The sequence below is a fragment of the Lysinibacillus sp. HST-98 genome, assembly GCF_016757845.1.
GTDB classification, from domain to species: Bacteria; Bacillota; Bacilli; order Bacillales_A; family Planococcaceae; genus Lysinibacillus; species Lysinibacillus capsici.
The window spans coordinates 1-55757 of record NZ_JAENHX010000016.1 but is presented as its reverse complement, the minus strand read 5'-3'; the positions used below and the strand labels follow the sequence as shown (position 1 = coordinate 55757).

Here is a 55757-nt window from a genome sequence, read left to right as displayed (position 1 = left end):
AAGATGAGATTTCCCATTACGCAAGTAAGTAAGATCCCTCAAAGACGATGAGGTAGATAGGTTCGAGGTGGAAGTGTGGTGACACATGGAGCTGACGAATACTAATCGATCGAGGACTTAACCAAAAAGTTTGAAACATTCAATGCACCGTTTATCCAGTTTTGAAAGAACAAATCTTTCAATAAAAAAAGAGAGCTTCAAGACGCAGTAATACGCCGTGTATTGGAGGTCGAATAAAAGTCTAGTGATGATGGCAAAGAGGTCACACCCGTTCCCATACCGAACACGGAAGTTAAGCTCTTTAGCGCCGATGGTAGTTGGGGGCTTCCCCCTGTGAGAGTAGGACGTCGCTAGGCAAATTAGTAACCACTGAGAATTCAGTGGTTTTTTTGTTTATATAGAAACCTATAAAATGTTAAAGTTTAATAGAGCGATAAAAATAAACAAAGGGGTGCAATGGAGTGGCAACAGGACAATGTAGTAAGGAAATCAATATACAGAAAGAAAAATTAGAGAATTTTGTTCAAAATAGAGAACAATGGGCTGTTTTAATACCAGGTTACTTACATCACGAATTACTAAATGAAGACGATATGATCTGGGTTTTCCAAGGAGACTTTGGCATAATTAAAAAAGCTGTTAAAGTAAAACTTAAAGTAAAAAAATCTGATGCTCATCAAATACAGTTTGATTTAGAGGGTTTATCTGATCCGATAATTGGTAATGGGTCTTTTGAAATAATACAAAATCAAAATGAATCACCACAACTGATTGGTAATTTAACAATGAAAGCTAGTGGATTTTTAGCAGGAATGATGAATCCAGTATTAGATAATTTTGTACCTCGACTGATAGAGCAATTAGTGGAAGCAATGGCCATTCAAGCATTACAAGACTAGTGATATGAAAATAAGTGGTTAACCGATTATTACAGATAACAGCAATAATCGGTTTTATTTTAATAAGCAACTCTTACGGCTGCAAAAAGATGATTTAGGTATAGATGACTCTATTTTTGGATGAAGCGTCAACGATAATGATATCAAGCGGTGATTAATTTTGATGAAAAGGTTGTTTACTAAATAAAGTGGATTACCTTGTGGAAGGATAGCTTTTTTCTCTCGTTATAATTTCGTATAATTAAACGAGAATCTAACGAAAATGGGTGTTTGTTTTGCAAAAGAAAAAACCAATTATAGAAGGGTTAGAACGTTTTCGACAGCAACAAAATATTTCTTTTCATGTCCCAGGTCATAAATATGGCGAACTGTCCCACCTTCCTCAAGCATTTAAAGATGTAATGCGTTATGATGTAACTGAATTATCGGGATTAGATGATCTACATTACCCTGAGGAAATGATCTTAGAAGCCGAAAATCTATTGGCAGATACATATGGGGCAACGAAGAGCTTCTTTTTAGTAGGAGGGTCTACTGTTGGCAATTTAGCAATGATTTATGCTACTTGTAACAAAGGTGATACCATTATTGTTCAGCGTAATGCACATAAATCAATTTTCCATGCTATTGAACTTGTTGGGGCTAAGCCAATTTTTGTGTCGCCGCTATGGGATGAACGGACATTGTCGGCGACACATGTAACTTATAGAGATTTAAAAGAAGCCGTAGAAAATTATTCAGAGGCGAAAGCAGTAGTTTTAACATATCCTACTTATTATGGGATGACTTCGAATGAAATACAGCAACAAATTGCTTATTGTCATGAGAAGGGAATACCTGTATTGGTGGATGAAGCACATGGCGCTCATTTTAATGCATGTACGCTATTTCAGCCATCTGCATTGACACTTGGAGCAGACGTTGTTGTTCAATCAGCCCATAAGACTCTACCTGCTATGACGATGGCTTCTTTTATGCATGTTAAGTCGCAATTGATAGAGGCTGACAAAATACATCACTACTTACGCATGTTACAATCTAGTAGCCCATCTTACTTATTATTAGCATCATTAGATGATGCTCGTTATTATGTACAGACATATATGGAGAGTGATGGGGCATATATAATAGAAAAAAAGAATCAATGGATAGATGCATTACGAGCAATTGGATCATTAGAAGTAATTGAAGTAGATGATCCACTTAAAGTATTGTTACGTGTTAATGGTTATAGTGGCTTTCAATTACAGGAGGCATTAGAGGCAAAGCATGTGTATGGGGAACTGGCAGATGCCAATCAGGTTTTATTTGTGTTACCTTTGCTGAAGCAAGGACATACCTACCCATTTGCTGAAATCAGGGTTCGTATAAAAGAGGCTATATCAACGCTATTAAACACAGCTAAAACAGATAGCATAACGGCTTCTCAAACAGCCTATCATTTTGTACCGATTACTGAGCCTCTATATACCTTTAATGAGGTTGCATCATTAAAGAAAGAATGGTTACCATATATGCGTACAATGGGGCGAATTTCAGCAAATATGATCATTCCTTATCCACCTGGGATACCATTATTAGTACCAGGAGAAAGAATAACAGTAGCTAAGTTAAGTCAATTGGAAGAGCTACTAGCAGCAGGTGCAACATTCCAGGGGAATCATCGTTTAGCAGAAAAAATGATTCAGGTTATTAAATAGTTGGAGGCAATAACAGCATGAATAGCAATTTATTTATCACATTTGAAGGACCAGAGGGAGCAGGAAAAACAACGGTCATTCAAATGATAGCAAAGCGATTAACAGAAAAAAATATTGAAGTTCTAGCAACAAGAGAACCAGGTGGAATTGAGATTGCAGAAAAAATAAGAACGATTATTTTGAATCCTGCACATACTGCTATGGATGAACGAACAGAGGCATTGTTATATGCTGCAGCAAGAAGCCAGCATTATTTTGAAAAAGTACGTCCTGCATTAGATGCAGGGAAGTTAGTGATATGTGACCGTTTTATCGATTCCTCTTTAGCCTATCAAGGATATGCAAGAGGTATAGGTGTCAATGAGGTGCTTTCTATTAATGAATTTGCTATTGGGAAGAAATTACCTGACGTGACCATACTATTTGATCTTGCTCCAGAGGTTGGCTTAGCGCGTATTCATGCAACTGGCAATCGGGAAGTAAACCGCTTAGACGTTGAAAGCTTGCCGTTTCATCAGAAGGTACGTGAAGGATATTTACAATTAGTAGAGCAGTATCCAGAGCGAATACGTGTAGTCAACGCAGATCAAGATATTGAAAATGTTGTGGAAGATGTATGGTTATTATTATTGGAAGCAATGCAGTAAATGCATGAAGTTGTCTACAACAATGTGATATAATGATATTATCCATTAATTTATCTTCACTAAGAGGGCATCATTTGTGGAAGTACCTATTAGGTCTGACACACCTTTGTGTAGATACATTATGTGTTTAGGGAACCTTGTAGATGTCTCTTTTAAAATTTTCTTATAGAGTTTTTATGTCAACATGCTGATGTTCCTCTAGTTCAACAGTAGTTTAAACTTTCGATGAACTAAGATAATTATTTATAAGCTAAGGCTTACGAATAGAATTGAAATCTATCTAGTGAATTTTATAAAAGGGGTGAGTGCGAATGAAGTTAGTCGTAGCTGTAGTGCAAGATCAGGATAGCAGCCGCTTATCAAATGCTTTAACGAAAAATCAGTTTCGCGCAACTAAATTAGCGAGCACAGGAGGATTTTTACGTTCAGGAAATACGACATTTCTTATAGGAACTGAAGACTCTCTCATACCCAAACTTTTAGATATTATTCGGGATAATTGTCGGGCAAGAGAGCAAATGGTTGCACCCGTTTCTCCGTTAGGAGGAAATGCTGATTCCTATATACCTTACCCTGTAGAGGTGGGAGGAGCTACCGTATTTGTTTTACCGATTGAACAATTCCATCATTTTTAAAAAGTAGCCTCCGAAGCTAAATCATGAATTATTTGTTACTATTGAACATTTTATTTAAAAACGATTATGCCTAGGAGAAATAGATAAAACTGTGGGGGCGAAACTAGCTTGAAGATTAATCAAGATATACGTGTCGGGTTAAATACAAATCGCAAAGAGCCACTACAAAATAATAATCAAAATAACCGATTTGGAGATATGGTCGTCAAGCAAGGTAATAAGCTGCAAACAGAACAACTCACGCGTTTGTTAGGGGATATATCTACTGCAGGGGACCGAGTAGCTAGATCACGTAATTTACGAGAACTTGCTAGGTTTAAAATGCTTGTTAAACGATTTCTACAAGAGACAGTAGAACATGGTATGGAGTTAAAACAATCACATACTTGGAATCGTTTTGGTGAAGGAAGACGTCTGAAAATCATTGAAACCATTGATACACGTCTTGTCGAACTTGCACAGGATCTTTTAGACGAAGAAAAAGAAGCCATAGATCTTCTTGATAAAATCGGTGAAATTAAAGGCTTACTAATTAATTTATATATGTAAAACCCGTGTCTCGTTCTCATTTAGGCGCGGGCTTTTTTCAAATGTTGATATGGCTACTCGTCATTAAAGTAAACAACTGCAATATTTCTTTACAAGAGTGCAAGAAAGTATCACTTTTTGTTGTAGAGACAGGAAGGAATTTAAATGTATGGCCAAGAATGTTGAAGAGCTACTCACACTGCAACCAGTCGTAATGAAGCAGCTTCAAACAATATTTGACAAGAATAGATTAGCACATGCATATATTTTTGATGGCGAAAAAGGGACAGGCAAGGCAGATATTATGCACTTTTTTGTCAAATTAATGTTATGCGAGCAACCAAATGGAAATGTTCCATGTGAAACATGTCGAAATTGCAAACGTGTAGATTCGGGAAATCATCCAAATATTCATCAAATTTATCCAGATGGTCAATTCATAAAAATTGATCAGATGCGAGAGCTCATTGGAGAAATGAAAATGGTGGGTGTAGAAGAAGGACGTAAGATTTATGTGCTTCATCATGCAGACCGTCTTAATACAGCCTCTGCAAATATGATACTTAAATTTTTAGAGGAGCCAGAAGGAGAAGTAACTGCCATATTACTAACAGAGCAAATGCAGTCAATACTTCCAACTATCCGTTCTCGTTGTCAACATATCAAATTCCAAAAAATGCCACGTCATGTTTTGTTGAAGCATTTACAGGAAAATAATATCTCTCATTCAATGGCCTCAACAGTAAGCATGATGACAAACGAGGTAGAAACAGCGATATTTTTAGCAAATGATGAGCAGTTTGCACTCGCTCGAAAAACAGTGTTAAAATTAGTAGAGGCCATTCGGCAAAATGTACACGAAGCATTGCTTATTGTGCATGAAGAGTGGTTGCCTCACTTTAAAGAAAAAAGTGAGATGGAGCAAGCATTGGATTTACTACTATTTGCTTACCGTGATATAGTGTCAATAAAAGCTAATCCCGAGGCAGCTTGTACTTATCCAGACATGTTACCACTATTTAAAGAAGTTGCGCTATATTCCACTTATGAGAGATTATCAAATCAGATGGAATCTATTTTACAAGCACGTGCCTCTTTACAGCGTAACATGAATAGGACGTTATTGATGGAGCAGTTAATGCTAAATCTGCAGGAGGGATATACATTTGTATAATGTAGTAGGAGTCCGCTTTAAAAAGGCGGGTAAAATATATTATTTTGATCCGGCATCATTTCTACTAGAGGATAGTCAATATGTTATTGTAGAGACAGCCCGCGGTGTAGAGTATGGAAAAGTAGTTGTCCCTCAAAAGGTAGTGGGTGATAATGATGTTGTATTACCACTAAAACAAGTACTTAGACCAGCAGATGATCGTGATCGTATACAAGTAGAAGAAAATGCAGCGGAATCAAAGCGTGCATTTGAGCTCGCTAGTACGAAAATTATAGAGCATAATTTAGAAATGAAACTTGTAGATGTTGAATATACATTTGATCGTAATAAAATTATTTTTTACTTTACAGCTGAAGGACGAGTTGATTTTAGGGATCTAGTAAAAGATTTAGCCTCGGTTTTTAGAACACGTATTGAACTTCGTCAAATCGGTGTGCGTGATGAAGCCAAGCTTTTAGGTGGTATCGGTCCATGTGGTAGAATGCTTTGCTGCTCCACATTTTTGGGTGATTTTGAGCCTGTTTCTATTAAAATGGCTAAAGATCAAAACTTATCATTAAATCCTTCAAAAATATCTGGCCTTTGTGGACGTTTAATGTGTTGCTTAAAGTATGAAAATGATGAATATGAAGAAGCAAAAGAGGGCATGCCAGATGTTGGTGAGATAACAATGACACCAGATGGCCGTGGGAAAGTAGTAGGGCTAAATGTGCTGGAAAGACTTATTCAAGTATATTTACATGAGCAGGAACGCACAGTTGAGTATACACTAGAAGAACTGCTAGCATGCGAAAAAAATCTTATTTAAGATAGAGAATTTAACGAGGTGGCTTGGGTGAAGGACCGTAATTTCTTAGATACCGTTATGGAGTTCGAACAACAGCTCGAAGCAATGCAAGAGCAATTTGGTGCATTGAAACAATTTGTAGCGTTAATGATGGAAGAGCATAAGGCACTTGAAACAGAAAATCATCATCTACGTACACGTCTAGAAGAACTACTTTCTAATACAAACTCCGTACAAGCTGCTGAAGTAAAGAAAGAGAGTCCGCTAGATATTGGTGAGGGATATGATAACTTAGCTCGCCTCTACCAAGAGGGCTTCCATGTTTGCCATGTTCATTTTGGAAGTTCACGTAAGGGTGAGGATTGTCTGTTTTGTCTATCATTTTTAAATAAACAAAATGTGTAATAAAAGGCTGATTCCCGCTAAGGTGGTGTCAGTCTTTTGTTTTGTAGTGTAGGAGGAGTAAGCATGGAAAAATGGCTAAAAGGTGACGAGCGGTTAGATTATTTGTTGGCTGAGAATTTACGTATTATTCAAAGTCCCTCTGTCTTTTCGTTCTCATTAGATGCAGTACTGCTTTCGAAGTTTGTCAGTATTCCTTATCATAAAGGAAAAATTGTTGATTTATGCTCAGGAAATGGTGTGATACCACTTTTTTTAAGTGCACGTACAAAGGGACAGATAACGGGAGTAGAAATTCAGCCACGTTTATTTGAGATGGCAGAGAGAAGTATCCGTTACAATCAGCTAGAACAGCAAATTCAAATGATTCTTGGAGATGTTAAAGAAATACCGAAACAACTTGGCATTGAAAAGTATGATGTGGTTACCTGTAATCCGCCCTATTTTTTAGCACATGAAGCAAGTGATAAAAATCTTAGTGAGCATCATGCCATAGCACGCCATGAATTGTATTTAACATTGGAAGAAGCCATTCAATCAGCAAGTAAATTATTAAAGCAAGGGGGCAAGGCCGCATTTGTCCACCGACCAGGGCGATTATTAGATATTGTGACAGCTATGCGAGCAAATCGCTTAGAGCCTAAACGGATGCAGCTCATTTATCCGAAGGAAGGGAAAGAGGCGAATACATTATTAATAGAAGGAATAAAAGATGGAAAGCCTGATTTAAAAATTCTGCCGCCGTTGTATGTTTATGATGCTAATAATGAATACACGGCAGAAGTGAGAGAAATTCTTTATGGAAAAGAGCAATAATCACTACTTTTATGTGTTAGAGTGTGCTGATCAAACTCTTTATGCAGGGTATACAAATAATATAGAAAAACGTGTTGCTGTACATAACGCTGGTAAAGGAGCAAAATATACAAGAGCTAGAGGTCCAGTGAAATGTATTTATAAAGAAATATTTGAGACAAAGCAAGAAGCAATGCGTGCTGAATATGCCTTTAAGCAATTAACAAGAACACAGAAAATTAATTATATAAGGAGGGGCGAATCGTGAAATCACAAAAAAGTACAATACACGAACAGACAGGTTGTTTATATCTGGTAGGAACACCTATTGGTAATTTAGAAGATATGAGTGTGCGTGCACTTCGCATTTTAAAAGAAGCCGATATTATCGCGGCAGAAGATACTAGAAACACCAAAAAGCTGTGTAACTACTTTGAGATTGAAACACCGCTAATCAGCTATCACGAACATAATTTAGCCGTAGGTGGAGAAAAATTGTTAACATTACTACAGGAAGGAAAAACAATTGCATTAGTAAGTGATGCAGGTTTACCTTGTATTTCTGATCCAGGTGCAGATATAGTTGAAAAAGCAATTGCTCAAAACTTTTCTGTTGTACCAGTGCCAGGGCCTAATGCAGCGATTTCAGCATTAATTGCATCTGGGTTATCGCCACAGCCGTTTTTCTTTTATGGATTTTTGAATCGCGGAAAAAAGGAACGTCGCCAGCAATTAGAACAATTAAAAAAACGCCAAGAAACGATTTTACTCTATGAGGCACCACATCGCTTAAAGGATACATTAAAAGATATGGAAGCTATACTCGGGGAACGTCGTATTGTTTTAGCTCGAGAGCTGACAAAGAAGTTTGAAGAGTTTTTAAGAGGTACTTTGTCTGAAGCTGTAGAATGGTCACAAACAGAGGAAATACGAGGAGAGTTTTGTATTGTTCTTGAAGGTAATAGCTGTGTAGAAGAGGAAGATCATGAAGAAGCTTATTGGCAAAACATGTCCATTGTTGAACATGTTGATTTCATTATCAATCAATCGAATGTATCTTCAAAAGAAGCCATTAAAGAAGTAGCTAAGTTAAGGCAAGTGTCAAAGCGAGATGTTTATAATGAATATCATAGTAATTAATAGTAAAGAGTTACCTTATTAGGGTAGCTCTTTATTTTTATTTAGTTCATGACTTCGAAACTTAAAAGTTGAGAAGTAATAATTTTGAGACACAATTTTAAATTGATAATAATTGTAAATAATAGTAACCTAAAATAGAAAGGTCTGACATGGACATTATAAGGGATTAAGAAATTGGTTATATTAATAAACAGAAACACCTAAATCACTGTTTTGATTTAGGTGAGTAACTAATTATTTTTTTAAGTTAGATTGAATTTCTTTAACTAACATTTCAGCGCCTTCTGGACTTAAAATTAATTTGCCTCCAACTAGACGGAAGTTATCATCTGAAACTTCACCAGTAACAGCACATGTCATATTAGGCATATATTTTTTTAAGATGATTTTATCATCATCCACATAGATTTCTAAAGCGTCCTTTTCAGCAATTCCTAGCGTACGGCGTAACTCGATAGGAATTACTACACGACCTAACTCATCGACTTTACGAACAATCCCTGTTGATTTCATAATAGATTTCCTCCTAATTTATAAAAGTTATATTGGTATTTCGTCAAATTTCGACATTATTTCTTTGTCTGATAGTTATCATACCAAGTAATGCCATAAACGTCAATTAATTAATGCACTAATATTATGCTTTTAAAAAAAATTTTTGAGAAGAATGCAGGTATTTTAATTTTTTTAAAAGGTTTTTAATAAATATTTTTGTTAGTAGTAAAAAAGGTTCTTATTTAAGTCATTTAATGGATTAAATATATTATTCGACAATTTTCGCGATTAATAAACTTTCATTGAAACGAATTTCGTACTTCGTTAGAATAGAAAGTATATTGTAAAACAATGGAGGCAGTTCTAGTGAGTGAACAACAAAAAACATTCTATATAACAACACCCATTTACTATCCAAGTGGGAAATTTCATATTGGTACGGCATATACAACAGTAGCATCTGATACTATTGCACGCTATAAACGTTTAAAAGGTTATGATGTACGCTTTTTAACAGGAATGGACGAACATGGCCAAAAAATTCAAGAAAAAGCAGCAGAAGCGGGTAAACATCCTCAAGATTATGTAAATGAAATTGCAGATGCTGCGAAAAAACTTTGGGGTTTAATGGATATTTCTTATGATGACTTTATTCAAACAACCCAGGATCGACATACGAAAGCTGTCGAAAAGATTTTCCAAAAGTTTTTAGATAATGGTGATATCTATAAAGGTGAGTATGAAGGCTGGTACTGTACACCGTGTGAATCATTCTTTACTGAGACTCAACTAGTTGACGGGAACTGTCCTGATTGTGGTCGTCCGGTGCATAAAGTTAAAGAAGAATCGTACTTCTTTAATATGAAGAAATATGCAGATCGTTTATTAGCTTATTATGAAGAGAACCTTGAATTTATTGAGCCAGAATCACGAAAAAATGAAATGATTAACAACTTCATTAAACCAGGACTAGAGGATTTATCGGTATCAAGAACATCCTTCGACTGGGGAATTAAAGTACCAGGAGATCCAAAGCATGTTATTTATGTGTGGGTTGATGCATTAACGAATTATATTACAGCCTTAGGTTATCTATCAGAAGATGAATCATTATTCAACAAATATTGGCCAGCAGATGTACATGTAGTAGGGAAGGATATTGTTCGTTTCCATACGATTTATTGGCCAATCTTCTTAATGGCACTAGATTTGCCATTACCGAAAAAAGTATTTGCTCATGGTTTTATTATGATGAAAGACGGTAAAATGTCTAAATCAAAAGGTAATGTAATTTATCCTGAAATGTTAATCGAGCGTTATGGTCTAGATGCGACACGTTATTTCCTATTACGAGAATTACCATTTGGCTCTGATGGGGTATTTTCACCAGAATCATTTATTGAACGTACAAACTTTGATCTGGCTAATGATTTAGGGAACTTATTAAATCGTACAATTTCAATGATTAATAAATATTTTGATGGGATTATTCCGACAGAAAATCTTCAACCGACAGAATTTGATGCAGCTTTAAAAGAGCAAGCTGAGTCGGTACGTATTAAATATGAAGAAAGTATGGAAAAAATGCAATTTAGTGTCGTTCTGGCAGACTTATGGACGCTTGTTTCACGCACAAATAAGTATATAGATGAGACACAACCATGGGTGTTAGCAAAAGAGGAGTCAGACAAGCCAAAATTAGGTGCAGTTATGCGAAATTTGGCAGAAAGCTTACATCAAATCGCTGTCATGTTGCAACCATTTATGACAACAACTCCGAAACGTATGATCGATCAGTTAGGATTAGATGACAAATTCTTAGCATGGGATACAATTGAAACATTCGGCAATACTATTCCAGCAAACATTAAAGTGGTAGAAAAAGGGATACCGATTTTCCCACGCTTAGAAAATGAGGTTGAGATTACTTATATTCGTGAGGAAATGCGTGGCTCTGTGAAAACACCACAGGATGAAGAAATTAAAAAGGTAGCAAAAACTGAAGAAAATCCAGAAATTCCTGAAATTACTATTGATGATTTTATGAAAGTAGACTTGCGTGTAGCTACTGTGACTGCATGTGAAACTGTTCCGAAAGCAGATAAATTATTAAAGCTTCAAGTTGATCTAGGATATGAGCAACGTCAAGTAGTTTCAGGTATTGCGAAATTCTATACACCAGATGATTTAATAGGTCAAAAAGTAATTGTCGTAGCAAATTTAAAACCAGTAAAATTACGTGGTGAAATATCACAAGGAATGATTTTAGCCGGTGAGAAAGATGGAATTTTAAAATTAGCATCAGTTGATCCTAAACTCGAAAATGGTGCAAAAGTAAAGTAATGAATTTAAGGAAGGCCTGCTGAATATGAATTATTCAGCAGGCTTTTCAAATCTGTTAGAGAAAATGGAATTAAATTATTTTGAAATAATTTGTGGTATGTGAAAAATATAGTTTTGTGGGTTTAAAGAACTACTTTAGGTAATGTCGATTAAGTGGAATGTCACAATGTCGAATAGTTTGTAATGAAATTGTAATGACCACGAAAAATATGAAATAATAAATTTTAATAAAATCAATGTTAGGAGAATGAAGATGTATATAGATACACACGTACATTTAAACGCAGATCAGTATGAGGAAGATCTTCAAGAAGTGATTGATAGAGCTCTTGAAGCTAAAGTAGAAAGAATGGTAGTTATTGGTTTCGACCGTAAAACCATTGAGAGAACAATGCAATTAATAGAGCAATATGATTTTGTTTACGGTGTCATTGGCTGGCATCCCGTAGACGCTATTGATTGTACCCAACAAGATTTAGAGTGGATTGAGCAATTAGCTTCACATCCAAAAATAGTTGGCATTGGTGAAACGGGATTGGACTACTATTGGGATAAGTCTCCAAAAGACGTTCAACAGGAACTTTTTCGCAAGCAAATTCAATTAGCTCAAAAGATCAATTTACCAATCGTTATTCATAATAGGGATGCAACAGGTGATGTTGTACAAATTTTACGTGAAGAAAATGCTGCATCCGTAGGGGGTGTTATGCACTGCTTTAGTGGAAGTGTAGAAACAGCGCGTGAATGTATAGCTATGAATTTTAAGATTAGTCTTGGGGGACCAGTGACATTTAAAAATGCACGTCTACCAAAGGAAGTAGCGACAGAAATAGCTCTTGAGCACTTGATGATTGAAACAGACGCTCCTTATTTAGCTCCACATCCACATCGAGGTAAGCGCAATGAACCCGCTTTCGTGCCTTTAGTTGCTGAGGAAATCGCACGTTTGAAAGGGTTGACAATTGAGGAAATTGCACAAGCAACTACAGCCAATGCGAAAAATTTTTTTGGGATTGACAATTAACTAGCTTAGATGCCTCCAATACAGGGTTTGTGGTTGGCAAAAAACAAGAAGTCAATTTTCAGAGAAATACTTTCGGGTTGACAGTGCCAAAACTAGTCCGTATAATCCAACCTTGTATTAAGGAGGCGTTTTTTCATGTCAAATAATTCCATGAAAAACTTGTTCTTAGGATCATTGAGGAGTAAGCAAACAGTGATAAGAATTATTTCACTTGTCCTGTTTGTGTCTGTAATCTCTTTCGTGCTTTATCAGGGTACGAAAAAATCCGTTAAGCTTGAAGCAAATGGAGAAACAATCGAAGTATCAACACATGCCAAAACTGTAGAACAATTATTACAAAATCAAAATATAGATATAGCAGAGCATGACAAAATTTCACCCTCTCTGAACACCAAAATTGTTAATGGATTAGCAATTACATGGGAACAGGCAAAAGAAGTAACTATTTCAGTTGATGGAAATCAGTCAAAAGTTTGGACAACTGAAACACTTGTGAAGGACATTTTGAAGGAAGCAAATATTAAAGTATCTGAACATGACTCTTTAGCGCAAGGTCTAGATACTGAACTAGGAGCAGAAAACAAAATCGATATTCAAAAAGCGTTTCAAGTAGCGCTTGTCGATGGCGTAAATAAAAGACAAGTATGGTCCACTTCGACTACGGTCGCTAACTTTTTAAAACAACAAGGAATTCAGCTAAATGAATTCGATCGTGTCGAAAATAACCTGGAGAACGTCATTACTCCGGAGAGTAAAATCACAGTAGTTCGCGTAGAAAAGGTTATCGATGTAGTGGAAGACTCTTTAGATTTCGCAGTTGAAAAGAAGCAGGATGCTTCATTGCAAAAGGGGAAACAAAAAGTAGTAGCAACGGGCGAGAAGGGTTCGGTTTCTCGTACGTATGAAGTTGTAAAAGAAAACGGTAAGGTTGTGGCAAAAAACCTGCAATCTGAGAAAGTATTAAAAGAACCGAAGAAACAAGTGGTTGCAGTAGGCACAAAAACAATCGTTGCAAGTGCAGCAACTGTGTCACGTGGTTCTGCAGAGCCTGCTAACGGTAAAGAATTTTATGTAACGGCAACAGCATATACACCATATTGCAACGGTTGTACTGGTACATCAGCAACTGGTATAAACCTACGTTCAAATTCTGGCTTGAAGGTGATAGCAGTTGACCCTTCTGTTATTAAGCTAGGATCAAAGGTTTGGGTAGAAGGCTATGGAACTGCTATAGCTGGGGATACTGGTGGGTCAATTAAGGGTAATAAGATTGACATACTTGTACAAACAGATGCTCAAGCACGTAACTGGGGACGTAAGAAAGTGCGCGTTAAAGTATTAAATTAAAAAAATTGTAAAATTAATCAAAATGTTTTTCACAAATGGAGCTTTCCTGTTTTGACTGGCGGGAGGGCTTCTTTATTTTTTTTAGCAAATGATGCTGTAAGGTATGTAGAGAGTAAGTTGAATAAGATAAGCTCATCGGGACCTTGTATTCCTGTACAAATCGTATAGAGCAGTTGTAAAATGGTCAGAAGATAAGGTAGATAGAAAAGAGGAGCCTTTTTGCAAATTAAAGAAATTATTGTTGTTGAAGGAAAAGATGATACGACAGCTATTAAACGTGCTGTACAAGCAGATACTATAGAAACAAATGGATCTGCAATTTCTGAAGAAACGTTAAAGCGAATTCAGCACGCCCAAGAAAAACGTGGAGTTATTGTATTTACTGATCCAGACTATCCAGGACGTCGAATACGGGCCATTATCGAGGAGCGTGTAAAAGGGGTGAAACATGCCTTTTTACCAAAAGCGAAAACGATTGCTAAAAACGGTAAAGGGTTAGGGATTGAGCATGCTGCTGATGAGGATATACGTGAGGCATTACAACATGTCTATACCCCTATACATGAGGTGTTAAACAAAGAGTTAATTACACTGGAAGATTTAATGACTGCTCGTTTAATTGGACATCCACAAGCAAAGCAGCGTCGTGATAGACTAGGGGAAATCTTAAATATAGGTGCTACAAATGGTAAACAACTTCATAAAAGATTGAAAATGTTTCAGATTACAGAGGAGCAATTTGGTGCGGCTATCGCACAGTTAGATCAGGAGGAAAATGATGCATAAGGATATTGCGACACCAATTCGAACACAAGAAATTTTAAAAAAGTATGGGTTTTCATTTAAAAAAAGTTTAGGTCAAAACTTCTTAATTGACCCGAACATTTTAAGAAATATAGTGAGTCACGCCAATTTAACTGAGAATAGTGGCGCAATTGAAGTTGGTCCTGGGATTGGGGCATTAACTGAGCATTTGGCGAGAAGCGCTAAAAAGGTAGTTTCCTTTGAAATTGACCAACGTTTATTACCGGTACTAGAAGATACGCTTAGTCCATATAATAACGTGTCTATTATTCATTCTGACATACTTAAGGCAGATGTGGAGAAAGTAATTGCAGATGAGATGCCAGGTATTGATGATATTATGGTTGTAGCAAATTTACCGTATTATGTAACGACTCCAATTTTACTGAAATTACTCAATGACCGATTACCGATCCGTGGTTTTGTTGTGATGATGCAGAAAGAGGTAGCAGACCGTATAACGGCTAAGCCAGGGACGAAAGAATATGGTTCTTTATCAATTGCAATACAATATTACGTGAAAGCAGATATTGCGATGACAGTGCCAAAAACAGTTTTCATGCCTCAACCTAACGTCGACTCTGCAGTAATTCGCCTTATCAAGCATGAGGAACCACCGGTAAAAGTAATAGATGAGGATTTTTTATTTGTTGTAACGCGTGCCTCATTCGTACAGCGAAGAAAAACAATCTATAATAACCTGCAATCTGGTTTACCAAATGGAAAGGCACAGAAGGATCACATTTTACAGGCATTAGAGCTAGCGAATATTGAGCCAACTCGCCGTGGAGAAACACTTTCAATTCAAGAGTTTGGGAAATTAGCCGATGCACTGCATCCTGTTTTTGCAAAGTAAAAATTTTTGTTAACAATTTTTCGGATATGTAAAAAAATATATATTTTTTATAAAAAATAAGTTGACAAGATTTATAAGAGGCTGATAAAATATTATATTTTGTTGACATTTTTGGGCCATTAGCTTATACTTGTTATTAGTGAGGTGTAAGCGAAAATGCCAAAAACTTTAGCGGACATTAAAAAGTCGTTGGATTGTCATTTGGGTAAACGTTTGCAATTAAAAGCAAACGGTGGTCGCAAGAAAACGGTTGAGTGTGCAGGGATACTACGTGAGACATATCGCGCCATCTTTGTAGTAGAGCTCGATCAAGAAGACAATACGTGCAAGCGCGTATCGTATAGCTACACAGATATTTTAACTGAAGCAGTAGAGATTACATTTTTAGACGAAGCAAAGGCTGCTGTCGCAAAATAGTTTCTAGTACTTATTTCTATATTTTAGAAACACTCATGTATATTAAAAATACATGAGTGTTTTGCGTTTTCACGGGCATACTAAATTCGTCAGTTGTTAAAGGAGGAGTTTATATGCCTAGAAAAGGTATCATGTCACCTCGTTTAAAAGAAGAGATCGCAAAAGAACTTGGATTTTATGATGTTGTGCAAAAGGAAGGCTGGGGCGGCATAAAAGCTCGTGATGCTGGTAATATGGTCAAACGTGCCATAGAAATGGCTGAACGGGCAAGTAGTGAGCAAGAGCGTAAGTAGGCTGTTTTTGCTAAAATAGTCATCTTATAAAGTTTCATTCAGCAGGGATGAAAATCCTTACTGACACAACAAATACAACTGACGAGAGAGAGCCGTTACTCCGAATAGGGTAAACGGTTCTTTTTTTCCATTTTCGTATTCTCAATATGGTAAAATAAAATGAATAATCTTGCGCGAAAAAAGAACTGTTTATACGTGTAGCTATAAGGAGGAAGAAATATGCTTTATGTAAAGGCGCCTGCAAAAATCAATTTAACATTAGATGTACTTTATAAAAGACCGGATAATTTTCACGAAGTGGAGATGGTAATGACAACAGTCGATTTAGCTGATCGTATCAGTCTTGAATCTCGAGAAGATGGTGTTATTCAAATAACTTCAACAGATAATTTTGTACCAAATGACCATCGTAATTTTGCTTATCAGGCAGCGCGTCTCATTAAAGATACATATGGCATTAGACAAGGTGTATCCATTACGATTGAAAAGGAAATACCCATAGCAGCAGGACTCGCAGGAGGTAGTAGTGATGCAGCTGCAACATTAAAAGGGCTAAATGAACTGTGGGATTTAGGTTTATCAATAGATGAATTAGCGGAGCTTGGTGCTAAAATTGGTTCGGATGTTTCGTTTTGCGTTTACGGAGGCACGGCACTCGCTACAGGGCGAGGCGAAAAAATAAAAGAATTACCAGCTCCACCTAATTGTTGGGTTGTACTAGCTAAGCCTAAAATTGGTGTGTCGACAGCAGAAGTTTATGGGGGTCTTAAGGTTGAAGGGCTGCAACATCCCAATACACAGCAGATGATACAAGCTATAGAGACAAAAGATTATGAGCTATTATGTTCGTCATTAGGAAATGTTTTGGAAACTGTAACATTTAAGCTACACCCAGAAGTTGTGATGTTAAAGGAACAAATGAAGCGCTTTGGGGCAGATGCTACGTTAATGAGTGGAAGCGGTCCAACTGTATTTGGGCTTGTGGATAGTGAAGCTCGTGTAAGTCGCATTTATAATGGTTTACGTGGTTTTTGTGAGGAAGTTTATGCAGTACGAATTTTAGGTGAGCGAAATACGCTTGCTTAGAAACGCAAATTTGTGTTAATTTTACCTATAAATATTCGTGTTTAGGAGAGGGTCGCATGAAATGGAAGCGTAGTGAACGACTAGTTGATATGACGTACTACTTACTAGAACATCCACATCAGCTGATCCCGCTAACTTATTTTTCAGAACTATATCAATCTGCTAAGTCATCCATTAGTGAAGATTTAACGATTGTAAAAGAAACTTTCGAAGAAAAAGGAATCGGGTTATTGATGACAGTGCCGGGTGCTGCAGGAGGAGTAAAGTATATTCCGAAAATGTCCGAGGCTGAAGTACGTTTAGTGATTCAAGATTTAAAAGCAGAGTTAGAACATTCAGATCGATTGTTACCAGGTGGATATTTATTTATGACAGACTTGCTTGGAAACCCAGATTTAATTAATCGTGTAGGGAAGGTCTTTGCTTCTGCCTTTGCAGATCAACAAATCGATGTCATAATGACAGTAGCAACTAAAGGGATATCCATCGCCCATGCCATCGCAAGACATTTAAATGTACCAGTGGTAGTTGTGAGAAGAGATAGTAAAGTAACGGAAGGTTCTACAGTAAGCATTAACTATGTATCTGGTTCTTCCAGAAGAATTCAGACAATGGTATTATCAAAAAGAAGCATGAAGAGTGGACAACGTGTATTAATTACGGACGACTTTATGAAGGTCGGCGGTACAATGAATGGCATGAAAAACCTCTTAGAGGAGTTTGACTGTCAGCTAGCAGGCATTGCAGTGCTTGTGGAGGCTGAGCATGCGGACGAAACATTAGTAGATGATTATTATTCACTTGTAAAGCTTCATGAAGTTAATGAAAAAGATCGAACAATTGCATTAAGTGAAGGTAACTATTTTTCTAAAAGGGGACATGACAAATGAAAGTAGTAGCAACAACAAATGCACCAGCAGCAATCGGACCATATTCACAAGGTATTATTGTTAACGGAATGTTTTATAGCTCTGGTCAAATTCCATTAACAGCTACAGGGGATTTAGTGGAAGGCGATATAACTGTACAAACAAATCAAGTATTTGCTAATTTAAAAGCTGTTTTAGCTGAAGCTGGAACTTCTTTAGATAATGTTGTGAAAACAACGGTCTTTATGAAAGATATGAATGACTTTGTAGCGATGAATGAAGTTTATGCAAATCATTTCGGTGATCATAAACCAGCTCGTTCAGCTGTAGAGGTAGCCCGTCTTCCGAAAGATGTAAAAGTAGAAATCGAAGTAATCGCAATCGTAAAATAATTAAAACTTGTTAAGCTCACTAAAGAGAACCTTTATTCTTTTTAGTGGGTTTTTTTACGCTGACAAACAATTGTCAAAAATTACGTATATAAGAAAAAATATTATTCTAATAAGTATTCAAATTTTTTAGAAAATTTGATAGACTATGAAAAGGAAAATATTCGGTAATTGAGAATATGATATTTTCATTTAGGCATCCAAGAAGAGAGGTGGTGAGAAAATGGAAGTTACTGATGTGAGATTACGTCGGGTACAGACGGATGGTCGCATGCGTGCGATTGCTTCCATTACACTTGATAATGAGTTTGTTGTTCACGATATTCGTGTCATTGATGGAAATACTGGTTTATTTGTAGCTATGCCTAGTAAACGAACACCAGATGGGGAGTTTAGAGATATTGCTCATCCAATTAATTCTGATACTCGAAATAAAATTCAGGAGATCATTTTAAACGAGTATCATAACTCTAGTGAAGTAGAGGAAGCTGGTAAAGAGGAAGAATTAGAGGGAATCGGTGTGTAATAAATAGTAAATAACTTACTTTTTAAGGATATGTTACAAACTGATGGTAAAAAAGATAGGAAGAACTCTTCTAGTTGGAAGGGTTCTTTTTATTTTGATAAAAAGATAATATGAGCAATTTCAGGATATACTTCATGACATTCGAGCATAAGGTGCATTGGATTTGTGAATTCATGTTTTTGTCAACTCTACATGCCTTGAAAATAGATGAATTTTGCTATATAGTCATAAGAGAAAATGAGCGTATTGGAGGACTTACTGATGAGCAATGTTTTTGCTGTCATTTTGGCTGCAGGTCAAGGTACACGTATGAAGTCCAAATTATATAAAGTGCTCCATCCAGTATGTGGGAAACCGATGGTACAACATGTGGTGGATCATATTCAGACGTTAGATGTGAATCGCATTGTAACGGTTGTCGGACATGGTGCTGAAAAAGTGCAACAACAGCTTGGTGATAAAAGTGAGTATGTGCTGCAGGCTGAACAACTAGGTACAGCGCACGCTGTGCAACAAGCAGAGGCCATTTTAGGTAATGAAGAAGGTACAACGTTAGTTGTATGTGGAGATACACCACTAATTCGTCCTGAAACGATGCAAGCTCTATTCGAACATCATCATGCAAAGAATGCTAAAGCAACTATTTTAACTGCAATTGCTGAAAACCCAACTGGCTATGGCCGTATATTACGTGGCAATAACGGACAGGTGGAGCAAATTGTTGAACAAAAAGATGCTTCAGCAGAGCAGCAATTAGTAAAAGAAATAAACACAGGCACATATTGCTTTGATAACAAATTATTATTTGAAACATTGAAACTTGTGAAAAATGATAATGCCCAAGGTGAATATTATTTACCAGATGTCATTGAAATTTTACAAAAGCAAGGTGATATTGTTGAAGCATATGTCACTGATGATTTTGAAGAAACACTAGGTGTTAATGATCGCGTGGCTTTGTCACAAGCCGAGACATTAATGCGTACAAGAATCAACGAGAAGCATATGCGGAATGGTGTAACAATTATCCATCCTGAAACAACGCATATTAGTGCAGATGCAGTTATTGGGCGTGATACGGTGATTCAACCTGGCTCAATGATTGAAGGTGCTACTGTGATCGGTGAAGATTGCATTATCGGTCCAAATACTCAAATCATAGATAGCCGCGTTGGTGATCGTACAACTATACATTCTTCAGTTGTCCGTGAAAGCGCTATTGCAGAGGATACTGCTATAGGGCCATTTGCTCATATTCGACCACTTTCAGACATCGGTAGTCATGTAAAAATTGGTAACTTTGTAGAAGTGAAGAAAAGCAAGCTAGATAATGGCTCGAAAGTTTCACATTTAAGCTATATTGGCGATGCCGAGATCGGTAGTAATGTCAATATTGGTTGTGGTTCCATTACAGTAAACTATGATGGAAAAAACAAGTTCAAAACGATTATTGAAGATGATGTATTTGTAGGATGTAATACTAACTTAGTAGCGCCAGTGAAAGTTGGAAAAGGTTCATTTATTGCAGCAGGTTCTACAATTACAAAAGAAGTTCCTGAAGATGCACTTGCCATAGCTCGTGCAAGACAAGAAAACAAACCGAATTATGTAAGCAAATTAAATTCAAAATAATTATCAACTAAACAGGAGGCCATCATGCCGTATCATTATGCAAACTCACAATTAAAAATATTTTCACTTAATTCTAATAATCCATTAGCTCAAGAAATTGCGCAGGAAATGGGCGTAGAATTAGGTAAATCTTCTGTTAAGCACTTCAGTGATGGAGAGATTCAAATTAGCATTGAAGAAAGTATTCGAGGTTGTGATGTGTTTATCGTGCAGTCTACTTCTGCACCTGTAAACGAACATTTAATGGAGCTTTTAATTATGGTAGATGCAGTTAAACGTGCATCTGCTCGTACAGTAAACGTTGTAATGCCTTATTATGGTTATGCACGCCAAGACCGTAAAGCAAAAGCGCGCGAGCCAATTACAGCTAAATTAGTGGCAAACCTACTTGAAACTGCTGGTGCAACACGTGTTATCGTATTAGATTTACACGCACCTCAAATCCAAGGTTTCTTCGATATCCTAATCGACCACTTAATGGCAGTACCATTACTATCTGATTACTTCAAATCTAAAGGTATTCCAGGAGATGAGATCGTTATTGTTTCACCAGATCATGGTGGGGTAACACGTGCTCGTAAAATGGCTGAACGATTAAAAGCACCGATTGCAATTATTGACAAACGTCGTCCGAAACCAAACGTTGCGGAAGTGATGAACATTGTTGGTAATGTTGATGGTAAAGTGGCAATCTTGATTGATGATATTATTGATACAGCAGGTACAATTACGATTGGGGCAGATGCGTTACGTGCTGCTGGTGCAAAAGAAGTTTACGCTTGCTGTTCACATCCTGTATTATCTGGTCCAGCAATTGAACGTATTGAAAACTCTGCTATTAAAGAGTTAGTAGTGACAAATACAATTCAGCTATCAGACGAGAAAAAATCTCCAAAAATTACAGAGCTTTCTGTAGCTAAATTAATGGCGGATGCTATCTCTCGCGTTTATGAAAATAAATCTGTAAGTACTCTATTTGATTAATAAATATTGTAAGTATGAGACCAATCTATTCTTTGAGTAGATTGGTCTTTTCAATATAAATTAGGCACTATTTCATTGAGGCGAAGAAATAGATGAGTGTTTTATGTGTGAGCCTTCTCACAAAGGGGTATAATAATAATGTGTCTTAATAATATTTACTCTACCTTAAACAAATAGAGCTAAATATTATCATAGCCTACAACGAATTATTGTTGAGGCGTAAATAATTTTCTTGGAAGGGGAATAAAGAAGTATGAGTACAGTATTAAGTGTTACAAAGCGCGAAACTGGGCATCGTTCAACATTAACCCAACTTAGAAAAGGGGGAGCCATTCCTGCAGTTATTTACGGCTACAAAGTAGATTCAACCCCAATTTCTATTGCTGCAAAAGATTTTAAAAAATCCATTCAAAAAAATGGACAAAATAGTGTGTTTTCACTAGAGTTAGAGGGGAAAAAGGTGAATGCTGTTGTGTCAGAGGTTCAGCAATGTTCATTGAAAGATGAAGTAAATCATATTGATTTTTTAGCCATTAATATGGCGGAAGAGCTAGAAGCTGATGTCCCGATTAAATTACTTGGACAGTCAGTTGGTGTGAGTGAGGGCGGTATTCTAATGCAGCCTAACTTAGAATTAAAAGTAAAAGTAAAGCCAACAGAGTTACCTGAATCAATTGATGTGGACATTTCATCGTTGAAAATTGGGGAATCCCTAACAGTAGCAGATATTCGCGATGCTACACCTGTTGAAATTATTAGTGAAGATGATTATATGTTAGTAACCATTGTGGCACCTGTTTCTGTAGAGGAAGAGACTACAGAAGGTGAAGAAGGGCAAGAGACAGTATAAAAGTAATTGACGCTTAAGGCTAATAAGAAGGCTATAGCTTTCTTGTTAGCCTTATTTTTTTATGCCTTTTAACAATTGTACAAAATGCTTTCTAGGCGTGCTATATGGTAAAATAATGACTATTAGATTTGAAAGAAGAGAGGTACTTATGAAAATTATCGTTGGTTTAGGAAACCCGGGTAAACCTTATGAGCACACAAGACACAATATTGGCTTTGATGTTATTGATGCGTTAGCAGAAAAATGGGGAACACCTTTAACAAATTCAAAATTTAATGGGATGTACACTACTGTACATCGACCAGAAGGAAAGGTTCTACTTGTTAAACCATTAACATATATGAATTTATCAGGGGAATGTGTTGGTCCCCTAATGGACTATTTTGACATAGAGATAGAAGATTTAATTGTCATTTATGATGACTTGGATTTAGAGACAGGTAAATTACGTCTGCGACAAAAAGGGAGTGCAGGTGGTCATAACGGCATTAAATCGTTAATTCAACATTTAGGTACTCAGGAATTTAATCGTATTCGAGTGGGCATTAATCGCCCGCCAGCAGGCATGAAGGTAGCAGACTATGTTTTAGCTAAATTTTCGAAGGAAGACCAAGTTCTTATGCAAGACGCAATTGTAAATTCTGTAAACGCTGTTGAAGCATCTCTTTCAAAGCCGTTTCTTGATGTGATGAATCACTTTAACGTAAGCAAATAGATGAAAGTAATAAAATTTCTGTTAAAGTTTTTGGATAATTGGCATGGTGTAAGGTGAGTAATGAACTGCCTTACACTATTATTACAGCTAATACTTGTAGTGAATAGTCTTAGCTACAGGTAAAAATTAATTCTCTAATTTTCAAGTTATTGCAATGACGATGACAGTGAAAAGTGCATAATCCTTTTTATAAATGTCTATACTTTAAGTAGAAAGTTGCTTAAAGGAGGATGATTTGGAGATGTCAGTTCGCTATCGATGTCGGCATTGTGAAGTAGAAATAGGGACACTACCATTTGATGCAGATGATACAATTCGAAAGTTGCATATTTTCGAATTGGGAGAAGCGGATGATTATGTTGAGAAAGATCAACATGGTCAAACGACTGTGCACTGCATTTGTGAGCAATGTGAGGATTCGCTGAAACAATATCCAGATTATCACGCACTCAATAAATGGATTCAATAATTGGAAGGATGCTTTGACACACTTATGTGTGTTCAAGGCTTTTTCCATTTCATAAAACAGCCATTAATAGAGATATGTAAAATAACGCTAGAATAATAGAAATAAAAATATAGAATTTATGCTGAAAGGAGCTTGACTGTGGAGGTTTTACGACAGCTTGTGTCGCAAGATAAACATATTACATCTTTTTTAAAGGAAATTCAGAGCAGTCAAACTGCATCACAGCTTATAACAGGTTTAACAGGAAGCGCACGCCCAGTAATGGTTGATGTGTTATTTGAATATGTTAAGAAGCCAATCTACATTATCTCTCCTAATCTATTGCAGGCACAAAAAATGGCGGATGAGCTTGTTGGACTATTAGGCGAGGAACATGTTCACTATTACCCTGCTGATGAATTTATTGCAGCCGATCTTTCTGTGGCTTCACCAGAACTTCGCGCGGAGCGAATCGCGACGCTCGATTGCTTAGCTAGAGGTGAGAAAGCCGTATATGTAATACCTGTGGCTGGTCTACGTAAAATAATGCAACCAAAAGAACACTGGCTACACTATTTTTTACAAACCGCAGTAGGCGAAGATGTTGAAATTGATAAATGGTTGCAAACATTAGTTGAGATGGGCTATGTACGGAATTCAATGGTGACATCACCTGGAGAGTTCGCATTACGTGGGGGAATTTTAGATATTTATCCACCTTATTTAGAATCACCAATTCGTATCGAATTATTTGATACAGAGGTTGACTCCATACGAACATTTTCAGCAGATGACCAACGTTCTATTGATAAATTACAAAAAATTCGTATTCTCCCTGCTTCAGAGGTTATTCTTACAAAATCAGAAAGACAGGCATTAGCAGACCGTTTAGAAGTGGCATTAGCAGCCAGCCTAAAGAAGGTTAAAAAGCAGGAGACAAAAGAACTTCTGTATCAGCATATTCAATATGATATTGAGTTGCTACAACAAGGGAATTTACCTGATTATGTAAACAAATATGGCTCATTATTATACGATAAAACAGCCTTTTTAGGAGATTACTTTGAACATGATGGTATTGTACTTTTTGACGAGCTTGGACGTATTCAAGAGGTAATGGATGCATGGGAGCGTGAAGAAGATGAGTGGTTTTTATCTTTAATCGAAGAGGGAAAAATGGTTCATGATGTCAAACCTGCCTTCTCATTAAAAGAAATATTGGCGATGTTGTCACAACAAAAGCTTTCATTTTCATTGTTTTCGCGAACATTTGCAGGGATTACATTTAATAAAACAACCAACTTTTCTTGCAAGCCAATGCAACAATTTCATGGACAAATGTCCTTGCTTCAAAGTGAGGTTGAACGCTGGTTACTAGGCAAATTTACAGTTCTCATCATAGCAAGGGATAAAGAACGAGTGAAAAGAGTTCAGCAAATGCTTGAAGAATACGATATTCATACAGCAATAGGTGAACCAACAGAACCTGGTATTTATATTGTAGATGGGGGCTTGTCGAGTGGCTTTGAATTGCCCCTACAGCGTTTAGCAATTGTAACAGAAGACGAGCTCTTTAAACAGCAGGCAAAGAAAAAAACACGCACACAAAAAATGACCAATGCTGAACGTATTAAAAGTTATACGGAAATTAAGCCAGGTGATTATGTTGTACATGTTCATCATGGGATTGGTAAATATATTGGTGTAGAGACATTAGAGGTTAATGGTACACATAAGGATTATCTGCATATTCGATATCGTGCAGACGATAAATTATATGTACCTGTTGAGCAAATAGACTTAATCCAAAAATATGTGGCGTCAGAGGATCGAGAACCAAAGCTACATAAATTAGGTGGGGCAGAGTGGAAAAAGGCGAAAGCAAAGGTATCCTCTGCTGTACAGGATATTGCGGATGATTTAATAAAGCTGTATGCAAAGCGTGAAGCAGAGAAAGGGCATGCTTTTACACCTGATAACGATGACCAGCGTAATTTTGAAGCAATGTTCCCCTATGAAGAAACAGAAGATCAACTACGCTCAATTGTTGAAGTAAAACGAGATATGGAACGTGAACGCCCTATGGACCGTTTAGTCTGTGGTGATGTAGGCTATGGTAAAACAGAGGTAGCCATTCGTGCCGCATTTAAGGCTATTCAAGATGGAAAGCAAGTGGCATTCCTTGTCCCTACAACCATTCTAGCCCAGCAACATTATGAGACTATTCGTGAGCGCTTTCAAGGCTTTGCCATTAATGTTGGATTGTTATCTCGCTTCCGTTCGAAAAAGGAGCAAACAGCAACATTAAAAGGCTTAAAAGAGGGCCGAGTCGATATAGTTATTGGAACACACCGTATTTTATCTAAAGATTTAATTTTCCAAGACCTTGGTCTGCTAATTGTGGATGAAGAGCAACGTTTTGGTGTGACGCATAAGGAAAAAATTAAGCAGTTAAAGACAAATGTCGATGTCTTAACTTTAACAGCTACACCAATTCCAAGGACACTTCATATGTCCATGGTAGGGGTCCGAGATTTATCTGTTATTGAGACGCCTCCTGCTAATCGTTTCCCAGTTCAAACATATGTGATGGAGCACAGCGGTGCATTAGTACGAGAAGCTATTGAGAGGGAAATGGCACGTGGCGGACAAGTATTTTATTTATATAATCGGGTAGAGGATATGGCTCGAAGGGTTGAGGAGATTCAAGTGCTGGTCCCTGAAGCACGTATAGGCTTTGCTCATGGAAAAATGACTGAGTCAGAGCTAGAATCAGTGATTTTAGCCTTCTTAGAGGGCGACTATGATGTACTTGTTACGACAACGATTATCGAGACAGGTGTCGATATACCGAATGTAAATACATTAATAGTCCATGATGCTGATCGCATGGGCTTAGCCCAGCTCTACCAATTACGCGGGCGCGTTGGACGTTCTAACAGAGTAGCCTATGCATATTTTATGTACCAACGCGACAAAGTTCTGACAGATGTAGCGGAGCAACGTTTACAAGCAATCAAAGAATTTACAGAACTTGGCTCAGGCTTTAAAATTGCGATGCGAGATTTATCTATTCGGGGCGCAGGAAACTTACTTGGAGCGCAGCAACATGGCTTTATTGATTCAGTTGGCTTTGATTTATATTCACAAATGCTTCAGGATGCCATCGCAGAACGTCAAACAGGCGTGAAAAAAGAAGAAAAGCCAGATATTGAAATTTTGTTGAGTATTGATGCTTATATTCCAGACGCTTATATTCCAGATGGTTATCAAAAGATCCAAATGTATAAACGAATTAAAGCCATGGATCAGGTGGAGGAGTATGACGAAATCATGGAGGAATTAGAGGATCGATTTGGCGATCTTCCAATTGAAACAGAGCGTTTACTTCGAATAGCACGAATGAAAGTTTGGGGCTTAGGTGCGGGAGTAGTATCTGTAAAGGAGAAGCAAAAACTTATTACAATACTATTATCAGAACAAGGAACGGCAAGTGTCGATGGCAGTAAGATTATTGAAGAATCGATGAAATTCGAGCGTGCTGTTGGTTTTGGTATGGATGGCATGCAGTTAAAATTAACAATAGATGAACGCAAGAGTGGGAAATATCAACCCTTTGATATGTTGGAAGAACTAATGCAAATTATTGATAATGCAAAAAAGCAGCAATAGTAGTTAAAAGGCTATTCTTATCTCTTACTGTAAAAGATAAGAATAGCCTTTTTCACGGTGATTCAGTAATCACCATCTCTATCATATTTGCTCACAGGAATAATGGATTTTTTCCACTATTTTTCTGAATTAATTATAGAAACTTATTACTTGGGTAATCTAATAAGGAGTTGATTGATGTAATACCGTATTTTGAAAAAAATTGATGGTTGTGAAATCCTTTTTCTTCAGTTTTTGCATAGATTGCTCAAATAAAAACCATACTATCATTGAATAAAAATTTCATTGTAGCGAAAGCGAGGCATTAGAATGAAGGCAACAGGAATTGTTCGTCGTATTGATGATTTAGGGCGTGTAGTTATTCCAAAAGAAATTCGTAGGACGCTACGTATTCGTGAAGGCGACCCGCTTGAAATTTATACGGACCGAGAAGGCGAAGTCATTTTAAAAAAATATTCTCCCATCAATGATTTGGGGGAATTTGCAAGAGAATATGTTGAAACACTTTATGAAACAATGGGCACACCGGCATTTGTCACTGACCGTGATGAAGTAATCGCTGTTGCAGGGATTGGGAAAAAGGAATATATAAATCGTCGCATTACGTCCTTTGCGGAAAGCTTTATGGACGAGCGCTCCACAAAAATTGAAAAAATGGAGACAACGATTGAAATTGTCCCTGGGCAATATGAGCAAGTGAAATCATATTGTGCGACACCTATAATGGTGAATGGTGATCCTATTGGCTGTATTATCGTCTTGTCTAAAGTACACTTTGTTGGTGAGGTAGAAGTTAAAGTAGTGGAAACAGCTGCGAACTTCTTAGCAAAACAAATGAATAGTTAATGCATGGAAAAGTTATTGCGATGACCTTTAAGGCTGAACAATAACTTTTTTGCGTACATAAGGATGAATCATTATAGGAACAGTAGTGCCACCTTGCACGTCAAACTTTTGAGATATGCTATACTATTGGCATTGTTAAGAAGGAAAGAGGGCAATTTATGTCGCAACGTTTTGGTATGAAAAGCTACATGAAGGGTGCCGCCTTATTGACGATAGCAGCCCTTATTGTAAAAGTTCTTAGTGCCATTTACCGTGTGCCTTTTCAAAATCTAGTAGGTGATGAAGGCTTTTATATCTATCAACAGGTATATCCAGTTATTTCAATCTTCGTTGTTTGGACATCTAGTGGCTTTGCTATAGCCATTTCTAAAATGCTTGCAGACAATGATTGTATTGTTGATACAATAGAACGTGATGAAAGACGTCGCACTATAACACAGGTAGTTTTCGGGTATTTAACGGTATTATCACTACTGTTTTTTGCCATTTTATTTGGAGGTGCTGAAAAGATTGCCCATTTAATGGGAGATATTCAATTAGCACCACTTATTCGTACAGGCTCCTTAGTAGTATTGGTTATGCCGGCGCTGGCTATTTTAAAAGGTAGCTTTCAATCTAGAGCAATTATGGAGCCCATTGCTTATGCCCAAGTACTTGAACAAGCAGTGAGAGTAACTGTCATATTAGCAGGTACCTTTCTTATTATGACAACGACGAAATCTCTTTATGGTGCAGGAAGAATGGCTGTTATCGGTACAGTAATTGGAGAAATTACAGCCTTGCTATTACTTGCTTATATCTCGCATAAACGATTTGGTCTACTGCAAGTTAAACAGCATCTACATCGTAATTCAAGTTTACCTATCATTAAAGAGGTCACATGGCTGAGTTTGAGTGTCAGTATGAGTGGTCTACTACTACTTGGCTATCAATTGGTCGATTCATTTACAATCTATTCGTCATTAATTAATAATGGAATGACTCCTACAATAGCGAAGGAAACGAAAGGGATTTATGATCGAGGACAACCGTTAGTTCAACTAGGTGTTGTCATTGCATCCTCATTGTCGTTGGCCATTGTGCCACTTGTCGCCCATTTGTCGAAAAAACAAGCGGGACGTAGTGCAGTGCCATTCATACAATTAACATACAAAGCATCCGTCCTGTTCGGCTGGTCTGCAGCACTAGGCTTAATGCTAGTTATGCCTTATTTAAATGAAATGCTTTTTAAAACCAATTCCTTATCGGAGGTATTGATTGTCTATGTATTTCAAATTGTCCCTTTGTCAATTATCCTTACATTTACAGCAATCTTACAAGGCTATGGGAAATTAAAAAAACCTGCGTTATTTCTCATAATCGGTTTTCTAATAAAAATTATTTTAAATGTACGATTAATTGGTGGATTAGGTGTACTAGGAGCTGCCATCGCTAATGATATAGGATTATTATTAACAGCAATCTTGCTAATTATTTATTTAAAAACATTGACTGGCATTCAATTAGCTTCAGGCGCATTTTATAAAAAAGTAGGAATCGCCTCTTTCAGTATGACAATCGTCGTTCTTATATGGTTACAGCTAGTATCGTCCTTTTTAAATCACCTGATGTCTTCACGTATGATAGCCATGGTGGCGGGTTTGACAGCAGTATCTATTGGAGCGTTTGTTATGCTAACAATTATTGCAAAGAAAAGAGTACTAGTAGAAAAAGAATGGTATTTACTGCCGTTTGGACGTAGAATGGCCGTTTATCAACTTTGGCTAAATTCAAAGAAGTAGGTGTAAAAATTGAATACATTATCAATTATTGGTTTAGGTGCAGGTGACTTTAATCAGCTGCAAATGGGTGTTTATAAAAAATTAAAGGCTGCAAAAAAATTATATGTACGGACAGTGGATCATCCGGTTTTAGAGGAATTAGCAGCAGAGGGTGTGGTATTCGAAAGTTTTGACAATGTGTATGAAAAACACGATACATTTCAACCTGTTTATGCGGAAATAGCTGATTCTCTTATGAAAGCTACCGCTGTTGAGGATGTTATGTATGCTGTGCCAGGGCACCCATTAGTTGCAGAGCAAACAGTGCAATTACTTATTGCCGCAGCAAATGAAGGGAAAATTGAGCTAGTCATTGAGGGTGGTCAGAGTTTCTTAGATCCCATTTTTGGTGCCTTAAAAATCGATCCAATTGAAGGCTTTCAATTACTTGATGGTACTAGCTTTTCAATGCATGACATTAACATGCGTCAGCACATCTTGATTGCTCAAGTATACGATACATTCAGTGCATCAGAAGTGAAGCTGACGTTGATGGAGAAATATGATGATGAGTATCCTGTAACAGTTGTGACAGCTGCTGGATCTTCACAAGAACAGATTGTCACAGTGCCGCTCTATGAACTCGATCAAAGTGTAGAAGTAAATAATTTAACAACAGTCTATGTACCACCTGTAAAATCACAGGAGGAGTCATTAAGAGATTGGACAACATTCCGCCAAATCATTGCAACGCTGAGAGGCCCAAATGGCTGTCCTTGGGATCAAAAGCAAACACATGAGTCGTTGAAAAAATACTTACTTGAAGAAGCACATGAATACTTGGCAGCGGTTGATGCTGAAGATGATTTTGCCATGATTGAGGAACTTGGCGATGTGTTGTTACAAGTATTTTTACATGCACAAATAGGAGAAGATCAAGGCTACTTTACACTAGAAGATGTGTTAGCTTCAATTAGTGAAAAAATGATTCGTCGCCATCCACACGTTTTTGGGGATGTTGCAGTAGAAGATGCGGAGGGTGTTGTGGCTAATTGGGAGGCCATCAAGGCTGAAGAAAAGGGAACTAGCGATAAACCGTTATTAAACGAAGCGTATAGAGCATCTTCTGCTTTACAAACAGCCTACAATTATCAAAAAAGAGCAGCACAAGTGGGCTTTGATTGGCCAAATGTGGAGGGAGCATGGGATAAATTTACCGAGGAATGGCAGGAATTTCGCCATGAGGTGACGAAAGGCTCTAATTCGTCCCGTCTTGATGAATTTGGTGATGTATTGTTCACATTAGTAAACTTAGCACGTTTCTATAAATTATCACCAGAAGAAGCCATGCTACATGCAAATGAGAAATTTGCAAGACGTTTCGGCTATGTTGAGCAACAGGTAAAGGCAAGTGGAAAACCATTTTCCGATTTTACATTAGAACAATTAGATGCATTTTGGAATGAAGCAAAGCAACTAGAAAAGGAGTAAGATTATGAGATTAGATAAGTTTTTAAAAGTATCCCGTTTAATAAAACGCCGTACTTTAGCTAAAGAAGTGGCCGATCAAGGACGTATTACAATCAATGAAAAGATTGCAAAAGCAAGTAGTACAGTGAAAGCTGGTGATGAGCTTGCTATCCGTTTTGGTCAAAAAATAGTAACGGCACGTGTAGAAGAAATACGTGATACTGTGAAAAAAGAAGATGCAGCAAAAATGTTTACCATTTTGAAAGAAGAACGACTTGAAAAGATTGAGCCTGAATTTATTGATGATGAGGAATAAAGCTAAATTTAATTTCTAGCCCTCCTAATGTTGTCCAGCCTTTCTTTTTGTAGGTGAAAATATTACACAACTTAAATAAAGTTGTCATTCTTTGAAGGTTGTCCGCATAAAGTGAACAGAAGCTAGGACGACTAAAGGAGGAAAAAAATGACGCTACATCAAGAAAGTAATCGTTACACAATTCCATCTGGAGAGCATATTTTAACGATTCGTAATCGTAAAAGAATGGACATGACCTCTGTAAAATCAATTGAACGCTTTGATCAGGAAGAGTTTTTCATTAAGACGTCCCAAGGGCACTTGTTAATCCGTGGAGAGGAACTGCATATCGTTCATTTAGATGTTGACAAAGGATTATTGACACTTGAAGGAACTGTAAAAACTTTACAGTACGACGAGGAGGAAAGCGGCTTCTCGAAAGGTTTCCTTCATAAGTTATTTGGATGATTGTCAGTGAACAATTTTATCAATTAATTGTCATGGTTTTGAGCGGTATAGCAGTTGGTTTCATAATTGATAGTATAAGGCTCATTGTTTTTTCAACTCCAAAAAGGTCAAGCCTTCGAAAGTGGATGATGGTTGTTGAGTTAATAACGTGGATTCTACTAGGAGGGTTGACATACTATTTATTATTTTGGCTAAAAGATGGCGCTTGGCGGGCTTACGACCCGCTAGCGCAAATAGCCGGAATTTTTTTGTATCAATCATTTTTTCAAACCTTTTTACGTTTCGTTGCTAGAATTTTGGTGAATATAACATGGAGACCCTTTTGGTTCATAGTACGCTTTATAATTACGGTTATTCGACAAATTTTGCAATTATTAATAAATATTGTTATGTTTGTTATAAGACCTTTTGTCAAAATTTATTCGTATTTGTCCTACACTTTTTTTAAAAAACTACGATATTTGAAGTATAATAAAAAGCAACAATAATTATCGGAGGTGCGGACATGACTAGACGTCATTCATCAAATGATGAATCCCAAAACTTCACTAAGCTTGATAATGACTATGTCCGTAGCACGGATAGAGCTATAAATCGCAAACAACAGGCTCGAAAACGTAAGATGCGTCGTATTGTCTTTTTTGCGATTGTACCAGTCATTATTATTGCTCTTCTCTTAAATGTGCTGTCACATCAGAATGAAACATTAGCAGCAAAAGAGAAATCCAAGGAAGAAGCGAATCGGCATCTCACTGAATTGAAAGAAGAACAAGATACATTAAATCTTAAAATCAAACAATTGCAGGATGATGAATATATCGCAAAGCTATTAAGAAAAGAGTACTACTTATCGGAAAAAGGTGAGATTATTTTCATCATTCCAGATAAGGAAGATAAAAAAGACGACTGAAAAGCTATGTATTGTTGACACTCTTTTATTGTTATATATAATGAAAAGAGAAGCTTATTGCAGTAAAAAGTTTGATTAAATTGATTACATGGCTCAAAAGAGTCGCTTAATTTTTAAGGAGGAGCATTTTTTTTATGTCAATTGAAGTAGGCAGCAAGGTACAAGGTAAAGTAACAGGAATCACAAATTTTGGAGCATTCGTTGAGCTGCCAGATGGCAAAACAGGCTTAGTTCACATTAGTGAAGTTGCTGACAATTATGTAAAAGATATCAATGAGCATCTAAAAGTTGGAGATGAAGTTGAAGTAAAAGTGATGAATGTTGAAGCGGACGGAAAGATTGGTCTTTCAATCCGTAAAGCAAAGCCTCAAGCTGAAAGACCAGAGCGTCCAGCACGTCCACGTCGTGATAATCGTTCTAATGATCGCAACGAACGCCACCAGCCAAAAGAAAATTTTGAGCAAAAAATGGCACGCTTCTTAAAAGATAGTGATGAACGTCTAGCAACACTTAAACGTGCTACAGAATCAAAACGCGGAGGTCGCGGAGCTAGAAGAGGGTAGTTTGCTGACTGTTTTAATCGTAGAAAAAGTGTATGAAATAGAGTTGGGAGTAGCTTTTTAAAAAGCTACTCCCTTTTTTAATATACCTATAAAGTAGAAGAAGGTCTCTTTTTCTTTTTTGTGGGTGTTATCGTTTTTTCATCGGTAAGACTAATGGATTCTTTCTTCACTGGATGGATAACCATTTTGACAAGTAAAGCAACACCATATACACTCACAGCTAGTCCACCAAGCAATAAGATTATTTGAACAAAAAACGGTAAGTTTATTAGAATTGAAATAAGAATAATCATTGAGCCACTTCCACAAATTAAAGCAGCTTTTGTTAATGCACTCAAGGGAATTAAACCTCCTAAAAACGCTGTTTTTACTAGTATGCCATACTTTTATATTCTGTCACATAGCTTTACTTGAGCTAGCGGATAGAATTTGCAAAGAAATAAGTAGATGGTATAAATAGATTGTAAATTAAAAATAGGTATCTCAGAATCTAGTTCTGAGATACCTATTTGAGATGACCCGTACGGGATTCGAACCCGTGTTACCGCCGTGAAAGGGCGGTGTCTTAACCACTTGACCAACGGGCCTATATGGTGGCGGCCGAGGGGATCGAACCCCCGACCTTACGGGTATGAACCGTACGCTCTAGCCAGCTGAGCTAGGCCGCCAAATTTAGAAATGGAGCGGAAGACGAGGTTCGAACTCGCGACCCCCACCTTGGCAAGGTGGTGTTCTACCACTGAACTACTTCCGCATGTCGTTTAAGCAACAAGTTAAATAATACAAGCCAATTGTGCTAGTGTCAAGTAGGTTTGAAAAAATATTTAAAGATATTTCAGGACATTTAACTATAGAAGAATATTTTAGCGGATTTTTTGTTCTTACGTAGAAATATATCCTAGAGAAGAGCTGAATCAAACCATTAATAGTACGTAAAATCCCTTCAAAATAGGCTTTAAGATGAATAGTAATTGATTATTATATAGATTCAATAAGTGAATTTTCCGATATTTATATTGATCAAAAGCCTTTAGCTATAGAAATTGTTGCCAATTCTCGTATTTATGAATAGCTATTAGTCGAAATATTTATATTTTTTTCTGTCAACGTCAGACAATCTTTCCACACATAATTTTTTATAATAACCAAAAGTGCGGAAAGGGGATAGTTAAATGACAAGTATTGAATGGTATAATACAACGAATGTAGATGACCAAAAAATAGGTTTGAAAAAGAAGCAGATCCTAATAGGCTCTCTCTTTTTTTTAACCGCCTTTTTCTTGGCTCAATCTGTTGTATTTGAAGCGGCTGTACCGTTCTCAGTTCCTTTTTGGGCCATTATTCGAACAAAATATAGGGAGTATGCCAAATTCGTATTATTTGGGAGTTTAGCGGGTTGCTTTTTCTTGGGCTTTGGACAAGTCTTAATTCTCGCTTTACAAATTATCCTGTATGAATGTATTATGCGTTTTCGTTACTGGCAACTGCCCCAAAGTATTGCGGTGTCTTTAGCTGTATTACTGGTACAAATAATGTGGCAAGGGGTGATGTATCAGGGTTTACCACCCGTGCTTGTACAATTTTATGTGGGCTGTGAAGCAGCTTTAGCTCTTATTATGACATTGTTTATGCAAGTATTATTTGTTAATTCGTATGAATGGTTTACGACGCATTGGACATATGAAAAGCTGGGTTCGGGATTAGTCGTCTTTGCAGCCATGCTTACTGGAATGCAAACGGTTGTAATTAGCTATTTTTCTCTCCCTATTTTTTTACTGCAGCTCTTTATCTGTTTTGGCGCATTGGTTGGAAGTGTTCCGTTAGCAACTGTCATTGGAGCAGTGCTAGGGACGCTTATTGGTGTGGCCAAGCTTTCGTTTACCGGTATGCTATCGGTGGCTACCTTAACTGGATTGTGTGCAGGTATGGGAGCGAAAGGTGGTAGATTTGGTGTTGCTATCGGTAGTATTTTACCTAGTGTGTTTTTTTTATTTTATGACGCCACATTGCCCTTGGATAGTGTTTATTTCACCTCAATTGCCATTGGGAGTATTTTATTTCTAACCATTCCCAAGAAATATTCAGATAGAGTAAGGGACAAGCTCTTTCCACAACGAGAGGAAGTTTTACTAGCCCGACAGAATTGGTTAACGGAACATGTAACGTATAAATTAGAGCACTTTCAGCATTTTGTGCAATTCATGAAGGAACTTGTGTTTGATCGCTTTATGACAGCACCAGTTGAAGCGGCGAAGGAAGTAGCACCAATGAATACTTGTTTAAGTTGTTTCCGTTATGATCATTGCTGGGGTGCGCAAAATAATGGTATGGACAAGCTGATGACAGATTGGTTTCATATGAAAGGAGTAGGCAAGGAATCAGCTATTCATCGTGTTGAAGAACAAATACGCTATAAATGTGTGAAGTCCACGAAAATCTTTGAGGAATTAGATACAGAACTTTATAGAGAACGAATCAACGGGCAGTATTTCCATGGTAAAAAAATGATTGCCCTTCAACTGCGCGATATGAGCAATCATTTAAATCAGTTAATTGCTGAGATGAAGGAAGATACAATTTCTTTTGTAAGTGTTGAGAAGGACATTGTTGAACGCTTAAAGAAAGCCAATATTGAATGTTTTCAACTTGATGTCCTAAGCAATAAGCCTGGGGCAAGAAAGATTGTTTGTGCCTTAGCACCAGCACGTGTCAACTGGGAGAAAGATACGACATTAGCTGAACGTATGATTTTGCCGATTCTTTATGAAATTTTTGATGAACCTTTTGAAATTGAAAAAGTAGTAGCCTGTGAAATACCATTTCGTCATGTTCAAATTTGCTTTAGATCAGCTATTAGCTTTGAAGTAGAGTATGATATATATAGCATGTCTAAAGATGCAACACTATATTCGGGTGATTCTCACGCCCTTTTCCAATTGCATCCAGGATTATTTGCGATATTGCTGTCTGATGGTATGGGGCAAAGTAAAGAAGCACAACATGAAAGTAGAAAATTGATTCATTTAATGCGAGAGTGTCTAAATTACAATATGAATCCAGAAACTGCGATGCATACGCTCCATTATGTCATGGCATTAAAGCAGCAAGATGATATGTATGCAACGCTTGATTTTGCACTTGTCGATTTACAGCACGGAGATTTGTGGTCGTGGAAGGCGGGTGGAATGTCAACCTACATTTTGCGTGGAAAAGAGGTACTGAAAGTTGAAAGTAATGCAGCACCTGTAGGATTCTTATCTATATCAGCAGTAGAAGCTGAAAAAAGAAAACTGAAGGCAGGTGATGTTATTTTAATGCATTCAGATGGACTGTTCTCAAGTGTAGCTGATTGGGATGAACAAGAGGAAACATTTTTAGCTTTCGCACAGCAGGTAGCAAGTACAAATAAAACGATTCAAGAAAAACTAACAACCATTATGCAATCATTCCAAGGTTATTTTGAAATAGAAGATGATTGTACAGTATTAATGTTAGAGGTGACACATGTTGTACCGACATGGGCTGTCTTTAGACCAGCTCAGTATTCAATGAGTAAATCATCTTAAACTAACAACGAAAAGGGGAGGAGAAGCGTTTGTCATTTGAATTAAAGGTCAAAGCATTTATAGAAGAAGAGCAATTATTACAGCAAGGCGACCATCTTCTCATCGCCGTTTCGGGTGGGGTAGATTCTATGGCTTTACTTCATTACTTTATTCAAACACAGGAGCAGTGGAACATTCAGGTAGAAGCCGTACATGTTGATCATATGTTGAGAGGAGAAGCCTCTTCTGAGGATAGGGCTTTTGTTCAAAAATATTGTGACGCTAATAGTGTTTACTTACATGCCAAGGAAATTCCTATACCTACAATATTGGCACAGGAGAACGGTAATACACAGCTAATTTGTCGTAGGGAAAGGTATCAATTTTTCAAAGAAGTTCTGCAAAAAACAAATGCTAATAAGCTTGTAACTGCACATCATGCGGATGACCAACTGGAATCAGTATTAATGGCCCTTACAAAAAATGCAACAATGAATAGCATGCAGGGCATACGTCCTCAAAGAATTTTTGGAGGAAAATCATTAATTCGTCCGTTTTTAACGGTTACAAAGTCTGAAATAGGGGAATATTTACTTAGAAAAGGTTTAGATTATCGAGAAGATGCTAGCAATTCTAAAGATACCTATGTACGTAATCGTTTTAGACATCATGTAGTGCCTTTACTGCAGGCAGAGAATCCGCGAGTGACTGAACAGGTGACCCATTTCACAAAGCAATTGCAAGAAGATGATACCTTTTTAATGACATTGGCCCAAGATGTATTTTCCCAAATCATCATAAGAAATAATGAAAATACATATCGCATGGAAATTGAGGCATTTCAATTGGTACCACTTGCTTTACAAAGGAGGCTCATTTTAATACTATTAAACTATCTTTACAAAGATTCAAATACGATACAAAGTTATGCCTTATTGACTTCAATTTTAAAGCTTTGTGATACAACAGCAGGGTATGCTGAAATTCACTTACCTGAAGATTTTCTAGCAGTTCGCCGTTATGGAAATTTAACGATTCAGAAAAAGAAGCCGTTAGAAGGCCTAGCTTCTCCTGAGAAACAGGTTATTTCAACTGCTAATGGCTGGACAACACTGACAAATGGTGAGCGCTTACGCGTAGTCAATTTGCATGATTTATCGTCTGAATTGCTGACGGATACTGCACAACTTTTTTATTTTAACGCTAGCAAACTCCACCTACCGCTCTATGTTCGGGCACGCAGGGATGGAGATAGAATGCTGTTAAAAGGAATGGATCAGCCAAAACGCTTATCTCGCCTTTTTATAGATGAAAAGATTCCTTTAAATGAGCGAAATAGCTGGCCGTTACTGATTTCTCAATCTGATGAGGTGGTAGCGGTAATTGGTGTGCGTATGGGAATATTTTTTTCAACCACTCCGCAACCAAACGATGATACAGTGCTCATCGTAGACTAAGGTCTTTGTAAAATATTTCACCGAAATAGGGTGAAGATTTTTTGATACATCACGAGGAGGAATCGATATGTTACAAAACGACATCGAAAAAATTATGATTACAGAAGAACAATTGCAAGAAAGAATTGCAGACTTAGGCGCGCAATTAACAGAGGAATACAAAGATGCATTTCCATTAGCTGTTGGCGTACTGAAAGGGGCAATGCCATTTATGACAGACCTCATGAAACGATTCGATTCTTTCATCGAACTTGATTTTATGGATGTGTCTAGCTACGGTAATGCTACCGTGTCATCTGGTGAAGTGAAGATTTTAAAGGATTTGAATACAAGCGTTGAGGGACGTGACGTATTAATTATCGAGGACATTATTGATAGTGGTTTAACTTTAAGCTATCTAGTAGATTTATTTAAATATCGCAAAGCAAAGTCCATTAAAATTGTTACATTACTTGATAAACCATCAGGTCGGAAAGTGAATTTGTCTGCTGACTATGTTGGTTTCGAAGTGCCAGATGGTTTTGTTGTAGGATATGGCTTAGATTACGCTGAAAAATATCGTAACTTACCTTATATTGGTATTTTAAAGCCTGAGGTATATTCTTTCTAAGATACAAAAGACCAGCTATAAAAAGAAAAGGTCTCCAGCGCAGGTCACGTATTTTTAGTTATGTTGAACATAATTCAAAATCTTGACACAATGTTTAGCTATATCGAGCCCGAGGAACAGGTACAATTACGCTGGGACATATAAAGATGGCCTAAAAACTGTTGTGATAACGGCAATAGGTGAACGAAACATTTTTTAAGTAGGGCTTTTCGTTGTATGATGAAATCATGATATGTTAAGATTTTACTTATAATTTTTCTGTTTGTAATGAGGAGGCTGGAGATGAATCGAATATTTCGATATACCATATTCTATCTACTGATTTTCCTAGTGATAATCGGTATTTTTGGTACTTTCAATGGTGGAAAATCCCCAACGAAAGAATTAACTTATCATGAGTTTCAAGAAGCTCTAGATAAGAAAGAAATAACAAGTGCTACAATTCAACCTGATAAATCAGTTTATGTCGTTGAAGGAACACTGAAGGGGTATGAAAAAGGGGAAAGCTTTACTACAAACATCCCTCGTGAAAACCAATCTTTAATGGACCGCATCGATGAGGCTGCTAAGGATAAAAATAGTAATATTAGTTTTTTAGCAGCACCAGAAACAAGTGGATGGATTCAATTCTTTACAGGAATTATTCCTTTCATTATCATCATTTTCTTATTCTTCTTCCTAATGAGTCAATCTCAAGGTGGCGGTAATAAAGTGATGAGCTTTGGTAAAAGTAAAGCTAAACTTTATGATGATCAGAAGAAAAAAGTACGTTTTACAGATGTAGCAGGTGCTGATGAAGAGAAAGCAGAGCTTGTTGAGGTGGTAGAATTCTTAAAAGACCATCGCAAGTTCACTGAAATTGGTGCCCGTATTCCAAAGGGTATCTTACTTGTAGGTCCTCCAGGTACAGGTAAAACATTACTTGCACGAGCAGTAGCAGGTGAAGCAGGTGTTCCATTCTTCTCTATCTCAGGTTCTGACTTCGTAGAAATGTTTGTCGGTGTTGGGGCTTCACGTGTTCGAGATCTATTTGAAAATGCTAAGAAAAATGCTCCATGTATCATCTTTATCGATGAGATTGATGCAGTAGGTCGTCAACGTGGTGCTGGTCTTGGTGGAGGTCATGATGAACGTGAACAAACATTAAACCAGTTATTAGTTGAAATGGATGGTTTCGGTGCCAATGAAGGAATTATTATCATTGCCGCAACAAACCGCCCTGATATTTTAGATAAAGCATTATTACGTCCAGGTCGTTTTGACCGTCAAATTACAGTAGGGCATCCTGATGTAAAAGGACGTGAGGCAATTCTTAAAGTACATGCACGTAATAAGCCTTTAGCAGATACAGTTGATTTAGCAGCTGTTGCTCAACGTACGCCAGGTTTCTCAGGTGCGGATTTAGAAAATCTACTTAACGAAGCGGCGCTTGTAGCTGCTCGAAAAAGTAAGCGCACTATAAATATGGCAGATATTGATGAAGCATCAGACCGAGTAATTGCTGGTCCTGCAAAAGCCAGTCGCGTATATTCTGCGAAAGAGAAGAAACTGGTATCCTTCCATGAAGCTGGCCACGTAGTCGTTGGTCTTGAGCTAGATGAGGCTGATACAGTACACAAAGTAACAATTGTTCCTCGGGGGCAAGCGGGTGGATATGCGATTATGTTACCGAAGGAAGAGCGCTTCTTTACGACAAAGCAAGAGCTTTTAGATCGTATTGCAGGTCTTCTTGGTGGTCGTGTAGCTGAAGAGATTGTTCTTGGTGAAGTTTCTACGGGAGCACATAACGATTTCCAAAAGGTTACAAGCATTGCCCGTGCTATGGTTACTGAATATGGAATGAGTGAGAATCTTGGAGCTATGCAATTTGGTTCAAGTCAAGGTGGTAATGTATTCCTTGGCCGCGACTTTAATTCTGACCAAAACTATTCTGATTCAATAGCCTATGAAATTGATAAAGAAATGCAAAAAATTATTGATACACAATATGAGCGAACTAAGCGTATCCTTACGGAAAAACGTCACTTGCTTGATTTAATTGCCAATACACTAATGGAAAAAGAAACATTAAATGCACAAGAAATTGAGCATTTACGTGATCATGGTGTGTTACCAGAACCTGAGGCTACAGAAAAAATTGAGGAGAACACTCCAAAGATTGAAGCAAAGCCTACATTAGATACTATTGGCGAACCAGTTGTTGAAAAAGAGCTACTAAGTAAAGAGTCAAATCCAACAACTTTGGATTTAGCAAAAGAACGTAAAGAACCGAATGATGCGCCTAAGGGTATCGATGAAAAACGTGATTAAAAATAGGGAAGACTGTTTACTAGTTCAGTAAGCAGTCTTTTTCTTTGCCTTTTCTTACTAATAAGCATTAGGATAGAGTAGTAAAAAAGACAAGCTGCATACAACTCTGCCATTTAGAGAGATGTTAGCCAAAGCAGATAGGAGTGTATACGCGTGGGAAAAGTTGTATTGAATAATGGTCTTAAAATGCCATTGGTTGGTTATGGTGTCTTTCGAGTACCCGAAGGAGATGACCTAGCTGAAGCAGTCAAAACAGCTATAGTAAAAGGTTATCGTAGTATTGATACAGCACAAGTATATCGCAACGAAGAAAGTGTTGGACGAGGAATACGAGCAGCCATTGAAGAAGGCTTAGTAACTCGTGAAGAATTATTTATAACATCGAAAGTTTGGAACGATGGACTTTCCTATGAAGAAACACTTGCGGCTTATGACAGCAGTCTAGAAAAAATAGGATTAGACTATTTGGATTTATATTTAGTACATTGGCCTGGAATAGACCAAAATTTTATTGAGGTTTATAAAGCACTAGAAAAGATTTACCAGGATGGTCGAGTACGATCGATTGGTGTTAGTAATTTCCACGTATACCATTTAGAAAGCCTTTTGAAGGAAACGACTGTCGTCCCTGTTATTAATCAAATTGAATTCCATCCGCACTTAATACAGGAGGAAGTACGTGCCTACTGTAAGGATAAGGGCATACAGGTGGAGGCATGGTCTCCGTTGATGAATGGTTCTCTACTGGAAGAGGCATTGATTCGAGAACTAGCATCAAAATATGGAAAAACGCCTGCACAAATTGTACTTCGCTATGATGTGCAACATGATGTTGTTACGATTCCAAAAACGATGACACCAGCACGTATGGTTGAAAACCTGGCCGTTTTTGATTTTACGTTAACTGAGCAGGAAATGGCACAGTTAGATGCAATGAACGACGGACTACGTTGTGGCCCAGATCCAGAAAAATTTAATTTCAAATGATTGTAAGAGAGGCTACCATACTTGGGGAGCCTCTTTTTAAAGAGGGATGATAACATACAATTGTTTTTAAAAAAAATATAGGTGTTTATCTTCACTTGTAGTACAAACAACATCTGCTGAATCAAGAGAAAAAGTATGGTATCATTTTCTAAAGTGTTTTATCCTCATTCCAGCTAGAGAGAATGTTGTAATATGAGGATTGCAAAAGTTACAATGACGATGGGAGGTGTCATTCTTGATTTTAGTTTTAGATGCAGGGAATTCAAATATTGTATTAGGTGTCTATGATGACAACGATCAATTAGCCTTCCATTGGCGTATGGTGACGGATCTTCATAAAACAGAAGATGAATACGCCATGCAAGTTCTTTCATTTTTTAATCATGCAGGCATTTCATTTGAACAAATAACAGGCATTATTATATCCTCAGTTGTGCCACCAATTATGTTTTCACTAGAGGCGATGTGCCAAAAGTATTTTCGAAAAAAGCCTTTGGTAGTAGGACCAGGTGTGAAAACAGGTTTAAATATTAAATACGAAAATCCACGTGAGGTTGGGTCTGATCGAATAGTGAATGCCATAGCAGCTCTAGATTTATATAAGGCCCCTTGTATCATAGTTGATTTTGGGACAGCAACAACCTATTGTTACTTGAACGAAAAGGGTGATTACATGGGTGGAGCTATTGCGCCAGGCATCACTATTTCTACAGAGGCTCTTTATACACAAGCTGCAAGATTGCCACGTATTGAAATCGTTCGACCTACACATATCGTGGGGAAAACGACCGTTTCTGCCATGCAGGCGGGAATTTTTTATGGCTTTGTCGGGCAAGTTGAGGGCATTGTTAATCGTATAAAAGCACAAAGTAAAGAGGAGCCATTAGTTATTGCTACAGGTGGATTAGCAAATCTAATCGCAGGGGAGACACAAATTATAGAAGTTGTAGATCCATTTTTAACGTTAAAGGGTTTATATAAGCTCTATAAACGTAACCAATAGGAAATGAGGGACATTCCATTTATGAGTGATTATTTAGTAAGAGGTTTAGGATTTAATGGACAAGTTCGTGTGTTTGCAGCACGCACAACAGCCACAGTAGGAGAAGTGCAACGCCGTCACGATACATGGCCAGTTGTATCGGCAGCTTTAGGTCGATCAATGACAGCGGCTGTTATGATGGGAGCCATGCTAAAAGGTGAAGAGAAAATCACTATTAAAATTGAGGGCAACGGTCCAATTGGCCCAATGGTAATTGATAGTAATGCACATGGAGAAGTGCGTGGATTTGTGACAAACCCTCATGTTCACTTTGATTTAAACGAGCAAGGTAAGCTAGATGTTCGAGCAGGTGTTGGAACAGAAGGTGCTCTTACAATTGTTAAAGACCTTGGTTTAAGAGATATGTTTTCAGGACAAACACCAATTGTTTCAGGCGAAATTGCTGAAGATTTTACTTATTATTTTGCTACATCTGAGCAAGTACCATCATCTGTAGGTTTAGGCGTATTAGTTAATCCAGACAACACTATACTTGCAGCCGGCGGATTTATACTTCAATTAATGCCAGGCTGTGAGGAAGAAACGATAACTGAAATTGAGCAACATCTTGCTACAATAGAGCCTGTTTCAAAAATGATTGAAAAAGGCTTTACACCAGAGCAAATTTTAGAAGCTGTATTAGGAAATGGACATCTACAAATTTTAGATTCCATGCCAGTTGAATTTAAATGTCAATGTTCAAAAGAGCGGTTTGGTGCGGCAATTTTAGGTCTAGGAACAGCAGAAATTAGAGAAATGATTGATGAGGACGGCGGTGCAGAGGCACAATGTCACTTCTGCTTAGAGACATATAGCTTTTCTAAAGATGAGCTAGAAGGGTTTATCGATGAGCTCAACGCGTAATCGTCGACCTTCAACCAATGTAACACCAAACCAAACTCCTTTATTGCAACGTCGTTTAAAGACAAAGCCTGCTTTAGCTGTCATAGCCGTTTTGTTATTAGGAAATGTATTATGGTTCATTAGTTGGTTGATCCCGAACAAAGGTCAGGAAATTGGTAGCGACGAACAAGTCGCTGCCATTGACGGGGATGTTATCACACGCCAAGAGTGGATGATTGCTATGGAAGAACGATATGGTAAAGAAACACTCCAAAATTTAGTAAATGAAACGGTAATGGAAAAAGCCGCAAAAACATATAAAATTAAAGTTACTGATAAAGAAATTGATCTTGAATTAGCGTTAATGCGATCTGCTCAAGATAAGTTTGATACAGCCATGCAAAATCTTTCGGCAGAGCAACTACGCCAAAAGATTCGATCACAGCTTATATTGGATAAGGTACTCACGAAAGACGTAGTGATAGAGGAAGAAAACGTTGAAAAGTATTATGAAGAAAATCAAGGCTTATATAATACAAAAACAAGCTATCGTACGAATTTTATTGAGGTCGATTCAAAAAAAGCTGCTGATGAGGCACTGGGTGAATTGAAAAATGGCTCTGACTTTACAGTGCTGGCACGAGAAATTTCTGTTGATAGTGCTTCAGCGAGTTTAGGAGGGGATATTGGTTTCCTTACAGAAAATCAGGAAAATGTAGACCCTGCAATTATTAATACTGTAAAATCACTAAAGGCAAATGAGGTAAGTAAAGCCTTTAAGTTAGATAATGGTCATTATGGCATTGTTCAAGTACAAGAGGTATTAGAAGGACAATCCTTTACATATGACGATGTGAAAGAACATATTGAGCGAGAATTAGCTTTAGAGCAATTACCGCAATCTGTTACGCCAGAAGCATTTTGGTCTGAATTTGATGCTACTTGGTATTATGGAGAGACTAAAAAAGAAAAATAATACATGAAAAGAGTCTGCAGGTTTTGCGGGGTACAATGAGTCTGATCAAACTTACAGGCATTCGTAGTGAATTACCCAATAAATGCAGGTTCTTTTTCTTTAGCAGAGGATAAGGTTTTTCCTTTTCAAAGCAATGATAAATATTCTGAAAATATGAGTTTTATTTATTGACAATCGAATGGAAAAATTGATAAAATACAAAATAAGTAAAACCTATAAAAATAGTAGGGATTGGGAGTGGATTAGTAAATGAGTAGATTAGCAAACTCGGTAGCTGAATTAGTTGGTAAAACACCAATTGTAAAATTAAACCATGCAACAAGTGAAAATGAAGGTACTGTGTATGTAAAATTAGAATATTTTAATCCGGGAAGCTCGGTGAAAGACCGTCTAGCTTTAGCCATGATCGAAGCTGCCGAAAAAGACGGAACATTAAAACCTGGTGGTACAATTATTGAGCCGACATCTGGTAATACAGGTATTGGTCTTGCAATGATTGCCGCTGCCAAAGGTTATAAAGCCATTTTAGTTATGCCAGAAACAATGAGCTTAGAGCGTCGTAATTTATTGCGTGCTTATGGTGCAGAGCTTGTATTAACGCCTGGTCCAGCAGGTATGAAAGGTGCAATTGCTAAAGCGGAAGAACTATCAGAAGAACATGGCTACTTCCTACCACAACAATTTACAAATCCTGCGAACGCGGTAATTCACCGTTTAACAACAGGCCCAGAAATTGTAGAAGCATTTGATGGCTTAACACTTGATGCTTTTGTAGCTGGAGTTGGCACTGGAGGTACAATTACTGGTGCTGGTGCGGTCTTAAAAGAAAAGTATCCAAACATTGAAATCATTGCAGTTGAACCAAAGGATTCACCAGTTCTTTCTGGTGGTCAACCAGGACCACATAAAATTCAAGGAATTGGTGCTGGATTTGTACCAGCAGTTTTAGATACGGAAGTCTATTCTTCAGTATTCCCTGTTGAAAATGAGGTGGCTTTTGAAGTAGCACGTAAAGTAGCACGTGAAGAAGGAATCCTATGTGGTATTTCATCTGGTGCTGCAATCTATGCTGCAATTGAAGCGGCAAAACGTTTAGGTAAGGGTTCGAATGTCCTTGCTATTGTGCCTTCTAATGGTGAGCGTTATCTATCAACACCTTTATATCAATTTGAAGACTAATTCAATTTTTTATGTAAGGGCTCCTTTATAAAGGGGCCTTTTTTAGTGCAAAAACTTGGACACTATGAAAATTATAAAAATATTCGCTTCTGTGTAATAATCAAGTTAAGATGGAATCACAGCATATGTTTAAAGGGGAAAATAACTTGAAAACAATACTTACAAAAACATTAACGATGGATGCAGATTCATTTTTTTATAGCTATAAAAGGCAGACAGAGACGCAGCAAGCGCATGTGTTTTTAGAAAGTGGACGTGGTGGACATTTTTCAATAGCTGCGTGGAATCCATTAGCTACCGCACGATCAGTAGATGGTGGGCTTTTGGTCAATTGGAGAAATGGCAGACAGGAAGTTTTACAAGGGGAGTCCCTCGACTTACTGGAAGAGCTTGTGGCGGAATATCAGGTTTCTTATAATGGAGAGCTACCTGTTTTTCAGGGAGGGGCTATTGGATTTGTGTCGTATGATTATGCTCGTAAAATTGAGGAGCTTCCTAATACGGCAACAGATGATTTACAAGTGCCAGATATCTATTATTATATCTTTGATTGCTGGGCCGTACATGATGTGAAAACGAATACAGTGACACTTATGAAGTTAGAAGAGAATGAGGTTAACTTGGAAGAATGGGCTAACATCTGGCAGGTTGCAGCACAGGCTGGATTAGACGCGCGAAAATTTGAGAAAACAACCGCTATAGAAGTTAAGAATGATGAAAATGAGTTGCTTGTTTCATTTGCAGGCGACGATTTCGAGGCAGCGGTTAAAAAAATCCAAACGTATATCGCGCAAGGTGATGTCTTTCAGGTGAATTTATCTGTTCGTCAGTCTAAGAAACTCAATGCAACTGCACTAGATGTCTATGAGGCACTACGAGCGTTTAATCCGTCACCATATATGGCTTATATTGAAGCACCTGATTTCTCTGTTGTTTCTGGATCGCCAGAGTTACTAGTCAAGCGTCAAGGCAATGAGTTGTCGACGAGACCAATCGCTGGCACTCGACCAAGAGGAAAGTCCGAAGAGGAAGATTTAGCATTGGCTCAAGAATTAATTGATAATGATAAAGAACGTGCTGAGCATGTGATGTTAGTGGATTTAGAGCGCAATGATTTAGGACGCGTATCTACCTATGGAACAGTGAAAGTGGATGAGTTTATGGTTATTGAGCGCTATTCGCATGTTATGCATATCGTTTCGAATGTGCGTGGAGAAATAGCAGAAGGGAAAACGAATGCAGACGTTATTCGTGCGATGTTCCCAGGTGGCACAATTACAGGAGCACCAAAAATCCGCACTATGGAAATTATTGAAGAATTGGAGCCTGTACGACGTGGTTTATATACAGGCTCAATTGGCTGGCTAGGCTTTACAGGTGATATGGAGTTTAATATTGTAATCCGTACAGCGTTTGTAAAAGATGGGGTTGCGCATATTCAAGCTGGAGCAGGCATTGTCATTGACTCTGTTCCGGAAAGAGAGTATCAGGAATCTTTAAATAAAGCGAAGGCAATGTGGCAGGCAAAGGCAATGGCAGAGGAGCGAGTAAAATGATTTTAATGATCGATAACTACGATTCATTTATTTATAACATCGTCCAATATTTGGGCGAATTTGGTCATGACATAGTAGTAAAACGTAATGATGTTATTACAGTAGAAGAAATAGAACAACTTGCGCCAGATATGATTGTTATTTCTCCAGGGCCATGTAGTCCAAATGAGGCAGGGGAAAGCCTGAACATTATTAAATATTTCGCGGGAAATATTCCGATTTTAGGGGTTTGTCTTGGACATCAGGCACTTGCACAAGTGTTTGGTGGTCATGTCATACAAGCGGAACGTTTAATGCATGGGAAGACATCACCCGTGCTGCATGCTGAAGTAGGTTTGCATAAAGGCATGCCAAATCCATTCCAAGCAACTCGCTATCATTCTCTTATTGTCGATAAGGAGACATTACCAGCGTGTCTAGAAGTAACAGCTTGGACAGAAGAAGGAGAAATTATGGGTTTACGTCATAAGGAATATCCTATTGAGGGTGTGCAATATCATCCGGAATCCATTATGACCGAGCAAGGGAAACAACTACTTCGCCAATTTATAGAAATGTATGTAGAAGGAGTGAAATAGATGCAGTGCTGGATGAACGGAAACTATATGGCGGCCCAGGATCTGAGAATTTCGCCATTTGATCATGGATTTTTATATGGATTAGGATTTTTTGAAACGTTCCGAACATATGGTGGTCAGGTATTTTACTGGGAAGCACATATGGAAAGATTACAGCGTGCTTTATCACAATATCACATTCATTTAAACTATCCTGAAAGTGTATTACTTGAGGCTGTGCAACAACTAAATCAACTTGCTGGCGGTCAGGATGGTTACTTCCGTTTAAATGTATCTGCGGGTGAACATAATATTGGATTACAGCCAACAGAATATAGACAACCTAATATCATCATTTTTCGCAAGGAACTTCAAGACACACCGCGTGGTACTGAAAAGTTTGCACAATGGCTTACCATACCACGCAATACACCTGAACAAGCCTTTCGTGTTAAATCGCACCATTACGGCAATAACGTGCTTGGTCGCTTTGAAATGCCATCACTTGCCCAACAAGAAGGTTTCTTTTTAACAGAATCAGGCTATGTAGCTGAAGGTGTGACATCAAATATATTTTGGATAAAAAGTGATATACTATATACGCCTTCTTTGGAGACAGGTATTTTACCAGGAATTATTCGTGCATGGGTTATAGAAAAGGCTAGTGCGCTAAACCTTGACGTACAGGAAGGCTTTTATACAAAAGAGGATTTACTACAAAGTACGGAATGCTTCATTACCAATTCAGTACAAGAACTTGTGCCTATTAGTAGCTTGGAGAACCAGCGATTTTTAGGCAATAAAGGACCTATTTATTCCATTTTGCATAGCGCATTTGTTCAAGAAGTGGAACGAGGATAGAAGGAGCGTTTACATGCTAGAAAAATATACGAAACCATTAACGATTAATGGTATTACATTAGACTATAGACAAGAAACATTTGTTATGGGGATTCTAAATGTTACACCGGACTCCTTCTCTGATGGAGGAAAGTATAACAATGTGGAGGCTGCAGTTACTCAAGCAAAAAAAATGGTGGCTGAAGGAGCAAAAATTATCGATGTAGGTGGAGAATCTACACGTCCTGGGTACGAACGAATTTCAGATGAAGATGAAATTGCACGCATCGTGCCTGTTATTCGAGCGTTAGCACAAGAAGTAAAGGTCATTATTTCAGTTGATACGTATAAAGCAAGTGTGGCGCGTGCCGCAATTGAAGCCGGCGCACATATCATCAATGATATTTGGGGAGCAAAGGCAGAACCAGAAATTGCTCAGGTTGCTGCAGACTTACATGTTCCAATCATTTTAATGCATAACCGTGAAAATATGGATTATGGTGTTGATTTTTGGACGACTGCAAAGGCAGATTTAGAAAAAAGTATTGCCATTGCACAGCAAGCGGGAGTTCCCGATCATCATATCATCTTAGATCCAGGTATCGGCTTTGCTAAAAATACAGCACAAAATATAGCTATGATGCAACACTTATCGGATTTAGTGGCTATGGGCTATCCCGTATTATTAGCAACATCACGTAAATCAATGATTGGTAATGTCTTGAACTTACCTGTTGAGGAGCGTCTTGAAGGGACAAGCGCCACAGTGGTTTATGGAATTGAAAAGGGTTGTCATATGATAAGAGTTCATGATGTAAAGGAAATGGCGCGGGCAACGTATATGACGGATGTATTAGTGGGTAAACGTTTGTTTAAGGAGGAAGCGTGATGGATTATATTCATTTAAAGGACATGCAGTTTTATGGTTATCATGGTGTATTAGCAGCTGAAACCACTCTAGGCCAACGCTTTCGAGCAAATGTTTCGCTTGCAGTAGACATGACAAAAGCCGGTGAAACGGATGATCTTTCTTATACCGTAAATTATGCAGAGGTATATGCGTTATGTCGGGATATTGTAGAGGGTGAACCATTTAAGCTTATTGAGGCTCTTGTTGTGAAAATAGCAAATGTGATTTTAGCAACCTATCCTGATAAAGTAAAAGGAGTTCGTGTAGAGCTTATTAAACCAGACCCACCTATTCATGGTTATTATAAAGAAGTCTCTGTTGAGGTTACGAGGGGGGATTTCTAATGAAGGATGTCTATTTATCTATCGGAACAAATATGGGGGAGAGATATGAGAATCTTCAGCACGCAGTAGACCTTTTAAAGGACAAGAAGGAACTAGAGTTGATTCGTGTTTCATCTGTTTTTGAGACAGCTGCTGTAGGTTATACGGATCAGGCAGATTTTTTAAATATAGCTGTTCATCTAAAAACAGCTATATCTTCTGTTGAGATGTTGAATATTTGCCAAGAAATCGAACGGGAATTAGGGCGTGTAAGAGAATTCCGCTGGGGACCAAGAGTTATTGATCTTGACATTTTACTTTACAATCAAGAGAATATTGAAACGGAGAATTTAATTGTTCCTCATCCAAGAATGTACGAGCGAGCGTTCGTCCTAGTACCACTTGTAGAGATTACACCATCACCATTCGATGAACAGCTACAACAAGCGCATGATCTGCTACAGCAAATGGATTGTGAAAAGGAAGGCGTAATCTTCTGGAACCACTTTAATGAGCCGTCAGCGGTGAATTAAGTATTTGTATAGGAATGAATTATCAGCGTATAGCATTAACGATAGATAGAGAAAATAGGTAAAGCCTATAGAGGAGGAAGAAAAACGTTGGGTCAGTCAACAGAGAAGCCATTTCAAATTGGCGATATTGTCATGGACAACCGAGTAGTATTAGCGCCAATGGCTGGGATTTGTAACTCTGCTTTCCGATTAACGGTTAAGGAGTTTGGGGCAGGTCTCGTATACGCTGAAATGATTAGTGATAAGGGCATTGTCCAAAAAAATGAAAAAACATTAGGTATGCTTTATATCGATGAACGTGAAAATCCTCTTTCACTGCAAATCTTTGGTGGAGATAAAGAAACCTTAGTGGAAGCAGCGAAATATGTGGATGAAAATACGACTGCTGATATTATTGATATCAACATGGGGTGTCCTGTTAATAAAATTATAAAATGTGAAGCTGGAGCACGTTTACTACTTGATCCTAATAAAGTATATGAGATGGTAGCGGCTGTTGTAGATGCAGTTAAAAAGCCTGTTAGTGTAAAAATGCGTATTGGTTGGGATGAAGAACATATCTTTGCAATTGAAAACGCTCAAGCTGTTGAGCGTGCAGGTGCAGCTGCAGTAGCAGTTCATGGTCGTACACGTGTACAAATGTATGAAGGTAAAGCGAACTGGGATTACATTCGTCAAGTGAAGGAAAATGTCAGCATTCCTGTGCTAGGTAATGGTGACGTGGAAACACCCCAAGATGCTAAACGTATGCTGGAAACTACAGGTGTAGATGCAGTAATGATTGGACGTGCTGCTTTAGGTAATCCATGGATGATCTATCGTACGGTGCAATACCTAGCAACTGGTGAATTAAAAGAAGAGCCAAGTGTACGAGAAAAAATGGACGTATGTTTACTACACTTTGAACGACTTCTTCAATTAAAGGGAGAAGGAATTGCAGTACGTGAAATGCGTAAGCATGCATCATGGTATTTAAAAGGAATCCGAGGCAATGGTAAGGCCCGCAATGCTATTAACCAAACAGAAACGGCGGCAGAACTTCGAGTACTATTAAATAGTCTTGTACAGGAGTATGAAGAAAGCGAATCTAAATTAATTGTTCCAGAAGTCAAAGAATTAATTATATAGTTTTTATTATGGGCGCCTCTATGATTTAATAGAGGCGCCTTTTCAGCAACACCTTTAATTTTTAGAATTATTAATTATTTTGTATTGGATTGAAAATAAATTGAAACAGATGATTACAGCACTAAAATTGTGTACAATAGAAATATTATGGACGTAAACGCGGACAATTTACTTAAGGAGTGAAACAAGTGTCAAATATAGAAGAATTAAATGATCAACTATTGGTGAGACGCCAAAAGATGACAACTATACTAGAAAATGGACAAGATCCATTTGGAAGCCGTTTTGAGCGTACACATTTATCAACAGAAGTACGTGAACAATTTGCAGATCAAACAAAAGAACAGCTTGAGGAAAACCTTCAAGAGGTAATTATTGCGGGCCGTATTATGACGAAACGTGGTAAAGGAAAAGCTGGCTTTGCACATATTCAAGATTTAAATGGTCAAATTCAAATTTATGTTCGTCAAGATCATGTAGGCGAAGAAGCGTATGAATTATTTAAACAAGCTGATTTAGGAGATATCGTAGGTGTGCGTGGTAACGTGTTCCGTACACAAGTGGGGGAACTTTCTGTAAAGGCTGAGGAATTCACATTCCTTACAAAAGCGCTACGTCCTATGCCAGAGAAATTCCACGGCTTACAGGATGTTGAGCAACGTTATCGCCAACGTTATCTAGATTTAATGACAAACGAAGATAGCAAAAAGACATTTATCACGCGTTCGAAAATTATTCGTGCAATCCGAAATTACTTAGATAATGCTGGATACTTAGAAGTAGAAACACCAATGCTTCACACAATTGCTGGTGGCGCAGCTGCGCGTCCATTTATTACGCATCACAATGCCCTTGATATGGAATTATATATGCGAATTGCCATCGAATTGCATTTAAAACGTTTAATAGTTGGTGGTTTAGAGAAAGTTTACGAGATCGGACGTGTGTTCCGTAATGAAGGAATTTCTACACGCCACAACCCTGAATTTACAATGATTGAACTGTATGAAGCATTTGCTGATTATCAAGATATCATGTCTCTAACTGAAAACCTTATTGCACATGTAGCCCAAGAAGTTCTTGGTACAACATCCGTTCAATATGGTGAAGATGAAATCAACCTTGCTGTAGGCTGGAAACGAGTTCATATGGTTGACGCTGTAAAAGAGGCAACAGGTGTAGACTTCTGGCAGCCGATGACAAAAGAACAAGCACAAGCACTTGCTAAAGAGCATGGAGTTGAAGTGAAGGATGTTCACGAAGTAGGTCATATTATCAATGAATTCTTCGAACAGAAAGTAGAAGAGACGCTTGTACAGCCTACATTTGTATATGGTCACCCGGTAGAAATCTCACCTCTTGCGAAGAAAAATCCAGAGGACGAGCGTTTTACAGATCGCTTTGAGTTATTTATCGTTCGTCGTGAGCACGCCAATGCTTTCACTGAGTTAAATGACCCTATCGACCAACGCCAACGCTTTGAAGCACAAATGGCAGAAAAAGAAGCAGGTAATGATGAGGCACATGAAATGGACAATGATTTCATTGAAGCATTAGAATACGGTATGCCTCCAACAGGTGGTTTAGGTATTGGTATTGACCGTTTAATTATGCTACTAACAAATTCACCATCAATTCGTGATGTATTATTGTTCCCAACAATGCGTCATATTACAAAATAAATTGCTGCGTAGGCTCTTTATAGAGCTATTAAAGAGCAGTCAATGGATTAAGAGGAGAATTCACATGATAGTGAGTTCTCTTCTTTTTGTTCAATGAAAAAAATTAAGTTGTTTAAACGTGGTTTATATTTAGGTTATACTTTTATAGTTCTATGTTTTTCAAATACAATAAGTATAAAAAAGAAGTATTTTATTGGGGGCTTATAATGAATTACAAAATTATTAACAAACAAGTATTTGAACAGGCACAATTACGTTCTGTTTCTGATGTTCCGTTTACAGAGGAAGAGCTCGAGCATGGTATGAAATTAGTCGTTGCTAAAAAAGACGAGACTCTTACTTTATATTTAGTAGAAATAGATGGCCATAAGAAATTTGATGTTCGTTGGGACGATTCTTCTGAAATCTTTAGTGGCTGGTATTCTGCATGGGATAACTTCTTGTGGTGTTTAAATATAGTTGACCCTCAAGGTAATGAAATAAAATAGGGACATATTAGAAATAAGCAGGCGCTAAAGTACTTCTACTTTAGCGCCTGCTTATTTTCATTTATTGCATTTTTATAAAACCTTCTAAGACCTAAACAACATATTTAAATTTGTAGTTTTTTTATGAGCTATATTTAACTTGAAAAGTAAGTAGTATTGTAATTTAAGATATTGAGATTTAATAGAAAGAGATGTATAGTAAAACAAATAATAAATAAGGAAAGATACTATGATTCGCGATTCTCGTAAATGCGCAAAATAGCTTATTAAAGCAAGTTTATTAAATAAAATTAGATTTTGTTTAAAAAACACTTGCGAAGTGCTTTCCAACGTGATAAATTATTACTTGTCGTTAAGACAATGCAATCAACGACATCGAACTTCAAAAACAATTTGAAAAAAGATGTTGACACAAACGATTGATTATAATATAATTTAAAAGTTGTCTCCGATGATTTGAAAAATATTTTCGAAAAAGTGTTGACAACGAAAAAGAAGAAGTGTTATAATTTAAAAGTTGCTGTCGAGAGATGGTTACTAAATGAACCTTGAAAACTGAACAAGCAAAACGTAATCAATGAAGTTTTAAGTAACTAGCTTCGGTTAGTGAACGAAACGCAATTTTGGACATCAAACATGATGCCAGCAAAACAATTTGAGCTAATCAAATTTCTTTTATGGAGAGTTTGATCCTGGCTCAGGACGAACGCTGGCGGCGTGCCTAATACATGCAAGTCGAGCGAACAGAAAAGGAGCTTGCTCCTTTGACGTTAGCGGCGGACGGGTGAGTAACACGTGGGCAACCTACCCTATAGTTTGGGATAACTCCGGGAAACCGGGGCTAATACCGAATAATCTCTTTTGCTTCATGGCAAGAGACTGAAAGACGGTTTCGGCTGTCGCTATAGGATGGGCCCGCGGCGCATTAGCTAGTTGGTGAGGTAACGGCTCACCAAGGCGACGATGCGTAGCCGACCTGAGAGGGTGATCGGCCACACTGGGACTGAGACACGGCCCAGACT

The 55757-nt window shown here is 37.6% G+C and carries 56 protein-coding genes, 3 tRNA genes and 3 rRNA genes; 57 read left to right on the top strand and 5 right to left on the bottom strand.

Translation table 11 applies throughout. The features are described from left to right. The 13 genes from JIN86_RS22995 to rsmI all read left to right on the top strand — a co-directional run. Positions 1-125, top strand: a 23S ribosomal RNA gene (locus JIN86_RS22995); the annotation flags it as partial. 115 nt (positions 126-240) lie between these two features. Beyond that, positions 241-356: ribosomal RNA gene (rrf, locus tag JIN86_RS22990) — 5S ribosomal RNA — on the top strand. Between the two features lie 105 nt (positions 357-461). Further along, positions 462-899, top strand: coding sequence for an SRPBCC domain-containing protein (locus JIN86_RS22985; protein ID WP_202342958.1), 438 nt, complete (start codon positions 462-464; stop codon positions 897-899). 275 nt (positions 900-1174) lie between these two features. After that, positions 1175-2599 carry an aminotransferase class I/II-fold pyridoxal phosphate-dependent enzyme gene (locus JIN86_RS22980; protein WP_237497405.1) on the top strand — a complete coding sequence of 475 codons (1425 nt, stop codon included), beginning with the start codon at positions 1175-1177 and terminating at the stop codon, positions 2597-2599. A 17-nt stretch (positions 2600-2616) separates the two neighbouring features. Beyond that, positions 2617-3246 carry a dTMP kinase gene (tmk, locus tag JIN86_RS22975; protein ID WP_004229232.1) on the top strand — a complete coding sequence of 210 codons (630 nt, stop codon included), beginning with the start codon at positions 2617-2619 and terminating at the stop codon, positions 3244-3246. Between the two features lie 311 nt (positions 3247-3557). Beyond that, positions 3558-3881 (top strand): cyclic-di-AMP receptor, encoded by a 324-nt coding sequence (locus tag JIN86_RS22970; protein WP_202342956.1) that lies wholly within the window; start codon positions 3558-3560, stop codon positions 3879-3881. A gap of 108 nt (positions 3882-3989) precedes the next feature. Beyond that, a complete protein-coding gene (locus tag JIN86_RS22965; RefSeq protein ID WP_004229228.1) occupies positions 3990-4430 on the top strand; it encodes a YaaR family protein in 441 nt (146 codons plus the stop codon). 148 nt (positions 4431-4578) lie between these two features. Beyond that, positions 4579-5583 (top strand): DNA polymerase III subunit delta', encoded by a 1005-nt coding sequence (gene holB, locus JIN86_RS22960; protein WP_004229226.1) that lies wholly within the window; start codon positions 4579-4581, stop codon positions 5581-5583. Continuing rightward, complete coding sequence (locus JIN86_RS22955) at positions 5576-6391, top strand: PSP1 domain-containing protein (protein ID WP_048395431.1); 816 nt, start codon at positions 5576-5578, stop codon at positions 6389-6391. Before holB ends, JIN86_RS22955 begins: the two co-directional genes overlap by 8 nt. A gap of 27 nt (positions 6392-6418) precedes the next feature. Next, positions 6419-6775: a DNA replication initiation control protein YabA gene (yabA, locus tag JIN86_RS22950; protein ID WP_004229222.1), complete on the top strand. Its 357-nt coding sequence runs from the start codon at positions 6419-6421 to the stop codon at positions 6773-6775. Between the two features lie 63 nt (positions 6776-6838). Then, the gene (locus JIN86_RS22945) at positions 6839-7588 is read left to right on the top strand and encodes a tRNA1(Val) (adenine(37)-N6)-methyltransferase (RefSeq protein ID WP_004229220.1); all 750 of its coding nucleotides are present in this window, start codon (positions 6839-6841) and stop codon (positions 7586-7588) included. After that, positions 7572-7835: a GIY-YIG nuclease family protein gene (locus JIN86_RS22940; protein WP_004229219.1), complete on the top strand. Its 264-nt coding sequence runs from the start codon at positions 7572-7574 to the stop codon at positions 7833-7835. Before JIN86_RS22945 ends, JIN86_RS22940 begins: the two co-directional genes overlap by 17 nt. Then, positions 7832-8707 (top strand): 16S rRNA (cytidine(1402)-2'-O)-methyltransferase, encoded by an 876-nt coding sequence (gene rsmI / locus JIN86_RS22935; protein ID WP_202342955.1) that lies wholly within the window; start codon positions 7832-7834, stop codon positions 8705-8707. Before JIN86_RS22940 ends, rsmI begins: the two co-directional genes overlap by 4 nt. Before the next feature lie 234 nt (positions 8708-8941). Here the strand turns inward: rsmI and JIN86_RS22930 are convergent, their stop codons facing one another. Continuing rightward, the gene (locus JIN86_RS22930; RefSeq protein WP_004229214.1) at positions 8942-9220 is read right to left on the bottom strand and encodes a transition state genes transcriptional regulator AbrB; all 279 of its coding nucleotides are present in this window, start codon (positions 9218-9220) and stop codon (positions 8942-8944) included. A gap of 333 nt (positions 9221-9553) precedes the next feature. On the opposite strand from JIN86_RS22930, the gene metG reads away from it, so the two are divergent. From metG to JIN86_RS22805, 25 genes are all read left to right on the top strand, one after another. Beyond that, positions 9554-11545, top strand: a complete 1992-nt coding sequence (metG, locus tag JIN86_RS22925) for a methionine--tRNA ligase (RefSeq protein WP_237497404.1) — start codon at positions 9554-9556, stop codon at positions 11543-11545. A 253-nt stretch (positions 11546-11798) separates the two neighbouring features. Further along, positions 11799-12569, top strand: coding sequence for a TatD family hydrolase (locus tag JIN86_RS22920; protein WP_004229210.1), 771 nt, complete (start codon positions 11799-11801; stop codon positions 12567-12569). A gap of 135 nt (positions 12570-12704) precedes the next feature. After that, positions 12705-13916, top strand: coding sequence for a resuscitation-promoting factor (locus JIN86_RS22915; RefSeq protein WP_009374180.1), 1212 nt, complete (start codon positions 12705-12707; stop codon positions 13914-13916). A 219-nt stretch (positions 13917-14135) separates the two neighbouring features. Then, positions 14136-14702: a ribonuclease M5 gene (gene rnmV, locus JIN86_RS22910; RefSeq protein ID WP_202342954.1), complete on the top strand. Its 567-nt coding sequence runs from the start codon at positions 14136-14138 to the stop codon at positions 14700-14702. Next, positions 14695-15576, top strand: a complete 882-nt coding sequence (gene rsmA / locus JIN86_RS22905) for a 16S rRNA (adenine(1518)-N(6)/adenine(1519)-N(6))-dimethyltransferase RsmA (RefSeq protein ID WP_004229203.1) — start codon at positions 14695-14697, stop codon at positions 15574-15576. The genes rnmV and rsmA overlap by 8 nt, the downstream gene beginning before the upstream one ends. A gap of 156 nt (positions 15577-15732) precedes the next feature. Next, positions 15733-15993 (top strand): biofilm formation stimulator Veg, encoded by a 261-nt coding sequence (gene veg, locus JIN86_RS22900; protein WP_004229199.1) that lies wholly within the window; start codon positions 15733-15735, stop codon positions 15991-15993. 113 nt (positions 15994-16106) lie between these two features. Beyond that, complete coding sequence (locus JIN86_RS22895) at positions 16107-16286, top strand: small, acid-soluble spore protein, alpha/beta type (protein WP_004229193.1); 180 nt, start codon at positions 16107-16109, stop codon at positions 16284-16286. A gap of 219 nt (positions 16287-16505) precedes the next feature. Next, the gene (ispE, locus tag JIN86_RS22890) at positions 16506-17372 is read left to right on the top strand and encodes a 4-(cytidine 5'-diphospho)-2-C-methyl-D-erythritol kinase (RefSeq protein ID WP_009374181.1); all 867 of its coding nucleotides are present in this window, start codon (positions 16506-16508) and stop codon (positions 17370-17372) included. A gap of 56 nt (positions 17373-17428) precedes the next feature. Continuing rightward, positions 17429-18262, top strand: a complete 834-nt coding sequence (gene purR / locus JIN86_RS22885) for a pur operon repressor (protein ID WP_004229190.1) — start codon at positions 17429-17431, stop codon at positions 18260-18262. After that, a complete protein-coding gene (locus JIN86_RS22880) occupies positions 18259-18633 on the top strand; it encodes a RidA family protein (protein ID WP_004229189.1) in 375 nt (124 codons plus the stop codon). Before purR ends, JIN86_RS22880 begins: the two co-directional genes overlap by 4 nt. Positions 18634-18853: 220 nt before the next feature. Next, positions 18854-19156 carry a septation regulator SpoVG gene (spoVG, locus tag JIN86_RS22875; protein ID WP_004229187.1) on the top strand — a complete coding sequence of 101 codons (303 nt, stop codon included), beginning with the start codon at positions 18854-18856 and terminating at the stop codon, positions 19154-19156. Between the two features lie 261 nt (positions 19157-19417). After that, positions 19418-20788 (top strand): bifunctional UDP-N-acetylglucosamine diphosphorylase/glucosamine-1-phosphate N-acetyltransferase GlmU, encoded by a 1371-nt coding sequence (gene glmU / locus JIN86_RS22870; RefSeq protein WP_009374182.1) that lies wholly within the window; start codon positions 19418-19420, stop codon positions 20786-20788. Positions 20789-20812: 24 nt separating this feature from the next. Then, positions 20813-21772: a ribose-phosphate diphosphokinase gene (locus JIN86_RS22865; protein ID WP_004229183.1), complete on the top strand. Its 960-nt coding sequence runs from the start codon at positions 20813-20815 to the stop codon at positions 21770-21772. A gap of 253 nt (positions 21773-22025) precedes the next feature. After that, a complete protein-coding gene (locus JIN86_RS22860; RefSeq protein ID WP_004229181.1) occupies positions 22026-22622 on the top strand; it encodes a 50S ribosomal protein L25/general stress protein Ctc in 597 nt (198 codons plus the stop codon). A 148-nt stretch (positions 22623-22770) separates the two neighbouring features. Next, complete coding sequence (gene pth / locus JIN86_RS22855; protein ID WP_004229178.1) at positions 22771-23337, top strand: aminoacyl-tRNA hydrolase; 567 nt, start codon at positions 22771-22773, stop codon at positions 23335-23337. 241 nt (positions 23338-23578) lie between these two features. Beyond that, complete coding sequence (locus tag JIN86_RS22850; RefSeq protein WP_004229176.1) at positions 23579-23806, top strand: anti-sigma-F factor Fin; 228 nt, start codon at positions 23579-23581, stop codon at positions 23804-23806. A gap of 138 nt (positions 23807-23944) precedes the next feature. Continuing rightward, positions 23945-27457: a transcription-repair coupling factor gene (gene mfd / locus JIN86_RS22845; RefSeq protein ID WP_202342953.1), complete on the top strand. Its 3513-nt coding sequence runs from the start codon at positions 23945-23947 to the stop codon at positions 27455-27457. A 309-nt stretch (positions 27458-27766) separates the two neighbouring features. After that, positions 27767-28303 (top strand): stage V sporulation protein T, encoded by a 537-nt coding sequence (gene spoVT, locus JIN86_RS22840; RefSeq protein ID WP_004229174.1) that lies wholly within the window; start codon positions 27767-27769, stop codon positions 28301-28303. Positions 28304-28461: 158 nt separating this feature from the next. After that, entirely contained in the window at positions 28462-30084 is a 1623-nt protein-coding gene (locus JIN86_RS22835; RefSeq protein WP_004229172.1) for a putative polysaccharide biosynthesis protein, read from the top strand. 9 nt (positions 30085-30093) lie between these two features. Further along, positions 30094-31554, top strand: a complete 1461-nt coding sequence (gene yabN / locus JIN86_RS22830) for a bifunctional methyltransferase/pyrophosphohydrolase YabN (RefSeq protein WP_202342952.1) — start codon at positions 30094-30096, stop codon at positions 31552-31554. A 4-nt stretch (positions 31555-31558) separates the two neighbouring features. Then, positions 31559-31849: an RNA-binding S4 domain-containing protein gene (locus JIN86_RS22825; protein ID WP_004229169.1), complete on the top strand. Its 291-nt coding sequence runs from the start codon at positions 31559-31561 to the stop codon at positions 31847-31849. Between the two features lie 147 nt (positions 31850-31996). Continuing rightward, positions 31997-32296: a sporulation protein YabP gene (gene yabP / locus JIN86_RS22820; protein ID WP_004229167.1), complete on the top strand. Its 300-nt coding sequence runs from the start codon at positions 31997-31999 to the stop codon at positions 32294-32296. Next, positions 32293-32784 (top strand): spore cortex biosynthesis protein YabQ, encoded by a 492-nt coding sequence (gene yabQ, locus JIN86_RS22815; protein WP_048395335.1) that lies wholly within the window; start codon positions 32293-32295, stop codon positions 32782-32784. The genes yabP and yabQ overlap by 4 nt, the downstream gene beginning before the upstream one ends. A 17-nt stretch (positions 32785-32801) precedes the next feature. Beyond that, positions 32802-33206, top strand: coding sequence for an FtsB family cell division protein (locus tag JIN86_RS22810; RefSeq protein WP_004229155.1), 405 nt, complete (start codon positions 32802-32804; stop codon positions 33204-33206). A 134-nt stretch (positions 33207-33340) separates the two neighbouring features. Beyond that, positions 33341-33769, top strand: a complete 429-nt coding sequence (locus JIN86_RS22805; protein ID WP_004229154.1) for a S1 domain-containing RNA-binding protein — start codon at positions 33341-33343, stop codon at positions 33767-33769. An 86-nt stretch (positions 33770-33855) separates the two neighbouring features. On the opposite strand, the gene JIN86_RS22800 is transcribed toward JIN86_RS22805, so the two are convergent. From JIN86_RS22800 to JIN86_RS22785, 4 genes are all read right to left on the bottom strand, one after another. Further along, on the bottom strand, positions 33856-34107 hold the full coding sequence (locus tag JIN86_RS22800; protein ID WP_202342951.1) for a hypothetical protein: 252 nt from the start codon (positions 34105-34107) through the stop codon (positions 33856-33858). 177 nt (positions 34108-34284) lie between these two features. Beyond that, positions 34285-34356: transfer RNA gene (locus JIN86_RS22795), tRNA-Glu, on the bottom strand. A 4-nt stretch (positions 34357-34360) separates the two neighbouring features. Beyond that, positions 34361-34437, bottom strand: a tRNA-Met gene (locus tag JIN86_RS22790). 11 nt (positions 34438-34448) lie between these two features. Beyond that, positions 34449-34523: transfer RNA gene (locus tag JIN86_RS22785), tRNA-Gly, on the bottom strand. Between the two features lie 418 nt (positions 34524-34941). On the opposite strand from JIN86_RS22785, the gene JIN86_RS22780 reads away from it, so the two are divergent. From JIN86_RS22780 to JIN86_RS22690, 19 genes are all read left to right on the top strand, one after another. Then, on the top strand, positions 34942-37335 hold the full coding sequence (locus JIN86_RS22780; RefSeq protein WP_202342950.1) for a SpoIIE family protein phosphatase: 2394 nt from the start codon (positions 34942-34944) through the stop codon (positions 37333-37335). A 29-nt stretch (positions 37336-37364) separates the two neighbouring features. Beyond that, complete coding sequence (gene tilS, locus JIN86_RS22775) at positions 37365-38771, top strand: tRNA lysidine(34) synthetase TilS (RefSeq protein ID WP_004229147.1); 1407 nt, start codon at positions 37365-37367, stop codon at positions 38769-38771. Positions 38772-38838: 67 nt separating this feature from the next. After that, positions 38839-39381, top strand: coding sequence for a hypoxanthine phosphoribosyltransferase (gene hpt / locus JIN86_RS22770; RefSeq protein WP_004229145.1), 543 nt, complete (start codon positions 38839-38841; stop codon positions 39379-39381). A 282-nt stretch (positions 39382-39663) separates the two neighbouring features. Further along, positions 39664-41691 carry an ATP-dependent zinc metalloprotease FtsH gene (ftsH, locus tag JIN86_RS22765; protein ID WP_202342949.1) on the top strand — a complete coding sequence of 676 codons (2028 nt, stop codon included), beginning with the start codon at positions 39664-39666 and terminating at the stop codon, positions 41689-41691. 153 nt (positions 41692-41844) lie between these two features. Then, on the top strand, positions 41845-42678 hold the full coding sequence (locus JIN86_RS22760) for an aldo/keto reductase (RefSeq protein ID WP_370568744.1): 834 nt from the start codon (positions 41845-41847) through the stop codon (positions 42676-42678). A 235-nt stretch (positions 42679-42913) separates the two neighbouring features. Further along, positions 42914-43681 (top strand): type III pantothenate kinase, encoded by a 768-nt coding sequence (locus JIN86_RS22755; protein ID WP_202342948.1) that lies wholly within the window; start codon positions 42914-42916, stop codon positions 43679-43681. A 21-nt stretch (positions 43682-43702) separates the two neighbouring features. After that, positions 43703-44584 carry an Hsp33 family molecular chaperone HslO gene (gene hslO, locus JIN86_RS22750; RefSeq protein ID WP_009373570.1) on the top strand — a complete coding sequence of 294 codons (882 nt, stop codon included), beginning with the start codon at positions 43703-43705 and terminating at the stop codon, positions 44582-44584. Continuing rightward, entirely contained in the window at positions 44568-45539 is a 972-nt protein-coding gene (locus JIN86_RS22745) for a peptidyl-prolyl cis-trans isomerase (protein ID WP_004229134.1), read from the top strand. The genes hslO and JIN86_RS22745 overlap by 17 nt, the downstream gene beginning before the upstream one ends. A 249-nt stretch (positions 45540-45788) precedes the next feature. Continuing rightward, positions 45789-46718 carry a cysteine synthase A gene (cysK, locus tag JIN86_RS22740; protein WP_004229133.1) on the top strand — a complete coding sequence of 310 codons (930 nt, stop codon included), beginning with the start codon at positions 45789-45791 and terminating at the stop codon, positions 46716-46718. 125 nt (positions 46719-46843) lie between these two features. Then, on the top strand, positions 46844-48274 hold the full coding sequence (gene pabB / locus JIN86_RS22735; protein ID WP_004229131.1) for an aminodeoxychorismate synthase, component I: 1431 nt from the start codon (positions 46844-46846) through the stop codon (positions 48272-48274). Continuing rightward, positions 48271-48852, top strand: coding sequence for an aminodeoxychorismate/anthranilate synthase component II (gene pabA, locus JIN86_RS22730; protein WP_202342947.1), 582 nt, complete (start codon positions 48271-48273; stop codon positions 48850-48852). The genes pabB and pabA overlap by 4 nt, the downstream gene beginning before the upstream one ends. Then, positions 48853-49692, top strand: a complete 840-nt coding sequence (pabC, locus tag JIN86_RS22725; RefSeq protein WP_004229128.1) for an aminodeoxychorismate lyase — start codon at positions 48853-48855, stop codon at positions 49690-49692. Between the two features lie 13 nt (positions 49693-49705). Continuing rightward, entirely contained in the window at positions 49706-50560 is an 855-nt protein-coding gene (gene folP, locus JIN86_RS22720; protein WP_004229126.1) for a dihydropteroate synthase, read from the top strand. Then, positions 50560-50925, top strand: coding sequence for a dihydroneopterin aldolase (gene folB / locus JIN86_RS22715; RefSeq protein ID WP_004229125.1), 366 nt, complete (start codon positions 50560-50562; stop codon positions 50923-50925). Before folP ends, folB begins: the two co-directional genes overlap by 1 nt. Next, positions 50925-51437 (top strand): 2-amino-4-hydroxy-6-hydroxymethyldihydropteridine diphosphokinase, encoded by a 513-nt coding sequence (gene folK, locus JIN86_RS22710; RefSeq protein ID WP_202342946.1) that lies wholly within the window; start codon positions 50925-50927, stop codon positions 51435-51437. The genes folB and folK overlap by 1 nt, the downstream gene beginning before the upstream one ends. 87 nt (positions 51438-51524) lie before the next feature. Then, the gene (dusB, locus tag JIN86_RS22705) at positions 51525-52565 is read left to right on the top strand and encodes a tRNA dihydrouridine synthase DusB (RefSeq protein WP_004229121.1); all 1041 of its coding nucleotides are present in this window, start codon (positions 51525-51527) and stop codon (positions 52563-52565) included. Between the two features lie 179 nt (positions 52566-52744). Further along, complete coding sequence (gene lysS / locus JIN86_RS22700; protein ID WP_192807154.1) at positions 52745-54247, top strand: lysine--tRNA ligase; 1503 nt, start codon at positions 52745-52747, stop codon at positions 54245-54247. A gap of 206 nt (positions 54248-54453) precedes the next feature. Beyond that, positions 54454-54735, top strand: a complete 282-nt coding sequence (locus JIN86_RS22695) for a hypothetical protein (RefSeq protein ID WP_004229116.1) — start codon at positions 54454-54456, stop codon at positions 54733-54735. 674 nt (positions 54736-55409) lie between these two features. After that, positions 55410-55757, top strand: a 16S ribosomal RNA gene (locus tag JIN86_RS22690); the annotation flags it as partial.

Bases quoted from the DNA above. Each gene is read 5' to 3' on its own strand.
- pabA (WP_202342947.1), top strand. From the start codon at position 48,271: ATGATTTTAATGATCGATAACTACGATTCATTTATTTATAACATCGTC.
- JIN86_RS22865 (WP_004229183.1), top strand. From the start codon at position 20,813: ATGCCGTATCATTATGCAAACTCACAATTAAAAATATTTTCACTTAAT.
- glmU (WP_009374182.1), top strand. From the start codon at position 19,418: ATGAGCAATGTTTTTGCTGTCATTTTGGCTGCAGGTCAAGGTACACGT.
- folP (WP_004229126.1), top strand. From the start codon at position 49,706: ATGCTAGAAAAATATACGAAACCATTAACGATTAATGGTATTACATTA.
- JIN86_RS22970 (WP_202342956.1), top strand. From the start codon at position 3,558: ATGAAGTTAGTCGTAGCTGTAGTGCAAGATCAGGATAGCAGCCGCTTA.
- JIN86_RS22915 (WP_009374180.1), top strand. From the start codon at position 12,705: ATGTCAAATAATTCCATGAAAAACTTGTTCTTAGGATCATTGAGGAGT.
- JIN86_RS22805 (WP_004229154.1), top strand. From the start codon at position 33,341: ATGTCAATTGAAGTAGGCAGCAAGGTACAAGGTAAAGTAACAGGAATC.
- JIN86_RS22780 (WP_202342950.1), top strand. From the start codon at position 34,942: ATGACAAGTATTGAATGGTATAATACAACGAATGTAGATGACCAAAAA.
- cysK (WP_004229133.1), top strand. From the start codon at position 45,789: ATGAGTAGATTAGCAAACTCGGTAGCTGAATTAGTTGGTAAAACACCA.
- JIN86_RS22850 (WP_004229176.1), top strand. From the start codon at position 23,579: ATGTCAGTTCGCTATCGATGTCGGCATTGTGAAGTAGAAATAGGGACA.
- yabP (WP_004229167.1), top strand. From the start codon at position 31,997: ATGACGCTACATCAAGAAAGTAATCGTTACACAATTCCATCTGGAGAG.
- JIN86_RS22940 (WP_004229219.1), top strand. From the start codon at position 7,572: ATGGAAAAGAGCAATAATCACTACTTTTATGTGTTAGAGTGTGCTGAT.
- JIN86_RS22860 (WP_004229181.1), top strand. From the start codon at position 22,026: ATGAGTACAGTATTAAGTGTTACAAAGCGCGAAACTGGGCATCGTTCA.
- ispE (WP_009374181.1), top strand. From the start codon at position 16,506: ATGCTTTATGTAAAGGCGCCTGCAAAAATCAATTTAACATTAGATGTA.
- pabC (WP_004229128.1), top strand. From the start codon at position 48,853: ATGCAGTGCTGGATGAACGGAAACTATATGGCGGCCCAGGATCTGAGA.
- tmk (WP_004229232.1), top strand. From the start codon at position 2,617: ATGAATAGCAATTTATTTATCACATTTGAAGGACCAGAGGGAGCAGGA.
- holB (WP_004229226.1), top strand. From the start codon at position 4,579: ATGGCCAAGAATGTTGAAGAGCTACTCACACTGCAACCAGTCGTAATG.
- folK (WP_202342946.1), top strand. From the start codon at position 50,925: ATGAAGGATGTCTATTTATCTATCGGAACAAATATGGGGGAGAGATAT.
- JIN86_RS22930 (WP_004229214.1), bottom strand. From the start codon at position 9,220: ATGAAATCAACAGGGATTGTTCGTAAAGTCGATGAGTTAGGTCGTGTA.
- hpt (WP_004229145.1), top strand. From the start codon at position 38,839: ATGTTACAAAACGACATCGAAAAAATTATGATTACAGAAGAACAATTG.
- folB (WP_004229125.1), top strand. From the start codon at position 50,560: ATGGATTATATTCATTTAAAGGACATGCAGTTTTATGGTTATCATGGT.
- metG (WP_237497404.1), top strand. From the start codon at position 9,554: ATGGAGGCAGTTCTAGTGAGTGAACAACAAAAAACATTCTATATAACA.
- hslO (WP_009373570.1), top strand. From the start codon at position 43,703: ATGAGTGATTATTTAGTAAGAGGTTTAGGATTTAATGGACAAGTTCGT.
- pth (WP_004229178.1), top strand. From the start codon at position 22,771: ATGAAAATTATCGTTGGTTTAGGAAACCCGGGTAAACCTTATGAGCAC.
- ftsH (WP_202342949.1), top strand. From the start codon at position 39,664: ATGAATCGAATATTTCGATATACCATATTCTATCTACTGATTTTCCTA.
- spoVT (WP_004229174.1), top strand. From the start codon at position 27,767: ATGAAGGCAACAGGAATTGTTCGTCGTATTGATGATTTAGGGCGTGTA.
- pabB (WP_004229131.1), top strand. From the start codon at position 46,844: ATGTTTAAAGGGGAAAATAACTTGAAAACAATACTTACAAAAACATTA.
- JIN86_RS22895 (WP_004229193.1), top strand. From the start codon at position 16,107: ATGCCTAGAAAAGGTATCATGTCACCTCGTTTAAAAGAAGAGATCGCA.
- JIN86_RS22695 (WP_004229116.1), top strand. From the start codon at position 54,454: ATGAATTACAAAATTATTAACAAACAAGTATTTGAACAGGCACAATTA.
- JIN86_RS22835 (WP_004229172.1), top strand. From the start codon at position 28,462: ATGTCGCAACGTTTTGGTATGAAAAGCTACATGAAGGGTGCCGCCTTA.
- veg (WP_004229199.1), top strand. From the start codon at position 15,733: ATGCCAAAAACTTTAGCGGACATTAAAAAGTCGTTGGATTGTCATTTG.
- JIN86_RS22825 (WP_004229169.1), top strand. From the start codon at position 31,559: ATGAGATTAGATAAGTTTTTAAAAGTATCCCGTTTAATAAAACGCCGT.
- JIN86_RS22945 (WP_004229220.1), top strand. From the start codon at position 6,839: ATGGAAAAATGGCTAAAAGGTGACGAGCGGTTAGATTATTTGTTGGCT.
- rsmA (WP_004229203.1), top strand. From the start codon at position 14,695: ATGCATAAGGATATTGCGACACCAATTCGAACACAAGAAATTTTAAAA.
- purR (WP_004229190.1), top strand. From the start codon at position 17,429: ATGAAATGGAAGCGTAGTGAACGACTAGTTGATATGACGTACTACTTA.
- yabQ (WP_048395335.1), top strand. From the start codon at position 32,293: ATGATTGTCAGTGAACAATTTTATCAATTAATTGTCATGGTTTTGAGC.
- spoVG (WP_004229187.1), top strand. From the start codon at position 18,854: ATGGAAGTTACTGATGTGAGATTACGTCGGGTACAGACGGATGGTCGC.
- JIN86_RS22810 (WP_004229155.1), top strand. From the start codon at position 32,802: ATGACTAGACGTCATTCATCAAATGATGAATCCCAAAACTTCACTAAG.
- JIN86_RS22880 (WP_004229189.1), top strand. From the start codon at position 18,259: ATGAAAGTAGTAGCAACAACAAATGCACCAGCAGCAATCGGACCATAT.
- JIN86_RS22920 (WP_004229210.1), top strand. From the start codon at position 11,799: ATGTATATAGATACACACGTACATTTAAACGCAGATCAGTATGAGGAA.
- JIN86_RS22745 (WP_004229134.1), top strand. From the start codon at position 44,568: ATGAGCTCAACGCGTAATCGTCGACCTTCAACCAATGTAACACCAAAC.